At 45.3% G+C, this 46,434-nt stretch carries 43 protein-coding genes and 1 riboswitch; of the genes, 28 read left to right on the top strand and 15 right to left on the bottom strand.

Features of this window, described 5'->3' with window-relative positions:
* The first annotated feature begins 112 nt into the window (after nucleotides 1–112).
* Complete coding sequence (gene spfP / locus ASV53_RS26470) at nucleotides 113–160, top strand: small protein SpfP (protein ID WP_438616993.1); 48 nt, start codon at nucleotides 113–115, stop codon at nucleotides 158–160.
* A 732-nt stretch (nucleotides 161–892) separates the two neighbouring features.
* On the opposite strand, the gene yihA is transcribed toward spfP, so the two are convergent.
* Nucleotides 893–1,564 carry a ribosome biogenesis GTP-binding protein YihA/YsxC gene (gene yihA, locus ASV53_RS04865; RefSeq protein WP_094956297.1) on the bottom strand — a complete coding sequence of 224 codons (672 nt, stop codon included), beginning with the start codon at nucleotides 1,562–1,564 and terminating at the stop codon, nucleotides 893–895.
* 156 nt (nucleotides 1,565–1,720) lie between these two features.
* On the opposite strand from yihA, the gene ASV53_RS04860 reads away from it, so the two are divergent.
* From ASV53_RS04860 to hemN, 5 genes are all read left to right on the top strand, one after another.
* A complete protein-coding gene (locus ASV53_RS04860) occupies nucleotides 1,721–2,338 on the top strand; it encodes a c-type cytochrome (protein WP_062690332.1) in 618 nt (205 codons plus the stop codon).
* A gap of 770 nt (nucleotides 2,339–3,108) precedes the next feature.
* A complete protein-coding gene (locus tag ASV53_RS04855) occupies nucleotides 3,109–3,750 on the top strand; it encodes a class I SAM-dependent methyltransferase (protein ID WP_094956296.1) in 642 nt (213 codons plus the stop codon).
* Nucleotides 3,750–4,286 carry a Der GTPase-activating protein YihI gene (gene yihI / locus ASV53_RS04850; protein ID WP_062690334.1) on the top strand — a complete coding sequence of 179 codons (537 nt, stop codon included), beginning with the start codon at nucleotides 3,750–3,752 and terminating at the stop codon, nucleotides 4,284–4,286. The genes ASV53_RS04855 and yihI overlap by 1 nt, the downstream gene beginning before the upstream one ends.
* Before the next feature lie 3 nt (nucleotides 4,287–4,289).
* Nucleotides 4,290–4,766 (top strand): DUF2489 domain-containing protein, encoded by a 477-nt coding sequence (locus ASV53_RS04845; protein ID WP_083540905.1) that lies wholly within the window; start codon nucleotides 4,290–4,292, stop codon nucleotides 4,764–4,766.
* A gap of 133 nt (nucleotides 4,767–4,899) precedes the next feature.
* The gene (gene hemN, locus ASV53_RS04840) at nucleotides 4,900–6,273 is read left to right on the top strand and encodes an oxygen-independent coproporphyrinogen III oxidase (RefSeq protein ID WP_062690336.1); all 1,374 of its coding nucleotides are present in this window, start codon (nucleotides 4,900–4,902) and stop codon (nucleotides 6,271–6,273) included.
* 75 nt (nucleotides 6,274–6,348) lie between these two features.
* Here hemN and ASV53_RS26105 read toward each other — a convergent pair whose 3' ends face one another.
* The 7 genes from ASV53_RS26105 to glnA form a co-directional block, all read right to left on the bottom strand.
* Nucleotides 6,349–6,477, bottom strand: a complete 129-nt coding sequence (locus tag ASV53_RS26105; RefSeq protein WP_261855995.1) for a hypothetical protein — start codon at nucleotides 6,475–6,477, stop codon at nucleotides 6,349–6,351.
* A 133-nt stretch (nucleotides 6,478–6,610) separates the two neighbouring features.
* Nucleotides 6,611–7,615, bottom strand: a complete 1,005-nt coding sequence (gene add, locus ASV53_RS04835; protein WP_094956295.1) for an adenosine deaminase — start codon at nucleotides 7,613–7,615, stop codon at nucleotides 6,611–6,613.
* 78 nt (nucleotides 7,616–7,693) lie between these two features.
* Complete coding sequence (locus ASV53_RS04830; protein WP_239928732.1) at nucleotides 7,694–10,144, bottom strand: bifunctional diguanylate cyclase/phosphodiesterase; 2,451 nt, start codon at nucleotides 10,142–10,144, stop codon at nucleotides 7,694–7,696.
* Between the two features lie 363 nt (nucleotides 10,145–10,507).
* Nucleotides 10,508–11,911 carry a nitrogen regulation protein NR(I) gene (gene glnG, locus ASV53_RS04825; RefSeq protein ID WP_062690337.1) on the bottom strand — a complete coding sequence of 468 codons (1,404 nt, stop codon included), beginning with the start codon at nucleotides 11,909–11,911 and terminating at the stop codon, nucleotides 10,508–10,510.
* Between the two features lie 33 nt (nucleotides 11,912–11,944).
* Nucleotides 11,945–12,994: a nitrogen regulation protein NR(II) gene (glnL, locus tag ASV53_RS04820; RefSeq protein WP_094956299.1), complete on the bottom strand. Its 1,050-nt coding sequence runs from the start codon at nucleotides 12,992–12,994 to the stop codon at nucleotides 11,945–11,947.
* 147 nt (nucleotides 12,995–13,141) lie between these two features.
* Nucleotides 13,142–13,720, bottom strand: coding sequence for a DUF4124 domain-containing protein (locus tag ASV53_RS04815; RefSeq protein WP_062690338.1), 579 nt, complete (start codon nucleotides 13,718–13,720; stop codon nucleotides 13,142–13,144).
* Nucleotides 13,721–13,844: 124 nt separating this feature from the next.
* The gene (gene glnA / locus ASV53_RS04810) at nucleotides 13,845–15,254 is read right to left on the bottom strand and encodes a glutamate--ammonia ligase (protein ID WP_062690339.1); all 1,410 of its coding nucleotides are present in this window, start codon (nucleotides 15,252–15,254) and stop codon (nucleotides 13,845–13,847) included.
* Between the two features lie 516 nt (nucleotides 15,255–15,770).
* Between glnA and typA the strand changes: the two genes are divergently transcribed.
* Together typA and ASV53_RS04800 are read left to right on the top strand one after the other, a co-directional pair.
* On the top strand, nucleotides 15,771–17,600 hold the full coding sequence (gene typA / locus ASV53_RS04805) for a translational GTPase TypA (RefSeq protein WP_094956293.1): 1,830 nt from the start codon (nucleotides 15,771–15,773) through the stop codon (nucleotides 17,598–17,600).
* A gap of 138 nt (nucleotides 17,601–17,738) precedes the next feature.
* A complete protein-coding gene (locus tag ASV53_RS04800) occupies nucleotides 17,739–18,269 on the top strand; it encodes an AAA family ATPase (protein ID WP_062690341.1) in 531 nt (176 codons plus the stop codon).
* 28 nt (nucleotides 18,270–18,297) lie between these two features.
* Here ASV53_RS04800 and ASV53_RS04795 read toward each other — a convergent pair whose 3' ends face one another.
* On the bottom strand, nucleotides 18,298–18,939 hold the full coding sequence (locus ASV53_RS04795) for a DUF2959 domain-containing protein (protein WP_062690342.1): 642 nt from the start codon (nucleotides 18,937–18,939) through the stop codon (nucleotides 18,298–18,300).
* An 85-nt stretch (nucleotides 18,940–19,024) separates the two neighbouring features.
* Here ASV53_RS04795 and ASV53_RS04790 point away from each other — a divergent pair, with 85 nt between their 5' ends.
* The 3 genes from ASV53_RS04790 to ASV53_RS04780 all read left to right on the top strand — a co-directional run bounded on the left by ASV53_RS04790 (nucleotide 19,025) and on the right by ASV53_RS04780 (nucleotide 21,398).
* A complete protein-coding gene (locus ASV53_RS04790; RefSeq protein WP_083540907.1) occupies nucleotides 19,025–19,975 on the top strand; it encodes a virulence factor BrkB family protein in 951 nt (316 codons plus the stop codon).
* Nucleotides 19,972–20,409 carry a D-aminoacyl-tRNA deacylase gene (gene dtd, locus ASV53_RS04785; protein WP_094956292.1) on the top strand — a complete coding sequence of 146 codons (438 nt, stop codon included), beginning with the start codon at nucleotides 19,972–19,974 and terminating at the stop codon, nucleotides 20,407–20,409. Before ASV53_RS04790 ends, dtd begins: the two co-directional genes overlap by 4 nt.
* A 62-nt stretch (nucleotides 20,410–20,471) precedes the next feature.
* On the top strand, nucleotides 20,472–21,398 hold the full coding sequence (locus ASV53_RS04780) for a bifunctional GNAT family N-acetyltransferase/hotdog fold thioesterase (RefSeq protein WP_062690345.1): 927 nt from the start codon (nucleotides 20,472–20,474) through the stop codon (nucleotides 21,396–21,398).
* Here ASV53_RS04780 and ASV53_RS04775 read toward each other — a convergent pair.
* From ASV53_RS04775 to hslR, 4 genes are all read right to left on the bottom strand, one after another.
* Nucleotides 21,347–23,557, bottom strand: a complete 2,211-nt coding sequence (locus ASV53_RS04775; RefSeq protein WP_094956291.1) for an AsmA family protein — start codon at nucleotides 23,555–23,557, stop codon at nucleotides 21,347–21,349. The genes ASV53_RS04780 and ASV53_RS04775 overlap by 52 nt on opposite strands.
* Nucleotides 23,558–23,757: 200 nt before the next feature.
* Complete coding sequence (pckA, locus tag ASV53_RS04770; protein WP_094956290.1) at nucleotides 23,758–25,389, bottom strand: phosphoenolpyruvate carboxykinase (ATP); 1,632 nt, start codon at nucleotides 25,387–25,389, stop codon at nucleotides 23,758–23,760.
* Between the two features lie 323 nt (nucleotides 25,390–25,712).
* Nucleotides 25,713–26,588, bottom strand: coding sequence for an Hsp33 family molecular chaperone HslO (gene hslO / locus ASV53_RS04765; RefSeq protein WP_062690370.1), 876 nt, complete (start codon nucleotides 26,586–26,588; stop codon nucleotides 25,713–25,715).
* A 25-nt stretch (nucleotides 26,589–26,613) separates the two neighbouring features.
* On the bottom strand, nucleotides 26,614–27,021 hold the full coding sequence (gene hslR / locus ASV53_RS04760; RefSeq protein ID WP_239928731.1) for a ribosome-associated heat shock protein Hsp15: 408 nt from the start codon (nucleotides 27,019–27,021) through the stop codon (nucleotides 26,614–26,616).
* A gap of 294 nt (nucleotides 27,022–27,315) precedes the next feature.
* Between hslR and gspC the strand changes: the two genes are divergently transcribed.
* Genes gspC through cysQ form a run of 14 tightly spaced genes read left to right on the top strand, consistent with a single transcriptional unit; the run spans nucleotide 27,316 to nucleotide 40,057 of the window.
* A complete protein-coding gene (gene gspC, locus ASV53_RS04755) occupies nucleotides 27,316–28,218 on the top strand; it encodes a type II secretion system protein GspC (RefSeq protein WP_062690350.1) in 903 nt (300 codons plus the stop codon).
* A 38-nt stretch (nucleotides 28,219–28,256) separates the two neighbouring features.
* Nucleotides 28,257–30,281, top strand: a complete 2,025-nt coding sequence (gene gspD, locus ASV53_RS04750) for a type II secretion system secretin GspD (protein WP_094956289.1) — start codon at nucleotides 28,257–28,259, stop codon at nucleotides 30,279–30,281.
* Nucleotides 30,281–31,774, top strand: coding sequence for a type II secretion system ATPase GspE (gene gspE / locus ASV53_RS04745; protein ID WP_094956288.1), 1,494 nt, complete (start codon nucleotides 30,281–30,283; stop codon nucleotides 31,772–31,774). The genes gspD and gspE overlap by 1 nt, the downstream gene beginning before the upstream one ends.
* Complete coding sequence (gene gspF, locus ASV53_RS04740; protein ID WP_062690352.1) at nucleotides 31,774–32,994, top strand: type II secretion system inner membrane protein GspF; 1,221 nt, start codon at nucleotides 31,774–31,776, stop codon at nucleotides 32,992–32,994. Before gspE ends, gspF begins: the two co-directional genes overlap by 1 nt.
* Nucleotides 32,995–33,014: 20 nt before the next feature.
* Nucleotides 33,015–33,449, top strand: a complete 435-nt coding sequence (gene gspG, locus ASV53_RS04735) for a type II secretion system major pseudopilin GspG (protein ID WP_189337825.1) — start codon at nucleotides 33,015–33,017, stop codon at nucleotides 33,447–33,449.
* Nucleotides 33,450–33,475: 26 nt separating this feature from the next.
* The gene (gene gspH / locus ASV53_RS04730; protein ID WP_062690371.1) at nucleotides 33,476–34,060 is read left to right on the top strand and encodes a type II secretion system minor pseudopilin GspH; all 585 of its coding nucleotides are present in this window, start codon (nucleotides 33,476–33,478) and stop codon (nucleotides 34,058–34,060) included.
* Nucleotides 34,057–34,416 carry a type II secretion system minor pseudopilin GspI gene (gspI, locus tag ASV53_RS04725; RefSeq protein ID WP_062690354.1) on the top strand — a complete coding sequence of 120 codons (360 nt, stop codon included), beginning with the start codon at nucleotides 34,057–34,059 and terminating at the stop codon, nucleotides 34,414–34,416. Before gspH ends, gspI begins: the two co-directional genes overlap by 4 nt.
* The gene (gene gspJ, locus ASV53_RS04720) at nucleotides 34,403–35,071 is read left to right on the top strand and encodes a type II secretion system minor pseudopilin GspJ (RefSeq protein WP_094956286.1); all 669 of its coding nucleotides are present in this window, start codon (nucleotides 34,403–34,405) and stop codon (nucleotides 35,069–35,071) included. The genes gspI and gspJ overlap by 14 nt, the downstream gene beginning before the upstream one ends.
* A gap of 8 nt (nucleotides 35,072–35,079) precedes the next feature.
* On the top strand, nucleotides 35,080–36,099 hold the full coding sequence (gene gspK, locus ASV53_RS04715; RefSeq protein WP_189337826.1) for a type II secretion system minor pseudopilin GspK: 1,020 nt from the start codon (nucleotides 35,080–35,082) through the stop codon (nucleotides 36,097–36,099).
* Nucleotides 36,068–37,402, top strand: a complete 1,335-nt coding sequence (gene gspL / locus ASV53_RS04710) for a type II secretion system protein GspL (protein ID WP_239928729.1) — start codon at nucleotides 36,068–36,070, stop codon at nucleotides 37,400–37,402. Before gspK ends, gspL begins: the two co-directional genes overlap by 32 nt.
* Nucleotides 37,399–37,875, top strand: a complete 477-nt coding sequence (locus tag ASV53_RS04705) for a type II secretion system protein M (RefSeq protein WP_094956285.1) — start codon at nucleotides 37,399–37,401, stop codon at nucleotides 37,873–37,875. Before gspL ends, ASV53_RS04705 begins: the two co-directional genes overlap by 4 nt.
* A gap of 2 nt (nucleotides 37,876–37,877) precedes the next feature.
* On the top strand, nucleotides 37,878–38,636 hold the full coding sequence (locus ASV53_RS04700; protein WP_094956284.1) for a type II secretion system protein N: 759 nt from the start codon (nucleotides 37,878–37,880) through the stop codon (nucleotides 38,634–38,636).
* 22 nt (nucleotides 38,637–38,658) lie between these two features.
* Entirely contained in the window at nucleotides 38,659–39,210 is a 552-nt protein-coding gene (nudE, locus tag ASV53_RS04695) for an ADP compounds hydrolase NudE (RefSeq protein WP_094956283.1), read from the top strand.
* A 13-nt stretch (nucleotides 39,211–39,223) separates the two neighbouring features.
* Nucleotides 39,224–40,057: a 3'(2'),5'-bisphosphate nucleotidase CysQ gene (gene cysQ / locus ASV53_RS04690; protein WP_062690359.1), complete on the top strand. Its 834-nt coding sequence runs from the start codon at nucleotides 39,224–39,226 to the stop codon at nucleotides 40,055–40,057.
* Between the two features lie 78 nt (nucleotides 40,058–40,135).
* Here the strand turns inward: cysQ and sthA are convergent, their stop codons facing one another.
* Nucleotides 40,136–41,551 carry a Si-specific NAD(P)(+) transhydrogenase gene (sthA, locus tag ASV53_RS04685; protein ID WP_094956282.1) on the bottom strand — a complete coding sequence of 472 codons (1,416 nt, stop codon included), beginning with the start codon at nucleotides 41,549–41,551 and terminating at the stop codon, nucleotides 40,136–40,138.
* Nucleotides 41,552–41,885: 334 nt separating this feature from the next.
* On the opposite strand from sthA, the gene fabR reads away from it, so the two are divergent.
* Nucleotides 41,886–42,518 carry an HTH-type transcriptional repressor FabR gene (gene fabR, locus ASV53_RS04680; protein WP_062690360.1) on the top strand — a complete coding sequence of 211 codons (633 nt, stop codon included), beginning with the start codon at nucleotides 41,886–41,888 and terminating at the stop codon, nucleotides 42,516–42,518.
* Nucleotides 42,519–42,540: 22 nt separating this feature from the next.
* Nucleotides 42,541–42,912 carry a YijD family membrane protein gene (locus ASV53_RS04675; protein WP_062690373.1) on the top strand — a complete coding sequence of 124 codons (372 nt, stop codon included), beginning with the start codon at nucleotides 42,541–42,543 and terminating at the stop codon, nucleotides 42,910–42,912.
* Between the two features lie 85 nt (nucleotides 42,913–42,997).
* On the opposite strand, the gene trmA is transcribed toward ASV53_RS04675, so the two are convergent.
* Nucleotides 42,998–44,104, bottom strand: coding sequence for a tRNA (uridine(54)-C5)-methyltransferase TrmA (gene trmA / locus ASV53_RS04670; protein WP_062690361.1), 1,107 nt, complete (start codon nucleotides 44,102–44,104; stop codon nucleotides 42,998–43,000).
* 146 nt (nucleotides 44,105–44,250) lie between these two features.
* Nucleotides 44,251–44,468, top strand: a riboswitch (cobalamin riboswitch).
* A gap of 37 nt (nucleotides 44,469–44,505) precedes the next feature.
* Here trmA and ASV53_RS04665 point away from each other — a divergent pair.
* Complete coding sequence (locus ASV53_RS04665) at nucleotides 44,506–46,320, top strand: TonB-dependent receptor domain-containing protein (RefSeq protein ID WP_094956281.1); 1,815 nt, start codon at nucleotides 44,506–44,508, stop codon at nucleotides 46,318–46,320.
* The last annotated feature ends 114 nt before the right edge of the window (nucleotides 46,321–46,434 follow it).

Here is a 46,434-nt window from a genome sequence, read left to right as displayed (position 1 = left end):
ATGACAATTATATGTAAAAGCAAATTACAAATATGTGAAAAAAAATAACGAAATATACTTTCATTACCTGAGCGTTTGTTATACAGTTAGCAACGTAGGGTACAGAGGTAAGATGTTCTATCTTTCAGACCTTTTGTTTCACGTTATTGGATTTGGCTGATTCAGCCGCCCTGGTCTTTTGACTGGGGCGTTTTTTATTGGGCCAACTAAAATTGATGTTATCACCTACATCCTTCTTTTTTCCTCATTCCTTTTCTTTATTACCTAAACAGCCTTACGTCTGCTTTCAAGCCAGCGGTATCAGTCACTCACTCTATTAATACACTTTTGGATAAGAACACTTTAATCGCACCTTTAATATGAGCATAGTTACATACAAAAACTTAGTTGCAGTGCATTCGAATAAAAATTAGAGCAATTACTTTAATTTAAATATTGATACGGTATAATGGCCCCAGCTTCTTGTTCATATTTGTATTAAGCAATGCGATCATTTGTCGCTTTGTTTACAAAGACATGAAATAGCCACCCACATTTTAGCGGTGGCTTTTTTTTGCCTGAAATTTGAGTTATGTAATAAAATTTCACTTGGGTATGCCGAGTGACTTGTTTTTAGTTTGCTTAATTTGTAATAAATAACAACTGAAAGGGTTTTGTCGGTCAAGTCACTAAAAGGTGATGTTTTGGCTGTAGACTAGTGATAAAGCCTGAGGTATAGCTGTTGGAAATATCAACAAAGGTAGGACAAAAAACTTGCGTTGGGGGGGGAAATCATTGATCCTTTTTGTATAAAAATAAAAAAACCTCCTATTTCTCTCCCGTTGCCCCACCATGCTGGTGGGGAATTTTTATTGCTCTGTCCTTAGAGCAATAAATAGCAGTACACGTTGAATTAATCGTCCGTGTTCTCGCTGATTTGTTCTGCGTCATCTTCTGCTAAAAATGCTTGTTGGCGCTCTAGTTCCGGCGTAAACCATTCAGTTAGTTTTGCACGTACTTGAGCAACACCTAAGCCTTTCAGTGATGAGAAAAACTCGACTTGAACATCGCCACCAAAGGCTAATGAGTCTTTACGGGTTTTCATCAGTTGCTGCTTACGCGCACCGCTTTTCAGTTTGTCTGCTTTTGTTAACAAAACAAGCACTGGTAGGCGGCTCTCGACAGCCCACAAAATCATTTGTTGGTCGAGATCTTTCATTGGGTGACGGATATCCATCAGCACCACTAAGCCTTGTAAACATTCACGTTTTTGCAGGTATTCACCTAATGCACGTTGCCACTTCTTTTTAAGTTCAAGCGGTACTTGTGCAAAGCCGTAGCCTGGTAAATCGATCAGGTTACAACCCGGCGTGACTTCAAACATATTGATCAGCTGAGTACGACCTGGAGTTTTAGACGTACGCGCTAAACCTTTCTGGTCAGTCAGACGGTTAAGTGCGCTTGACTTACCAGCATTCGAGCGACCAGCAAATGCGATTTCAGCACCAGCGTCAGTAGGCAAGTGGCGAATATCAGGTGCACTTGTGATAAAACGTGTATTTCTATAGTTGAGAAGTTGATTCACTGTTAACTCCGTCAAGTCTTCATGTAGTCGACTGATTACTTTTATGTGAAATTGTGTAAAATATATCTAACCGTGCTCGGTTTGTGGTCGATTGTATACCATGTTGCTGAGCATTACTTGTGGTACTGGAAGCTCAATAATTATAAACGGAATGTCATGAAGAAATTAGTATTGATATTGTCTCTTCTTGCCAGTTGCTCAGCCTGGGCCCAGGGAGACGCAGAGGCAGGGAAAGCGAAAGCTGCGACATGTGCAGCTTGTCATGGTGCAGATGGAAATAGCATTATGGCGCAATACCCTAAAATTGCTGGTCAGCACCCTGGCTATTTGGAAAAGCAGCTGAAAGAATTTAAGTTAGGTATTACCTCTGGTGGTCAACAAGGTCGTAACGATCCTGTGATGAGTGCAATGGCGATGCCGTTATCAGAACAAGATATGTCAGATCTTGCTGCATACTATGCATCTTTACCTATTTCAGAAAGCACCACCCCTGAGTCTTCGATTGAAATTGGTCAACAACTTTACCGTTTTGGTGATGCCGAGCGTGGTATTGCTGCATGTACGGCGTGTCATGGCCCACGTGGTAATGGTACAAGCTTGTCTGGCTTCCCTAAAATTTCAGGTCAGAATGCGGAATACGTAAAACTGCAGCTGGAAAAATTCCGTGCAGGTCAGCGCCAGAATGATATGAACACCATGATGCGTGCGGTTGCCGCAAAACTGAGCGATGGCGAAATTACCGCACTATCGCAGTATGTTGGTGGATTACACTGATTGATGACCAGTGTGAAAAAAGCAGCTTCGGCTGCTTTTTTTGTATCTAAAGAACGGTATTTGCTCTGAGTGTTATCTTAAATATGCGAATGACTGTCTAGTGTGTGCGAGATCGGCCATTCATGGCGGTTGTTCAAGCTGAATAAATGAAAGCCAATAGAAGTAAATTTCTTTATTTATAAAGAGTTAGGTTTATTGTAAAAATATTACAGTAACTCCTTCTTTTATAGTGCCTTGTTTGGTGTTGGTATTCGCGTAAAGTTACCCCTGTCGACAAGGAATGCGGCAAGGGAACAGGAAGCGCCATTGATTGGCATGAGCAGGAGCTCGAAGGATACAAGGCAGTCTGGTTCGGAGACCAAATAATTCGCAGGATGCGATTGGATACCTAGGACGGGACTCAAGGATTACGCGAAAGCGTGAGACAGATACATGAAGGAATCGTGTATCCACATGGATGGTGAAATTTGTTATCAGGACGATAACACGCAAAAGGAAAGCCAGCTTAGGATGAGCTGAAGACACAGGATGTGTAAAGGACAGTGAAAATTCATCAGGATGATGAAGAACAACAATTTTTGGCAGGGAAAGCACCAATAACAAAAGGATTATTGTCGAACCGGGATGTTTTTATACTGGTTATGGACGACTAGACAGAATTTAGCCAGCGATGGCAACTCATAGAGCGATAGGCGAAAGCCTGTCGCTTTTTTCTTTATGGCGTTTCTGTTATGTTTCTGCCCATTCTTTGCTAAGAGGAGGGAGTCATCATGCAGGCATGTCCACTTTGTCACAATGTTGCGGCTGTGGCCTTTTTTGAGGATCGTCTCAGGCCGTATTTTCAGTGCCAGCAGTGTGCATTAATTTTTGCCGACCCCGCCTTCCAGTTATCTGCAGAGCAAGAAAAAAAGGTGTATCAACAACACCAAAATACCCCTTTAGATCAGGGCTATCGTCAATTTTTAAACCGTTTAGCTATCCCCTTAGTGACCAAACTAACAGCCCCTCCTTTATATGGGCTTGATTTTGGCAGTGGTCCGGGGCCGACATTATCCATAATGTTGAGCGAGATGGGGTATAATATGACGATATATGATCCCTATTTTGCTTATGAACCTGCAGTATTAAGGCAACAGTATGATTTTGTTACCTGTACTGAGGCAATTGAGCACTTTAATACGCCTGCTAAGGAATGGGGGCAGCTAGTGAATATGGTTAAAACCGGCGGTTGGCTGGGCATTATGACCAAACTAGCACCTAGTACTGATGATTTCGCACATTGGTATTATAAAAACGACCCAACCCATGTGAGCTTCTTCAGCCGTGAGACGTTCCGCTACTTAGCGCAACGTGACGGACTGGAAGTTGAATTTGTTGGCAATGATGTAATTTTGCTGAGGAAGACCCAGTAATGACTCGTAAGAAAAGAGCCCGTAAAGTCGGCAGTGAAGGCCCTGCGGTATATCGCGAAAAAACAGCTTCGCAAAGTGAACTTGATGCTCGTAAGCGTCAGAAAGATAAAAAGCGTAAAGGTTTAAAATCAGGTAGCCGTCACTCTGCGGGTCTTGATGAGCAACAAAAAGGCAATGGCCGTGGAAAAGATCCACGTCTAGGCAGCAAAAAATTGGTCCCTCTGGTTGTGGATACGAAGCCAAAGAGCAAGAAAGAGCGTCGTCTAAGTGCTGAGCAAGAGCTTGCGATGCTAGAAAACGATGCACAGCTAATGGTATTACTTGACCGTATTGAAGCGGGCGAGTCACTAGGTGCTGGTTTGCAAAAGCAAGTTGATGACAAACTTGATCGTATCGAAAGACTGATGAAGCAACTGGGTCTTCTTGATGAAGAGCCTGTTGAAGAAGTAAAACCTGTCGCGAAAGGCCCTAAATCTGACGACGACCTATTAGATCAGTTTGAAAACATGGGCTTTGACGACTTCGACAAGGAGTAACCCTTGCAGAATATGACACTGTGGTTAGGTCTTGCTGGGAGTATTGTTACAGTACTCGCGTGTTATGCAGGCTATTTGTTATTTAAACTGTACCAACAAACTCAACGCCATAAAGCATTCCTTGTTCGGGCTGAAGCCGAGCAAGGGGAAAAGCTCAAACAGCGAAATGCTACTATTATGGAAAGCGTGTTTATTATCGCTGATGCGGGTAAACAGGCGCAGTGTGATATGTCGGAAGTCTCTATTCGACTGTATAAGCTGATGGAAGTATTACAGGCTGAAAAGGCAATTAATTTTGCTCTCTCATACCCTGCAATGTATGAACTTTATCAAGTGGTGAAAGACATGCCACGCGGTGAGGCTCGTAAGATCCTCCAGAAGCAAGAGCGCATGAAGCTAGATTTGGAACGAATGAAAGCCGAAGCGCGTTTGCAAGACAGCATTAAACTCGAGCTTGATGCCATCCTCGCAACGAAATAAAAGCACCGCCTTGATAACACGCAGTGATCAAGGCGGAGTTTATTCTTCTTATAACACGCAAGTGTTCTACATCTTTACTGACTTGTGGCACACTTAGCCATTAACAAAATCCCTACACTATTGGAATTACGCCATGTCGAACGAGCAGATTATTTGGGATCAGGCACTGATCGAAAAGTATAACTATTCAGGGCCACGTTACACCTCATACCCAACCGCACTGGAGTTTCATGAAGACTTCACCGAGGCGGCGTTTGACAGCGCGTGCGTACAATACCCTGACCGTAAACTGTCGTTGTATGTACACATTCCATTTTGTCATAAGCTTTGTTATTACTGCGGTTGTAATAAAATTATTACTCGTCATCAGCACAAAGCGGATCAGTACCTTGATGTGCTAGAGCAAGAGATCCGTCAGCGCGGCAAGACAATGGGCCAACGCCAAGTGAGCCAACTTCACTGGGGTGGTGGTACGCCAACGTTTTTGACTAAGCCGCAAGTGACACGATTAATGACCATTTTGCGCGAGCAATTTAACTTCGACGCTGATGCTGAAATCAGTATTGAAGTTGACCCGCGCGAAATTGAATTGGATATGCTGGATCACCTGCGTAGCGAAGGCTTTAATCGCCTGAGTATCGGTGTACAGGATTTCAATAAAGAAGTGCAGAAACTGGTTAACCGTGAGCAAGATGAAGAATTCATATTTGCCATGGTGCAACGGGCTACAGACCTCGGCTTTCGTTCAACTAACCTCGATCTGATCTATGGTTTGCCAAAACAAAACCAAGCATTATTTGCCGAAACACTGAAGCAAGTACTCGAAATGAAACCGGGACGTCTGTCGGTCTTTAACTACGCACACATGCCTAGCTTGTTTGCTGCTCAGCGTAAAATTAAAGATGAAGATTTACCCGAGGCGAAAGAAAAACTTGCGATGCTGCAAGATACTATTGCGACCTTAACGGGTGAGGGCTACCAGTTTATCGGCATGGATCACTTTGCGTTACCCGATGATGAATTAGCGGTGGCACAGCGTGAAGGTATTTTGCACCGTAACTTCCAGGGCTATACCACCCAAGGCGACTGTGACTTGTTAGGCTTTGGCGTATCTGCAATTTCGATGATTGGTGATTGTTACGCGCAGAACCAAAAAGAGTTGAAAGCGTACTATGCTGATGTGAACGATCATCACCATGCGCTGTGGCGAGGCGTGGGTTTAGACGCTGATGATTTACTACGTCGTGAAGTGATTAAAGCGCTAATTTGTAACTTCCAGTTAGACAAAAAAGCCATTGAGGCTGAGTTTAATCTCGATTTCGATAGCTACTTTGCAGAAGATTTAGCGTTGCTGAAAACCTTCATTAACGATGAATTGGTTACCGTGAGTGATGATCAGATTTTTGTTGAGCTAAAAGGACGCTTATTGATCCGTAATATTTGTATGTGTTTCGATAAGTACCTGCGTGACCGCGCCCGTCAGCAGCAGTTCTCTCGCGTTATCTAGGGTTAAAACCTAAGTTGCAAAAAAGCCGCGTTATCTTAGATAACGCGGCTTTTTTAATGTGCCTTCAAACTTGGTTTAGTTTGAAAACATATTTACGGCGGCTATTAAAGCCAGTACCCCAGCAGCAAAATGGTTAATACCACCTGCGGCTAAATCACTGACGGCTGGCATAGCCACGCTAACTGAAAGTAAACTTTCGAGCATGGAATTTCCCCACAATGACGTTATTTAAACAGTTACCGATAGCAATATCGGTAACTGAAAATTGTAAAGTGGGCGTATTCTACGCGAAATATTGCTATTGAAAACTGTTTTTGCGCAATATTTCATCAATTTATTAAGCGCGCTTGGCCGCTTTATCTTTTAAGTTTTGTTTTTCACTATCCGATAGGAAAGACAGCGCTAGGCCATTAATTTGTGCTTGGCGAATTTGATCTTGGCTCAGACCAACTTTAGGTGCTGCCACTTCGTATTCGTATGGTAACTCTATACCTTCAACAGCAGGATCGTCGGTATTTAGGCAGGCCAGAATACCGTGGTCAAGGAACTGCTTCACAGGGTGAGATTGGTAAGACTCAACGGTACTGGTTTGAATGTTAGACGTTAGGCAAGATTCGATACCTATGTTGTTTTCTGCTAGGTAGTCCATCAGCTTTGGATCGTGCACCGCTTTAACACCGTGGCCGATACGTACCGCGCCCAGTTCTTGAATTGCCTGCCACATACTTTCAGGGCCTGCCGCTTCACCAGCATGCACGGTGACGCGAAGGTTAGCATCGCGTACTTGCTTAAAGTGTTTTACAAATTGATCGCCCGGTTGACCTAATTCGTCACCCGCTAGATCGATAGCCACCAAGTTTTCTTTTTGTGTTAGCAATGCATCTAGCTCTTGTTGGCAAGCATCAATACCAAAAGTACGGCTCATGATACCGATCAGGTTGGCTTGTACGTTGAAGTCACGACAACCTGCTTTTACACCATCAACAACCGCTTCAACCACACCCGCAACAGGTAGGTTATGTTTCATTGCCATGTAGTAAGGTGAGAAGCGTAACTCGGCATAATCGATCTGAGCATTCAGGGCGTCTTCAACGTTTTCGTATGCGACACGGCGACAAGCATCTAAGTCACCCAGTACCGCAACCCCCCAATCTAGCTTAGAAAGAAACGCCACCAAACTTGGTTCAGCTTCGACAATTTGTACATGCGGGCGCAATGCTTCAATGTCATTTGCAGGTAGGGTCATACCAAATTGTTGACCAAGCTCTAAGATAGTTTTGATACGAATATTACCATCAAGGTGACGGTGAATATCGGTAAGAGGAAGGTGCTTAGTAATCATAATTTTGGGTGCCCTAATTGAAGTCTGAGAAAATTTGGTGCGTTATTATACGTAAAGCAGCACAGACTATCAGTATAGTCAGGCCTGATATTCAGCCAACTGATGTGTCTTTCCTGATTTGTTTACCGTTTCTGTTGACCATTCACTCATTGGTTTAGGCTGTGCATAGTAAAAGCCTTGGGCATAGCGGCAACCTAACTGCTTGAGCTTAGTTGCTTGCTCGGCCGTTTCGACACCTTCTGCCACCGTATCAGCTTGAAAGTTGTGTGCAATGCTAATGACGGCGGTGACAATGGCGCTGTAGTTTTCTGTCACCATCATTTGATTGATGAATGAGCGGTCAATTTTAAGGCTATTAAACGGAAGCTGATTTAGGTAAGCCAGGGAAGAGTAACCCGTGCCAAAATCATCGATGGCAATGTGGATTCCTAAGCTTTGAATTTCCTTCAATATCTGTGTTGTCAGTAATGGTTGAGTCACTAAACGTGATTCAGTGACTTCTAAGGTCAAATTTTTCGCAGGAAGTTTGGTTTCTGCTAATACGGTTTCCAGTTGAGCAAGGAATCCAGTTTGTAGCAGTTGGCAGACCGATAAATTCACGTGTAGTAAGAAGTCGGTTGGCCAGTGGCCTTTTTGAATTTGGTCGTAAGTCTGCATACAGGCTTGATGCAAAATTTGGTGGCCAATTTCGATAATCATGCCGCTATCTTCGGCTAAGGGAATGAAGTCATTAGGTGGTACTAAGCCTCGTGTCGGGCTATGCCAGCGCACCAATGCTTCTGCACCACAGGCTTTATTGTGGTGTAAATCGATGATGGGTTGGTAATACACTTCAAATTCATGATTGTCGATTGCCCGCTTTAGATCGGCGGTTAATCGTGTTTGTTCGATTGACGTTGTCATCATGCTTGGTTGGTAATGGCAGTGAAGTGGGTGCTCATGTTGTTTTGCTTCACTGAGCGCCAAGCTCGCATTACGCAACCATCCATTGATGCCACTCTCCGGTAATGCCCCATTCACGATACCAGCCCGAGCCCGCAGCATTACGTCGATACCATCAATCACAAAAGGTCGATGGAAAATTTCTAATGCCCGCTTTGCTAGTTGTTCAATTTGCTCTGTAGTGAAGGATTGTTGGCTAAAAAGCGCAAACTCATCACGGCTGAGTCGACTTAATTGAATGTGATTAGACATTACTTGTTCAAAGCGAGTGGCAATCTGTACTAATAGCTGGTCACCATTGATGTGGCCCAAGCTGTCGTTGATGTTCCTAAACGATTTCAAGCCAATCAGCACTAACCCTGCATCTGTTCCAGAACGCAGTTTACTGGTGCTATCCACTAAACCTTGCTGGCTTAATAATCCCGTTAAGTTATCAAAAAGGACATGCTTTCTCAGAGAAGTGAACGACTGCTGTAAGCGGTGTGACATGGATTTGATTGAACTAACGAGCTGCTGGGTCTCTTTCAACGAGATCCCTTCGCGCACGGGGATGTCCCAGTTACTTTCAGTCAATTTCTTTGACGCTTCAGCGATATCTGTGATTGGGCGGGTGATCCGCCCTAAAACGGATAAACCTATCAGTAGCCCGCCACCACCAAGAATTAATGCGGCAATCAGCCCCATCATTTGTTGCTGAGGTAACTGACCTAATAAATCGGTTTCGGCAGTGGTGACAACAATCGACCAATTGAGGTTATATTCGTCTTGATAGGGCGTGATACGACTGAAATAACGCGTATTGTTGTGTGAGAATGAAAAAACCGTACTGCGACTAAGCGTGTTGAGTTGGCGGTCCTGAATATACTGACCACTTGCAGCAACTACAGATGAAGCGCTTTCTGATGGCGGAAGGCGTTTGAAAGTATTACTGACTACTTTTTGATTGACGGATGTGGCAATCAGTAAACCTTTATCATCCAAAATATACGTTGTGCCAGTAGTCGATCGTGCTTCATTGGCTAAAAATTTATTAATGTGGCTGAGGTTGATATCGGTAACTGTGACCCCGATAAGACGATTATTTTGCATGACTGGAGAGGCTGCAGAAATGGTAAGGGTCTGATTTTCGTCCATATTGGTATAAACATCAGACCAACCAGCTTGACGTTTTTGGGCAAATGGGCGGTACCAAGGTCGCTCTACTGGGTTGTAATTTTTAATTTTATGGCTGGTTGGGTGGTGGTAGCTATTACCATCAAAGATGTATAAATCATTGGCCGTACGCTGATCTTTGAGCAGTAATGAATATTGCTGATTTTTTTCTTTACGGTAACCGACGAAGAATTTTTCTTCGCTGGCAAAAGCGATGGTATTGATTTGTTTTTGGCTGATATAAAGCGAAGAAATAGCATCGAATAAGTAGCCTTCCAGCACCGTGAGTGTTGGCGGTTGATATAAGCGGTGTCGTTGGATACTGTCGGCTAGCGTTTTATTGGTTTTGAATGGGTCGCCAAGAAATAAATTTAAATCATTACTGATGTTTTTGGTGTACGACGATAAGAGCTTATTACTGACTTCCGCTAACATGCGCTCATAGCTATTATGTTGCGCGATTGCGATGACGCCCACGGTTAAAAGTAGGACCAAAGTAAAAGGTAACATTACCGCTGTGCGGAGCGTCAATATGGGAAAACGTATCATTCTTATTGGAGAGTAGTACAGTATAATGAGATAGGGGATAGTGGCTTATCTTGAATATTGATGCAACTCAACATGTCGAAAAAAAGTACATTTTGTTGCCATCAAATATACCTTTTATGATCAAGGGCTAATCATATTTAGCAACGTAATGAGTAATGCGAATAAACCCCTAATTACCACTGTAAAAGGTAAGGTTTAATCGCATTGGCGATGTTTGTTTTTGGGATTGTGCAAGCACGCAATAGTAGACTAGCTTATATCCAGTTCTTTGAGCTTTCGCGTAAGGGTATTGCGTCCCCATCCCAGTAATTTTGCGGCCTCTTGTTTATGGCCATGAGTATGTGCCAGTGCCGTATCTAATAAAATTTTTTCAAAAGCGGGTAGCGCTTCACTCAGTAAGTCATGTTCGCCTTGGGCTAAGGCTTCTTTAGCCCAGCGGGCTAATGCGGTGTGCCAGTCAGGGAGATCACCAACTTGTACTGTAGGTGTCGGCTGGATGAGCTCTGGTGGCAAGTCAGCAGGCAGTATTTCTTTACCACTGGCCATAACTGTCAGCCAACGGCAGGTGTTTTCAAGCTGTCGAACATTACCCGGCCAATCCAAGTTGGATAACATCACTTCAGTGCTCGAATGCAACGTTTTTACTTCAACGGCGAGTTCATCTGAGGCGCGTTGTAAAAAATGCTGGGTGAGTTGCGGAATATCTTGGCGGCGGTCTTTGAGTGCGGGTAAATGGACGCGAATAACATTGAGGCGATGGAATAAATCATCACGAAAACCACCATCAGCCACGAGACGCTCAAGGTTTTGGTGGGTCGCCGCGATGATACGAACATCAACGTTGACGGGAGAGTGGCCGCCGACACGGTAGAATTGACCATCAGCTAATACACGCAATAATCGGGTTTGAATATCCAGTGGCATATCCCCGATTTCATCTAAAAACAGTGTGCCTCCATTCGCTTGCTCAAAGCGCCCTTGGCGTACGCTGTTCGCCCCTGTAAATGCCCCTTTCTCGTGACCAAATAATTCAGACTCAATCAAGTCTTTAGGGATCGCAGCCATGTTTAAAGCGATGAATGCATTGCTCTTACGTGGGCTGTGGCGGTGCAGTGCGTGCGCGACGAGTTCTTTACCTGTGCCAGATTCACCGTTGATCAGCACTGAAATCGAGGATCGAGATAGTCGCCCAATAGCACGGAAGACTTCCTGCATTGCCGGCGCTTCACCAATAATTTCAGGCGCCGGTTTTAGCACTTGCTCGGGTTGTTGGCGTTTTTGTTCTTGGCTGTGACTAACGGCTCGTTCAACCAAACTGACGGTTTCATCAATATCAAAGGGTTTTGGCAGGTATTCAAAAGCCCCTTCTTGATAGGCATTCACGGCTGCATCAAGATCTGAATGGGCGGTCATGATTATAACGGGAAGCGTCGGATGATCCTGTTGTAAGCCTTTAAGCAGTGTTAGACCATCGGTGCCTGGCATTCGAATATCAGAGACGAGTACATCGGGTACACTGCGTTCTAAGGCTTCAAGCACGCTGTCAGCATCTGCAAATGTTTCACAGCGCATGCCTGCAGTGGTCAGGGTTTTTTCTAATACCCAACGAATTGAATTGTCGTCGTCAACGACCCAGATCATTCCTTTGCTCATTGTGCCTCCTCAGTGAAATTGTCGTTATTGTGATTATTTAATGGGTAGGAAAATCGTAAATTGAGTATGCCCCGGCCAACTTAATACTTCGATTTTTCCTTGGTGTTGATCAATCAAGTTACGTGCAATCGACAATCCCAGCCCTGTACCGCCATCACGGCCAGTGACCATGGGGTAAAACAAGGTATCTTGAATATCACTCGGGATCCCTGGGCCGTTATCGATAATGTCGATTTTCGCTGCGACGCGAAAGCGCTTGCCGTGAATTAATGCTTGATGCGCAGTGCGTGTCTTCAGTGTGATACGCCCTTGTTCGGTATCGCGAAGCGCCAGTGCGGCATTACCGACAATATTCAGTAGTGCTTGTTCGAGCTGCTCGGGGTCCATGGTGAAATCGGGTAGGCTAGGATCATAATCACGGGCGATCGTGATGGCATCATTATTGTCTAAGCTCACCAGTTGGCGTACTTTTTCTAATACCACGTGAATGTTGTCTACTTGGCGATTCCCTGGACGTTGGGGGCCTAATAAGCGGTCAACCAAGTTTCGTAAGCGATCGGCTTGCTCGATGATCATTTGGGTGTATTCGGTGTAGCTTGGATCTGGCAAGGTTTTTTCAAGGAGCTGGGCCGCACCTCGTAAGCCACCAAGCGGGTTTTTAATCTCGTGCGCCAGTCCGCGCACAAGCTCTTTTGCGGCTTGCTGCTGCACATATTGGTTTTGCTCTTGGCTGATCCGACGTTGTTGATCAATCGGTTTGAGTTCCAATAAGATCAGTAATTCTTTTTGCCACGAAACTGGGCTCGCGTTGAGCTCTAAGGTGTGGTGACGGCCATCAATAACAAAGGTGACATCACTGTCGGCTAAGCCTTGACCGCTTTGTAACGTCGCTTGTATTAGCCCTAAATCGAGTGACGAGTGCTGCAGTAAGTCAGGGAAGTGGCTATGAGTGAGGCGTCGCTGACTTGAAGAAAAAAGTTGCTCGGTGGCTGGGTTAACATAGCGAATGGTGAGCTCTTCATCGAGTAGCACGATCGCAGTTACGAGGTTATCTAAAATCAGCGGCATAAAGTCAGCAGTCACGGTCATCTTCCTTGTGGTGCGTATTCTTGAAAGGTAATTTCCAAAAAATCGCATTGCACTATGTTGGTGCAATCAAGTGTAACCTGTCTGACTACGGAGTGATAGCGGGGTGGCTAACCTTGCACACTTGCCCCCCGATAGTACCTGTTATGGCCGATTGGGGTGTAAGCGTGAAGCGCGGTGAAGAAAGACGGTTATCTTTTCTGATGATGCAATAACCTTGCCGTATTTTAATAACTTAACTTGTAATTGATGGCTACCACGATCGATATCGACTAAGCGCCAATCGAGTCGGGTTTGGCTTTTTCCATATGCCTTACCATCGAGGTAGAGCTTGGCGGTATGCCCCTTATCCATAGTGCGATTCGCGACGGCAGAAAGCGTGATAATACCTTCGTTGTTACGGATGGTTTGCTCATGTAATGGCGACATGATTTGGATACTTGATGGCTTGGTATGTTTAGGTAACTCAGTATCAAAAAGAAGGTGACGGCTATCCCCGTTATTACCTTGCGCCGAGGTGGCGCTGTTTTTATTCGTAGGTTGTTTTGGCGGTTTTGATACGGGTGCGACATCAATAGGGAAAATATCCGCTTTAGCGTGTGGCTGATCAGAAAAATGCACGATGCCATTTTCGTCGGTCCAGGTGTAAATGTTTGCTTGTGCCTGTATCGATGTGATGGTGCAGCAAATAACCAGTGCGAAGGTAAGCCATGATTTGAACACGCTATAACCTAAAAAATAAGAATGGATACATCGAGGTTAGCGATTAGAGCTAGTGGGGCAATAATAAAACGACCCGCTTGTGAAGCGGGTCGAAGTCTTACTTACTGATTGTTTTCTCAGTTACTTATACTGAGTAGTAAAGTTCAAACTCAAGTGGGTGAGTTGTCATGTTTACTTTCTCTACGTCTTCAGATTTTAGCTTGATGTAAGAATCAATGAAGTCGTTAGAGAATACGCCACCAGCGGTTAGGAACTCACGGTCTTCGTCTAGAGACTGTAGAGCACCTTGTAGTGATTCAGCCACTGTTGGAATTTCAGCTGCTTCTTCTGCTGGTAGGTCGTACAAGTCTTTATCCATCGCTTCACCTGGGTGAATTTTGTTCTGGATACCGTCAAGACCTGCCATCAGCATTGCTGCGAATGCTAAGTATGGGTTAGCTGCTGGGTCACCAAAGCGAACTTCGATACGACGACCTTTAGGGCTTGGTACTACTGGAATTCGGATAGATGCCGAACGGTTACGTGCTGAGTAAGCCAGCATTACAGGTGCTTCAAAACCAGGAACTAGACGTTTGTACGAGTTAGTTGCAGGGTTTGCGAATGCGTTGATTGCACGTGCGTGCTTGATGATACCGCCGATGTAGAAAAGCGCCATTTCAGATAGGCCGCCGTACTTGTCGCCAGCAAATAGGTTTACACCGTCTTTGCCTAGTGACATATGTACGTGCATACCGCTGCCGTTATCACCTACCAGTGGTTTTGGCATGAAGGTCGCTGTTTTACCAAATGCGTGCGCCACGTTGTGTACGACGTATTTGTAGATTTGGATTTCATCAGCTTTGGTGGTTAGGGTGTTGAAGCGTGTCGCGATCTCATTTTGGCCCGCTGTTGCCACTTCGTGGTGGTGCGCTTCAACCACAAGGCCCATTTCTTCCATGATTAAACACATAGCAGAACGGATATCTTGTGATGAATCAACTGGCGCGACTGGGAAGTAACCGCCTTTCACGCCTGGACGGTGGCCTTTGTTACCGCCATCGAAATCAGAGCCTGTGTTCCATGCCGCTTCAACATCGTCAATTTTGAAAAAAGAGCCTGACATGTCAGTGTTGAACTTCACGTCATCAAATAGGAAGAACTCTGGTTCAGGACCCACAAGTACGTTATCTGCTAGGCCTGTAGAGCGCATGAACTCTTCAGCACGTTTAGCGATAGAGCGAGGGTCACGATCGTAGCCTTGCATAGTTGCAGGCTCAAGGATGTCACAGCGAATGTTAAGCGTTGCATCTTCCGTGAATGGGTCGAGTACTGCGCTTGATGCGTCAGGCATCATCACCATGTCAGATTCATTAATGCCTTTCCAGCCAGCAACAGATGAACCATCAAACATTTTACCTTCTTCAAAAAAATCAGCATCGATTTGGTGAGAAGGGATAGAGATGTGCTGTTCTTTACCTTTGGTATCGGTAAAACGTAGATCAATAAACTTAACTTCATTTTCCTGGATTAGCGCGAGTACGTTTTCTACTGACATCTTGAGTAACCTCCGGTGTTAGATTGGGCAACTGGCCGCAAAACTTTTTCATTGCTCGATGATGAGCTATATGAATTATGCTAAGCGAAAAGTGTGCCAATTTTTAAAGTCCCAAAAAATGCACGATTTTGGTGTTTTTGAGACAATGAGAATCCATTTCTGCACAATTATGGTGATTCAATTGCACCATCTTGGTGCGATCAAGCCTTTGCTACCTTTTAGTGCGACTACTACCTTATCGTAGGTAGGGTCGTTGTCAATTCCATATCTGGGTGATTTTTCGCCATTATCGTTGACTGTTAGCCTAAATGACTGTGTATTTTTAGTAACTTAATCTTTCGCTGAGCCCAGTGTTTATAAGGGTTTAGCGGTATTACAGCGATTAAATTCAAAAAGCTGGTGATATAAATCACATATTACGTGGGTTTTGGCGTAAAATCTGTTAAATTATGAGCCGTTTTTTTAACCAAGTAGCTACCCGTTGGTCGCTGCATGTTCTGAGTGAATGTGAAATCCATGTCTAATCAACAGATCGATAAACTAAGAAATATCGCAATTATTGCTCACGTTGACCACGGTAAAACTACCCTGGTTGATAAGCTGTTACAGCAATCTGGTACGCTAGAAGGTCGCGGCGAAGCTGAAGAGCGCGTAATGGACTCTAACGATATCGAGAAAGAGCGTGGCATTACCATTCTTGCTAAGAACACAGCAATTAACTGGAATGACTACCGTATCAACATCGTAGATACCCCAGGACACGCCGATTTCGGTGGTGAAGTTGAGCGTATCATGTCGATGGTTGACTCTGTGCTTCTTATCGTTGATGCCGTTGATGGCCCAATGCCACAAACGCGTTTCGTTACACAAAAAGCGTTCGCATACGGTCTTAAGCCAATCGTTGTAATCAACAAGATTGACCGTCCAGGTGCTCGTCCTGAGTGGGTTATGGATCAAGTATTCGACCTATTCGACAACCTTGGTGCAACCGACGAACAACTAGACTTCACTGTTGTTTACGCTTCAGCTCTTAACGGCTGGGCAACAATGGAAGAAGGCGAAGTTGGCGAAGATATGGAACCATTGTTCCAAGCAGTAGTTGATACTGTAGACGCACCAAGCGTTGACGTTGATGGCGCACTACAGATGCAAATCTCTCAACTTGATTACAGCTCTTACGTAGGTGTTATCGGTGTTGCTCGTATTGCTCGTGGTACAGTTAAGCCTAACCAACAAGTAACTATTGTTAGTGCTGACGGTAAGAAACGTAACGGTAAAGTGGGTACGGTTCTGGGTTACCTAGGCCTTGAGCGTCACGAAGTTGAAGAAGCAAAAGCGGGTGACATCATCGCTATCACAGGTCTTGGTGAGCTGAAAATTTCAGACACTATCTGTGACGTAAGCGAAGTTGAAGCACTTCCTGCGCTTTCTGTTGATGAACCAACAGTAACCATGACTTTCCAAGTAAACACTTCTCCGTTTGCTGGTAAAGAAGGTAAGTTCGTTACTTCTCGTAACATTCTTGAGCGTCTTCAAAAAGAATTAGTACACAACGTGGCACTTCGCGTTGAAGAAACTGATAGCCCAGATCGCTTCCGTGTTTCAGGTCGTGGTGAACTTCACCTATCTATCCTGATCGAAAACATGCGTCGTGAAGGTTTCGAGCTAGCGGTATCTCGTCCAGAAGTAATCATCAAAGAAGAAGATGGTCAACTAATGGAACCGTTTGAAATGGTAACTATCGATGTGGTTGAAGAGCATCAAGGTAGTGTTATGGAAAACATCGGCATCCGTAAAGGTGAGCTGAAAGATATGGCACCAGATGGTAAGGGCCGTGTTCGCATGGACTTTATGATGCCTTCTCGTGGTCTTATCGGTTTCCAAACAGAGTTCTTAACAATGACCTCTGGTTCTGGTCTTATCTACCACTCTTTCGATCATTACGGTCCACATAAAGGTGGCGTTATCGGTCAGCGTTCAAACGGCGTATTGATCTCTAACGGTACGGGTAAAGCAGTAACATACTCACTGTTTAACCTTCAAGAGCGTGGTCGTCTATTTGCAGAGCACGGTGATGAAGTTTATGAAGGTCAGATTATCGGTATTCACAACCGTGCTAACGATCTGACAATCAACTGTCTTCGTGGTAAGCAGCTAACTAACGTTCGTGCATCTGGTACTGATGAAGCACAAACGCTTTCTCCTGCTATCAAGCACACGCTTGAGCAAGCTCTAGAATTCATTGATGATGATGAACTAGTAGAAGTAACACCAGTAAGCGTTCGTATCCGTAAGAAACTTCTTACAGAAAACGATCGTAAGCGTGCAGGTCGTGCAGCTAAGTAATTAGCCACTAACCTCCGTTAAGAAATCCCTCCATGGCGTATGCTTTGGGGGGATTTTTTATGCCTGAATTTCAGTATTAGCCCTCGTGCTTGGCTGAGGTTTGGTATGATGGCATTGAGCTTATAAAGGAATACAACAATGCAACCAATCATCATTACTGGTGGCCCTGGCGCAGGGAAAACAACGTTACTGAATACGTTGGCGAATAAGGGCTATTTAGTCTTTCCTGAAGTATCACGCACTTTGATCCGAGACCAAGCACAACAGCCTGATGGTGTGCTGCCATGGACCAACCTACCTGCGTTTGCTGAACTATGCTTAACCGCAATGAGTCGTCAGCGTCGAGAAGCCTTACGTAACACTATGCCCGCGTTTGTTGATCGGGCAATCCCTGACATCTGTGCGTATTTGACCATTGGTGGCTGTGAGGTGACGGCTCAATACCAAGAAGCGGCGGTCGGTTATCATTCGACGGTTTTTTTCTGTGCACCGAACCAAACTATTTACGTGCAAGATGCTGAGCGACCATACCCATTTGAAGAAGCGCAAGCTATTCATCTACAGTTAATTAGCACTTATAAAGCGCTAGGATATGACGTCGTCGATGTGCCTTGGGGCAGTGTTGAAGAACGAGCCAACTGGGTGTTGACTCGTTTAAATAACCATTAAGTTGAATCGCGGATAGGGTGTGAATGATTTACGCCTTTTTGAGCTGAGCAATAAAGCGTTCAGATTCAGAAATGGCAGTCTCCATATCTTTGATCGCGCGCTGAATATCACGCTGCAAATCATTGAATTCACCTTGTAGAGAGCCAATGGCAGCGGCATTCAGGTTATGCTTAAGGTACAAGGTGTTGTCACGTAGCGTATCAAGCACTGGCGCCATTTTTTGTTCGGCACGGTGCATGGCACTGAGCATGGTTTGGTAAGAAGCTTTAGTGGATCGTAATTTGGTTTGGCTATCGCGTTTTAGCTTCGCGCTTGAGTAAAGCTCAAGCTCTTCTTGCCACTCAATAAAAAGTGCATCAGCCACATCTTCGATAGCCGCAATACGACTACTGACTTTATCAGCCGCATCGACACTGTCTTCGTACTGATCGTTAATGCTGTTGTATGCCGCTTCAAGTTCACCGCCGTCAAACTGATTCAAGGCTTTTAGCGCATCTAATGCACTGGTGAATTGTTGCTGAGCATCTTGCTGTGCTTCAGACGCTTCTTCAACGCGATCGACCATGATATCGCGCTTGTGAACACCAACTTTTTCCATGGCGGAATAATAAGCACTTTGGCAGCCAGAAAGTAACGATACACTTAATAGCAGCGCAAGTAGGTAAGGCATAAACACACTCCTTGTGGTAAAAATTCTTGCTGATTCGAGAGGTTGGCAAGCAAGATGAATAACTCAACCAATAGATTAAATGAATATGGCTGACAACAAGACAACTGGCAAGCTGCAATTATTTAAACGCGTAAAAGTCGGATTTGCGTTTTTGCGCTATCTTCAACAGCGAGCGATGCACGACAGATTGACGGTGACAGCAGGATCGATGGCCTATGTGACGTTATTGTCGTTAGTGCCAATGATCACTGTGGTGTTGTCGGCTTTATCGAGCTTTCCTGTGTTTGCGGGCTTGGGGGAATTATTACAAAACTTTGTGATAGAGAACTTTGTGCCCGCAGCGGGCGAGATCGTTAAAACCTACCTCAATGAATTTGTTGCTAACGCAGGCAAGATGACAGCTGTCGGGATGGGGGCTTTGTTTGTCGTGGCGATGATGCTGATTTCAACTATCGACACGGCATTGAATTATATTTGGCGAATACATGAAAAGCGTCGGCCTATTACGTCATTTTCTATTTATTGGATGGTGCTGACTTTAGGGCCAATCTTAGTGGGTTCAAGCATTGCGGTGAGCTCATATTTAGGGTCGCTGAACTTATTGGGAAGCGAGCTTGTGAACGGGTTCTTCCAGCAGATGTTACGTGGTTTACCTGTTGTGATGTCGAGCTTGGCCTTTCTTGGTTTGTACTTGCTGGTGCCCAATACCAAAGTGAAGTTTAACCACGCGCTGATCGGAGCATTAATTGCCAGTGTCTTGTTTGAAGCCAGTAAAACTGGTTTTGCGCTGTATATTACTAACTTTCCTTCATACCAAGTGATTTACGGGGCATTGGCAGTGATCCCGATTTTATTTGTATGGGTTTATTTGTGTTGGTGTATTGTATTGCTGGGGGCTGAAATTACCGCCAGCCTTGGTGAGCGTCCGCAGTGGTGCCCACTTCAGCAAAAGGATGAGACAAACCAAGCTTATCCGACAAATAAGACAACAGTGTCAGAAAAAGATATAGATACTAAAAAGGAAAGAATGGAATGATTGCGCTTATTCAACGCGTTAGTGAAGCCAGTGTGACTGTCGATGGACAAGTCACTGGTGCAATTGGTAAAGGGTTATTAGTCTTACTTGGCGTTGAGAAAGACGATGATGAAAAAAAAGCGCAGCGGTTACGTGACAAAGTCTTGGGTTATCGAGTGTTTGAAGATGACGCGGGTAAGATGAATCTTAATGTGCAGCAAGCGGGTGGCAGCGTGTTGGTTGTATCCCAGTTTACGCTAGCCGCTGACACCAATAGCGGTATGCGTCCTAGCTTTTCAAAAGGCGCAGCGCCTACTGAAGCGGAACGACTGTACGAATATTTTGTCGAATGTTGTAAGGGTAAAGAAATCCAAACTGAAACGGGTATCTTTGCGGCAGATATGAAAGTGGCATTATTGAATGATGGCCCTGTGACATTCTGGCTTCAAGTCTAGCTTTTCCTGATGTGGGTTCACCACATGGACAAGTTGTGGGTAATAACTAAGAGAGGGAATTCATGTTTCGACTTATCACCCCAAGTACAGATGAAGAGCTGGCAGGTTACTATGACTTCCGTTGGCGGATGCTGCGTGAACCATGGCACATGCCCGTAGGCTCAGAGCGGGATGCTTATGATGAGCTGTGCTGCCATCGGATGATTGTCGATGACAAAGGTGATGCTATAGCCATTGGACGTTTATATATGACGCCTGATAACGATGGCCAGATCCGTTTTATGGCCGTACATACGGATTATCGCCATAAGGGGATGGGAGCATTAGTGCTGATGGCCTTAGAGTCTTTGGCGCGCCAAGAAGGGGCTAAGCGTTTAGTGTGTAATGCGCGAGAAGATGCGATCCCTTTCTACCTTAAAAACGGTTTTGATAGCCAAGGTGAGTTGAGTGAAGAACGTGGTCCTGTTCGTCACCAACAAATGCTTAAACATTTAGACCCTCTCACAGAGGTGGTGCGCCATCCTGAATGGTGCCAAGCCCTGCAAGAACTATGGCAATATCAAATCCCGATCAGCGACAAAATGGGGATAAAAATCAGCCAATACACAGGTTATCGTTTTGAAGTGAGTGCGCTCTTTAATGCGAATTTAAACCCTAATGAATCCATGTTTGCTGGCAGCATATTTACCATGGCAACCTTGGCTGGTTGGGGCTTTATTTGGATGTTGCTCAAAGAGCGTCAGTTGAGTGCCGATATCGTGCTGGTGGATAGTCATATCCGCTACAGCGCTGCGGTAAAAGAGCGACCACGCGCGGTGGCATCTGTTGAAGGCTTAAGTGGTGACCTCGATCGCCTAGCCAGTGGCCGTAAAGGCCGCGTCACCGTTGAAGTGAATGTCTTCAGTGGTGATCATCATGCTTCTACTTTTACCGGAACTTATATGTTGTTTCCTTCACAAGATGACGGCGATACGGAGACGTGTTGCTGATTGTGTTGCCAAATACGCTCTAATTGATGACAAGACTGCGCCACATTAAGGCGCAGTTTTTGTTTCTGCGGTGTCGCTAAATCCCATCCCCCCTCAAGTGTCGCCTGAATATCTTTATTTTCAATATTGAATGGTTTTAGGGTAATACGGCCGCGATCACTGGTTAAGCTGAGCGGCGATACGGCAATCAAAGGTGCGGTCGATAATCCATTTGTTCTAGGAGAAACATTCGCGGTCGGTCTTGTTTGGGGGAGTGTGTGCGCCCCTGACGTTGTGGTTTTTGTTTTCTGCGTCTGACGCCAGTTGGCGAGTTGCTGATTAAATTCAGCAGGTGTACTGAGTAAACGGGTATCTCTGAAATCGGCTTGTAAAGAGCCCACCAAGCTGTAATTAAAGCTGGCGCGATTGTGTGCTAGACCACTTAAGGTGAGTGAACTGTCGATGTTGCCTTCAAGCGGTAGCGGAAAGTCGAACCATTGCTTGAGCAACAATAGTGGTGCGCTATCTGTGGTGAGAGTGAATTGCCAAGGCTGTGCTGGTTGCGCTAACCCCCAATGACCTGTGGCTTCCAGTAAGCCATTTTTAAATGGGATCGTCAGTTGATCGAGTTGCCACTCTCCGGCTTGGCTATGGGTACTGATATACGGTTCAACCAGTTCAATCGTGTTGATACTCGCAAACCCTGCATTGGCAACTAAGGTGCCTTGCCATAGTCCATAGTGATTGTCTTGCTTGATACTCAGGTCATTGCCATCGATATTGACCCCGCTGAGCTGGAAAGGGCGTTCGGGGGTGGTATCTGTCAGCTGAAGGTTGCCAATATCTAATTCATCAATCTGGATGTCTTGATATGGCGCGAAAATATCCGTGACACGAGTGCGCCATTGGGATGGTAAAAAAGCCTTGATGTTATTCAGTGTCAGCTGGTTGAGTGCAATCGACGTTGGCGTTATCTCGCCATTGGCACGTAGATAACCTTGCCATACTTTGCTTGAAAGCCCCTCAATGAGGATATCATCAGGCGTAAAACGCAGATCCAACAGCGGGCTATCAAAGACAGTCTCGTGCCATAAAACGCTGTCGGCACTGAGTGAAAGTTGACTATCGGTTTGTTGCCATGCAGAGCGGCCGTGCTGCCAATTGAGTAGAGATAAATTGAGCTGGTTGAGTGACAAATCATTGAGTTCAATTTGGCTATCGATCAGGTCTAATCGCCCTATGCGAAGTGCAATATTGTCTGGCTTATCACTATCTAGCCTCAATGCATCAGATACCAAGGCGTTAGTCTGCTGGGTTAACTGGTCGATGGTTAAGTCAGATTGAAAATGAAAATCTGTCATGGTGAGCTGATTGAGTATTAACTGACGGGCCTGTGTGTCTATGCTTGCTTGGCCATTGATGCTGGCACCTAACCATTCAAATGAATAACCATAAATTGTCCAATCATCATGCGCTTTATTCCCTTTGCCTTTTTCGCCATCAAGTAAGATGTTCGTGAAAGCTTGTTGTTGCCAATCTAAGCGTGGTGCCGCAATGCGAAAATCGCCAGAAAAGTCACCCCAGAAAGAGGCACTTGGTTGCCAGTTATCGAGTTGAATCTGGCCATCACTGATGGCGAATGTCGGTGTAGTGAGGTTGAAATGCGTGAGAGCAAGACGGTGAGTATAGATTGCGGGCAGGCTTGATCTAGGCGGTGTCTGTGCAGTGATTAGCGTTGTCTCTGCCGTCGCAGAATCACGAATATTCGATAACGCAGGCTGGTGGATGTCGATGCCGCTGATCAAAATGCTATCAAAGTACCAGTGAGGAGAGTCAAACTGCGTTTGCGAGTCAGCGACGGATTTGGAGGTGGTCGTTGATGACGAGAATCCGAGTAAAGCCGCCAGTGTTTCGTGTGGTGCTAGCCAAATTTGCGCTTGCTGGGCCTGATAACGTTGCTGCTGTGGATCGATAACGCTTGGTTGTTCAATCGTGAGGTGCCAAGGATCTGTGATGGTGTAAGTGACCACTTCGGCATCAAACTGGTAATTGGTCAGGCGTTGTGTGAGTTGGCTGATTACTGGGGCTGCATGACGAGTATGCAGTAGCGCGACAATGATGGTTAGCACCAACAGTAGCATGATGAAAATGGTTGCGATGATTTTCCCTAATAGTCGCATACAGTGCCCATAACCCAAATAAATGCAGATAGTTCAGAGTGGCGTAAAAGCGGAGATCAGGCAAGCGACTGAGTGTAAAAGCATGAAAGCTATCTGTGCGTAGTGTGTGTTGATGTTATATCTGAATGAAATAGGTCGCGTGAAAATAAAAAAAGCCCCTTTTATAAGGGGCTTAGGTATCCATTTAATGCGGCGGATAATTAGTCGACTTGCGGACCTGCAGCCACTAATGATGCACCTTCAGTTGTATCTGTGTACTTCTCGAAGTTGTTGATAAAGCGCTGGGCTAGATCGTCAGCTTTGCTTTGCCACTGAAGTGGATCAGTGTAAGTGTCGCGAGGATCGAGGATCGCAGGATCAACACCTGGTAGCGAGGTTGGCACTTCTAGGTTAAAGATTGGAATGTCTTTGGTTTCAGCAGTATCAATCGAGCCATCAAGGATTGCATCAATGATGCCACGCGTATCTTGGATAGAAATACGTTTACCTGTACCGTTCCAGCCTGTGTTCACTAGGTAAGCTTCTGCGCCTGCCGCTTCCATACGTTTCACTAAAACTTCCGCGTATTGCGTTGGGTGAAGTGTTAGGAATGCATTACCGAAACATGCCGAGAAAGTGGGTGTTGGCTCCGTGATACCACGTTCAGTACCTGCTAGTTTAGCGGTAAAGCCTGATAGGAAGTGGTACTTAGTTTGCTCTGGTGTCAGTTTAGATACTGGCGGTAAAACCCCGAATGCATCAGCCGACAAGAAAATAACTTTGTTAGCATGACCACCTTTCGATACTGGCTTAACAATGTTTTCAATGTGGTAGATCGGATAAGAAACACGGGTGTTTTCTGTTTTCGAGTTGTCGTCGAAATCAATGGCACCGTCAGCACGAACCGTTACGTTTTCTAGCAAGGCATCGCGACGAATAGCGTTGTAGATATCCGGTTCAGCTTCTTTAGATAGGTTGATGGTTTTTGCGTAACAGCCGCCTTCAAAGTTGAAGACACCGTTGTCATCCCAACCATGCTCATCATCGCCGATTAATGCACGTTTAGGATCGGTCGATAACGTCGTTTTACCTGTGCCTGAAAGGCCGAAGAACACCGCAACATCACCATTTTCGCCCATGTTGGCAGAACAGTGCATCGATGCGATATCTTGCAGAGGAAGGAAGTAGTTCATCATTGCGAACATGCCTTTCTTCATTTCACCGCCGTACCAAGTACCGCCAATGAGCTGCATTTTTTCTGTCAGGTTAAAGACGGTGAAGTTTTCAGAGTTCAGACCTTGCTCTTCCCACTTCTCGTTGGTGCACTTCGCGCCATTCATTACGACGAAATCAGGCTCAAAGCTTTCTAATTCATCTTCTGTAGGGCGGATGAACATGTTTTTTACGAAGTGTGCTTGCCATGCAACTTCAGTGATAACACGGATACATAAGCGAGTATCAGGATTAGCACCACAGTAACCGTCGATAACAAAAAGACGCTTGCCAGAAAGTTGACCTGTTACTAGGGTTTTCAGGTCGTTCCAAACATTTTGGTCAATAGCTTTGTTGTCGTTCTTGCCTTGGTCGGCCCACCATAGGGTATCGCGGGTCGTATCATCTTTTACGATGAATTTATCTTTTGGCGAACGGCCTGTGAAAATACCTGTATCGACTGATACTGCACCAAGCTCAGTCACGATACCTTTTTCGTATCCTTCTAAGCCAGGTTTAGTCTCTTCTTCGAATAAAACTTCGTAAGAAGGGTTACGTACTACTTCTGTAACATTATTGATACCGTATTTAGACAGATCCATGTTTTTTGCAACCTTTTTTTCGACGTTCATGACGGTCATAGGTGCTCCTTGGGTAAGATGTAGTTTAACTGTTGACCATGCTAACAACCCTAAATGGGTAATTCAGGGAGGTTTATCAAAAATTAACCATTAACTTGTTAAGGCTAGGTAATTTTATTTAATGCTATTGGGGTTGTTAGTTTACAGGTGTGTTACGCGTTTGCGCTAGGTCTCGAAATTAATATTTCTCTTGAAAAAAGCGATATTTAGGCGTGAAAAATGAATGTAAGGCAGGGCTAGAAGTGTGCTTCAGTTAAAAAAATAGCCGAATTAAATTCGGCTATTATCATTTTTTCTGTCAGTTAATACGGGACAAAAATTAATCAGTGTACTTGGTTGTCGCCTGTTGTTGCATTTTCATGCAGCGCTGCAACGTCAACACTATCAAAGTCATAGGTTGTGCCACAGTAATCACAGTGTAAAGAAACCTTACCGTCTTCCGCTAAGATTTTCTCTACTTCTACTCGCTCAACCGAACAAATTGCCGAAGCGCTACGTTCACGTGAACAACCACAGTGGAATTCGACGGGTTGTGGTTCAAACAGCTTCACTTCTTCTTGGTGATAGAGACGGAACAGAACGTCTTCTGCTTTTAAGCCAAATAGTTCTTCGTTCTTCACTGTGCTGGTGAGTTGAGACAGGTGATCGAAATCATCAGCACTACCTTGGCCATCCGGCATGATTTGTAACAGCATACCTGCCGCCATCGCTTTTTCTTCATGCTCGCCAACGCGCAGGATAATTTGCGTTTTTAGCTGTTCAGAATTAGCGAAGTAACCTTCAAGGCACTCAGCCAGTGTTGTACCTTCAAGGCCAACAACACCTTGGTAGCGTTCACCTTTTGTTGGGGTGATGGTAATAACCATATGGCCTTTACCAAGCAGATCGTGGATGTTACCTGTCGTTGGTACATCTCCTTCCCAACGAGCCACACCGCGCATTTTTTGGTCGTGATCACCATTGATCACGGCCAATTTGATCGGGCCGTCACCTTGAAGCTGAACGGTAATTGAACCTTCGAACTTTAAAGTTGCCGTAAGAAGGCTAGTTGCAACGAGGAGTTCACCAAGCAAGCTTTGTACAGGTGCTGGGTATTCCTTGCTGGAAATGATTTGTTGGTAGGTGTCAGCAAGCTGTACCAATTCACCACGTACAGAAACACCTTCAAATAGGTAACGATAGAGACTGTCGTTTGTCATGTTCATGTCTTCTCCAGCAGGTAATTTAGTTACTGCTCTTAAATTTAATTATATCGCGTCGTTGTTTCTTATCAGGACGTTTCTCAGGACTTGGATTATCAAAGGCGTTGAGCTTACGCAATTTAGCATGCTCTTCGCGTTGTTTAATGCTGTCTTCTGTTTCCTGATACAAAGTTTGTGCTTCGGGAGCGCCGCGGCGAGCACTCGACAATTTAATGATAACGATGGTTTTTTCTTCATTACCTTGTCGTATTCGAACTTCAGCACCAAGTTCAACCACTTTGCTTGGCTTTGAACGTTGGCCGTTGTAATGCACCTTGCCACCATCAACCATATTACGGGCGATTGAGCGTGTTTTATAAAAACGGGCAGCCCAAAGCCATTTATCTAGGCGAACTTGGGTATCTTCTGATGCGCTTGAACGGTTGCTCACAACGTGCTCCTTACCAAAATTTGGCGCTAAAAATAGCATATTACTGCGATAGCGTCAGCTGTGGGTTAAGACAAGTAAATGGTGATATATGATCGAGTTTTCAACGCTAAAATGGGAATTAATTCTCCTAAATGGCTAGTCTATTGATAGCTAGTGTGTTTTTTTCGTGATCTGCTCTGGTATATTACGTGGATCATGCAAAGAATAGCTGTGTACTGTCCTGTCTCAGAGTATTCTGTATCGTCCGTCACACATATAACGTAGCTTTATAAAACAACTCAATACGGATTTTATATGGTTGTATCAAAATGGTTGGGTATGTTGCCCAACAAAAGACCCGTTTCTACAAAAACATTAACCCGCGGTATAACGTGGCTTTTGGTGGTGATGTTTGCATGGATCCTTGGGCGTTTAATTTGGGCTGCGGTACAACCCACTACGGCGGTTTCACGTTGGCAACCGCAAGTTCAAGCATCGGCAAGCAGTCAGCAAGCTGGTTTAAAAGTGTCTGATATTCTTGCGATGAATCTTTTTGGTAACTATCAGCAAGGTGCGGCAGTTGTTAAACAAGAACCTGTTAAGCAAGATGCCCCTCAAACACGGCTGAATTTACGTTTGGTTGGGGTTGTTGCGAGCTCTCAGACCAAAACGACTCTTGCTGTTATCGCGCATCAGGGAAAACAAAACACCTACGGCTTGAGCGAAGCAATTGATGGTACGCGTGCAACATTGCAAGCTGTGTATGCGGATCGTGTCATTATTCGTAATAGCGGGCGAGATGAAACTTTGATGCTTGATGGTGTGGAATTTGGTAAAGCCCAGTCACGAGCTGCACCTGTTTCTCGAGCTAAGCCACAAACGAAAGATCGCCAAAGCAATGTATCCGGTGAGCAACTGAGCAAGATTAAGCAAGAAATCCTCGATAAGCCGCAAAACCTCTTTAGTTACATTCGCCTTTCTCAAGTTAAAAAAGATGGTGATCTGATAGGTTACCGCGTTAACCCTGGTAAAGAGCGAGTGTTATTCGACGCCGTTGGTTTAAAAGCCAATGATTTAGCCGTTAGCTTAAATGGCAATGATTTAACCGATCCAACCGTGATGGCGAAGCTCTGGACTGAGCTATCTCAAGCGACCAGTTTTACTTTGACAGTAGAGCGTGAAGGTCAGTTACACGATATTTATATTGAGTTGCAGTAGCAACCAAAGCAAGCATGCGTAATACGCAGGAGAGATTAGTGAAAAGATGGATGAATAAGCGCGCTTGGCTGCTACTTGGTAGTTTGCTATGTGGCACCGTATCAGCCAGTGAATTCAGCGCCAGTTTTAAAGGTACTGATATTCAAGAGTTCATCAACATAGTTGGACGGAACCTTGAAAAGACTATCATTGTTGATCCTGCGGTTCGTGGACAAGTCAATGTGCGTAGTTACGACTTGCTTAATGATGAACAGTATTATCAATTCTTCTTAAATGTATTGGAAGTCTACGGTTTTGCTGTGGTTGAGATGGAGAACGGTGTTCTTAAAGTTATTCGTGATAAAGACGCCAAGATTTCAGCCATTCCCGTTGTAGATGGCAAAGACGGAGTAACGGGTGATGCGGTTGTTACTCGTGTTATTGCGGTACGTAATGTTTCGGTACGTGAACTGTCGCCGCTACTACGCCAGCTGAATGATAATGCCGGGGCGGGTAACGTCGTGCATTACGATCCTGCGAATATCATTATGATCACGGGTCGTGCCGCGGTGGTGAATCGCTTAGCGGAAATCATCGAGCGTGTAGACCGTGCAGGTGATAAAGATATCGATGTAGTGGAACTCAATAATGCTTCTGCTGCTGAAATGGTGCGTATTGTTGAAGCGTTAAATAAAACGGCCGACGCTAAAGCCACCCCAAGTTTTCTTCAGCCTAAATTAGTGGCAGATGATAGAACCAACTCAGTCCTTTTATCTGGTGACCCTAAAGTACGCGCGCGCTTAAAGCGCTTGATCCGTCAGCTTGATAAAGAGATGGCCTCATCGGGTAATAACCGCGTGGTGTATTTAAAATATGCCAATGCAGAAGAGATGGTCGATGTACTTAAAGGTGTATCTGACAATATCCAGTCAGAAAAAAAAGGTAACAGTGCGAAAGGCGGTTCGTCATCAAGTAAAGATACAGTGATGATATCTGCTCATGCGGATACCAATGCCTTAGTTCTGACCGCGCCGCCTGATGTGATGCGTGCCCTAGAGAATGTGATCGCTCAGCTGGATATTCGTCGTGCTCAGGTACTGATTGAAGCCATGATTGTTGAAATCTCAGAAGGTGACGGTGTTAACTTCGGTGTGCAATGGGGGTCTGAGCAAGGTGGCGTGGTGCAATTTGCTAACTCTGGCGTACCGATTTCACAATACGCGATTGGTTTGAAAGAAGCCGAAGATATCAAAGGGTCAACCACCACCACGGTTAACTCTACGGGTACAGTTACAACCACGACACCAGATAAAAACGGTGACTACAGCACCTTGGGTAAAGCTCTTGGTGGTGTTAATGGTGCCATGATGGGGATTGTATTGGGTGACTGGACTATGTTGGTCAATGCGGTATCAACCGACAGTAACTCAAACATTCTATCTAGCCCGAGTATTACCGTGATGGATAACGGCGAAGCGTCATTCATTGTTGGTGAGGAAGTGCCTGTTGTTACGGGCTCCGCTTCAAGTTCGAATAATGACAACCCATTCCAAACCATCGAACGTAAAGAAGTGGGTGTCAAACTGAACGTGACGCCACAGATCAACGAAGGTGATTCGGTTCAACTGAAAATCGAGCAAGAAGTCTCGAGTGTCTTAGGTGCTAATGGCGCAGTCGATGTCCGTTTTGCTAAGCGTCAGCTGAATACCTCGGTGTTGGTACAAGATGGTCAGATGCTTGCTTTAGGCGGTTTGATTAACGAAGAGACCAAAGAGAGTGAATCAAAAATTCCAATCTTGGGCGATATTCCTGTCTTAGGGTATTTGTTCAAATCGACCAATACCACCACCAGTAAAACCAATTTGATGGTCTTTATTAAACCAACCATTATCCGTGATGGTGTGACCGCTGATGGTATTACTCAACGTAAATACAACTACATCCGAGCAGAGCAACTGTATAAAGCCGATCAAGGCTTGAAGTTGATGCCGAATACACAAATTCCAGTGATACCAAAATATGGCGAAGACATTGCTTTGCCTGCTGAAGTACGTGCATTTGTGGCGCAGTTGGAGAAGCAGTAATGAGTACCTTTGCTGCTGATACGCAGCCGTACTTTCGTTTACCTTTTTCGTTTGCTAAGCGCCATAAAGTGGTGCTTGAAGCGAGTGAAGAAGGTTGGCTATTACTGTATTCAGGCACGCTATCTGCCACTGTGTTGGCTGAAGTGCGCCGTGTTGCTGCGCGGGGGTTTACTCCCGTAGCGCTGGATGCTAAAGCCTTTGAATTGAAGCTGACAGAAGCGTACCAACGTGACTCTTCAGAAGCGCGTCAATTGATGGAAGATTTAGGCTCTGATGATGATTTCTTCTCATTAGCAGAAGATTTACCTGAAACTGAAGATTTGCTTGAATCCGAAGATGATGCGCCGATCATTAAATTGATCAATGCCATGTTAGCGGAGGCCATCAAAGAAGCAGCGTCAGATATTCATATCGAAACCTTTGAAAAAGTGCTGTCGATCCGTTTTCGAATTGATGGCGTGTTACGTGAGGTACTACAGCCAAGCCGTAAACTGGCACCGTTGCTGGTTTCGCGTATTAAGGTTATGGCGAAACTTGATATTGCTGAAAAACGCGTGCCACAAGATGGTCGTATCTCTCTGCGTATCGGTGGCCGAGCCGTGGATGTCCGAGTTTCGACTATGCCGTCGTCTCATGGCGAGCGCGTGGTATTACGTCTATTGGACAAGAATGCGACCCGCCTTGATCTACATAGCTTGGGTATGACCGCTGCTAACCATGCTAATTTCCGTAAAATCATCGATCGGCCGCATGGCATTATCTTGGTAACAGGCCCTACAGGTTCGGGTAAATCCACGACCTTATACGCAGGCTTGCAAGAGCTTAACAGCCAAGAGCGCAATATTCTGACGGTGGAAGACCCGATTGAATTTGATATCGATGGGATTGGTCAAACCCAAGTGAATACCAAAGTCGATATGACTTTTGCTCGGGGGCTTCGTGCCATCTTGCGTCAAGATCCTGATGTGGTGATGATTGGTGAGGTTCGAGACTTAGAAACTGCCGCAATTGCCGTTCAGGCATCGTTAACGGGCCATATGGTGATGTCTACGTTGCACACCAACACGGCGGTAGGTGCAATCACCCGCTTACGCGATATGGGGATTGAACCATTCTTAGTGTCATCGTCGCTATTGGGCGTGTTAGCGCAACGTTTAGTGCGTACCTTGTGCAAAGAGTGCCGTGACCCGTACGAAGCGAATGCGGAACAGAAAAAGCTGTTTAATGTGCCAGAGCAGGAGTCATTAACCCTGTACCACCCTGTTGGTTGTGAGCACTGTAATAATAAAGGTTACCGAGGGCGTACAGGTATTCATGAATTATTATTAATTGATGATCGTGTACAAGAACTTATTCACGGTGAAGCTGGTGAACAAGCGATTGAACGTGCAGTACGAGAATACACGCCAAGCATTCGTGATGATGGCCTATCGAAAGTACGCCTAGGAATTACTACGCTTGAAGAAGTCATGCGAGTAACCAAGGAAAGCTAATGGCGGCATTTGAATATAAAGCGCTTGATACTAAGGGCCGACAGAAAAAAGGGGTCTTGGAAGGGGATAATGCCCGCCAAGTACGCCAGCAATTGCGTGAAAAAGGTTTGATGGCCACCGAAGTGGTGCAAACCAATGAGCGAGAAAAGAAAAAAGCGAGCAGTAGTTTTTCTTTTCGCCGTGGTATTAGCACGCATGACTTGTCTCTGATCACCCGCCAGTTAGCCACTTTAGTACAAGCGGGGATGCCGCTAGAAGAGTGTTTAAAAGCGGTGGCAGAGCAAAGTGAAAAGCCACGATTGAAGAATATGCTATTAGCGGTGCGTTCGCGTGTTGTTGAAGGTTACACCTTATCTGACAGTATGGCGGAATACCCGCATGTGTTTGATCAGTTATTCCGTGCCATGGTGGCGGCAGGTGAAAAATCAGGGCACCTCGATACGGTGTTGAATCGCTTGGCGGATTACACTGAAAATCGTCAGCAAATGCGCAGTAAGCTACAACAAGCGATGATTTACCCTACCATGCTAACGTTGGTGGCCGTGTCTGTGGTGGCTTTCTTGTTGGCGACAGTGGTTCCGAAAATTGTCGATCAATTTGTGCAGATGGGTCAGCAGTTACCGGGTATTACCGAAGTCTTACTTGTTGCCAGTGACTTTGTGCAGAATTGGGGCATCGTGGTGGTGATTGTCATCATTGCCATCGTTATGGGTATTAAAACCGCATTGAAGAGGCCTGATTTCAGATTACGCTGGGATCGCTGGGTACTGAATATCCCGGTGATAGGAAAAGTGGCTCGTGGGTTAAACACCTCTCGTTTTGCGCGTACCTTGTCTATTTGTACCTCTAGCGCCATTCCATTGCTGGACGGAATGAAGGTGGCTTCTGATGTGATGACCAATACTTGGGTTAATCAACAAATTCTGGAAGCGTCAGACAAAGTGCGTGAAGGGTCAACGTTACGTATCGCCCTTGAGCAAACCAAGCTATTCCCACCCATGATGTTACACATGATTGCCAGTGGTGAGCGCAGTGGTGAGTTAGAACAGATGCTCACACGGTCGGCGGATAACCAAGACCGTGACTTTGAATCCCTCGTCAATATGGCGCTAGGGGTATTTGAACCCCTATTAATTGTAGCGATGGCAGGCATTGTCATGTTCATCGTTATCGCTACTTTAATGCCGATCATTGAACTCAATAATATGGTCGGAATGTAATTCTTTTGGAGGTTAAGTTAATGCAACGCAAACAACGTGGCTTTACGCTGCTCGAAGTTATGGTCGTGATTGTGATCCTAGGGGTGCTGGCAAGTTTAGTCGTACCTAACTTACTAGGTAACAAAGAAAAAGCCGACCAACAGAAAGTGGTAACGGATATTAGTGCTTTAGAGCAAGCATTGGATATGTATAAGTTGGATAACAGTGTTTACCCAACGACAGACCAAGGTCTTGATGCGTTAGTGTCTAAGCCGTCTTCAAGCCCAGAGCCGCGTAATTACCGTAACGGCGGTTACATCAAGCGCCTACCTAATGACCCTTGGGGCAGTGAGTACAATTACGTGATGCCAGGTGAGCATGGCGCGGTTGATATCTTCAGCTTAGGTGCTGATGGTCAAGAAGGCGGTGAAGAAGTGAATACTGACATCGGCAACTGGAACATGCTGGACTTTTAAGTCTGAGCGATGTTGGTAAAAGAATGATGATGAAACGTGCTGCGGGCTTTACGCTGATTGAAATCATGTTGGTACTGGTGCTGTTAGCAAGCAGTGCTGTGGCAGTGATTGCGACTCTCCCTGAGCGTCATGATGACAAAGCCAAAGAAGAGGCGGCGCGTTTCTTTCAACTAGTGCAGCTTCTTGGTGAAGATGCACTGCTTAACGGCACGGATTTCGGTATTCGCATTGAGCGCCACCGTTATCAGTTTCTTGAGCTAACAGGTACAGAGTGGCAGCCCATGAAAGAATCTCGCTATTTCAGTGAGGTTGAAGTGGGGGATGACATCACGCTGGAAGTTGAATTAGGTGGCTATGCATGGCAAGACAATGATCGCTTGTTTAAGCCTGGCTCTTTATTCGATGAAGACTTGTTTGCTGACCAAACTGATAAGAAGAAAATAAAGCCGCCGCAATTGATTGTTATGGCTAGTGGGGAGTACACCCCGTTTAGCTTAGCGTTTGAGATCGACGGCGAGAATGAATTTTGGCAAGTGCGCGCAGACGAACTTGGAGAGCTGTATTTATTAGCACCTGGTGAAGAAATGCCAGAAAGGAAATCACGTCGATGAAGACCCAACGCGGGATGACGTTACTTGAAGTGCTAGTGGCACTCGCGGTGTTTGCAACAGCTGCGTTGAGTGTGATGAAAGCGGTCACTCAGCATATTAATACCATGGGCTATCTGGAAGAGAAAACCTTCGCCGCCATGGTGGCGGATAATGAATTAGCCCGTTTACAGCTGAGTGGCAAGATCCCGACATCGAGTAAGCGTGGAGAAAGTGAATTTGCAGGCCGCAAATGGTATTGGACGGTATCAAGCACCAAAACAACAGACGGCTACCTACGACAGTTAGAAATGGTTGTTGCGACAGATAAAGACCGTAAGCAATCAGTAGTGACAGTGAGAACGTATGTTGCCAACTAAACAAGCCCCTTGTCGCTCATCCCATTTTCAGCAAGGTTTTACACTTCTTGAAGTGCTGGTGGCAATCGCCGTTTTTGCGATGTTGAGTTTATCAGCGTACCAAGTACTAAATGGTGTCCAGCGCAGCGATGAGCAATCTCGCGATCACAACGCACGGCTTAAAGCAATCCAGCGTATGAGTGTGATGATGGATAACGACTTTCGTCAAATCGTTGCCCGTAAAACACGTAGCCAAGGTGAGAAGCCAAGTGATAAATATTTGTTAGCGGGTGAGTACGTGCTGGATTCCGCCAGCGAAGGGATCATGTTTACGCGCCTTGGGTGGCAAAACCCACAGCAAATGTTTCCACGGGGTGAAGTCGTGCGCGTTGGTTATCGTGTTATCGACGATAAGCTAGAGCGAGTGTGGTTTCGCTACCCAGATAATGTTGCGGGTGCAGAACCGCTGGTTCGTGAGGTATTAGCCGATGTGACTGCACTGTCGTTCCGTTTTTTTGCTGATAAAAAGTGGACTGATAAATGGGAACAAGCCGGTAGCTTACCGCAAGGTATTGAAGTGCGGTTGACGTTAAAAGACAGAGGCGAGATTGAGCGTGTATATTTGGTGCCACAGTCAGGCTTAGCGCAAACCAATAGCGAGGATGATAACCAATGAGTCTTCGCATGAAATCACCGAAAGGCAAACAGGGCGGTGTCGCATTAATTGTTGTATTGATGCTATTGGCCATGATGACCTTGTTGGCAGTGCAAATGACGGAGCGTCTTCACCACAATTTCTATCGAGTAGAAAATCAAATTCAGCACCAGCAAGCGTATTGGTACAGCGTGGGATTGGAAGCATTGGCAAAAGTCGCCATCAAAGAAGGGATTGATGATAGCGATACGGTGAATTTAAGTCAGGCATGGGCAACCAAAGGTCAGCGTTACCCACTCGAAGGTGGTGATGCTGTGGGTGATATTCTCGATCGCCAAGCGTGTTTTAACCTTAATGCCTTGTCGTCGGTGGCGCCTGAAGCTGATCGCAGTACCAAACCGTATTTGATTAAAGTACTACAAGCCTTATTAGAAGAATCGGGAATTGAAAGCTACGAAGCTGAAGTGATAGCGGAATCGGCATGGGAATTCGTCGACCCCGATGACACAGTACAATCCGCCTTCGGGGCGGAAGATAGCACCTACGAAGGCTTTAAGCCGGCATACTTGCCTGCTAATCATTTTATAGCAGATGTGAGTGAGCTAAGAGCCGTTAACGGAGTAACAGCGAAAGCCTTTAACCAAGTAAAGGGTGCTGTCTGTGCATTACCCGTTGATACGTTCAAATTGAATGTGAATACCGTTAGCGAAAATAATGCTGCGCTACTTGCTGCGTTATTCACCCCTGAATTATCGGTGTCTGACGCTAAGACATTATTATCCAATCGCCCTTATGATGGCTGGCAAAATGTAGATGAGTTTTTTGCTGAAGGGGTGATTGCTCGTATCGATGGTGCGACGCAGTCTAAAGCGAAAGAACATATTGATATTAAAAGCGACTACTTTCAGCTGGATGCTGAGATCCTAGTGGATCGCGCCCGAGTTCGCGTCGTGGCCTTGCTTAAACGTGACGAACAAAAACAGGTGACGGTTGTACGTCGCCGTTATGGAGGAATCAGTGAGCGAGTTGCTGACAATCAGGCTAAGTAGCCGTCCTGACCAACCTGTACATTGGTTGGTGTGGTCGTCACAGCAGAATGAAGTGATTGCTTCAGGGCAGCTAAGTGATATGACCCAGTTAAATGAATTAGCTGATTATGCAGCACAGCGCCAAGTGCTGGCGTTGGCACCTGCACAAGATATTTTGCTAACCCAAGTTGCGATTCCTACCGGAAGTGGCCGTCAATTAGCTGCTGTCCTGCCCTTCTTACTTGAAGAAGAGTTAGCACAAGATATCGATGCCTTGCATGTGCACCTACTGAAACGTGACGGGGATATTGCCCATGTTGCGGTTGTTGAACATAAACGTATGCAAGCATGGCTTACAGCGCTTAATGATGCCGGTATGGAAGTGAAAAAACTCCTACCCGATGCTTTATGTTTACCGCTTTTTGAGCAGGGTTATTGTGCTGCGCAGTTGGACGAACAGTGGCTGGTTCGTCAATCAGAAACACAAGGTGTAGCAGCGGAAGCAAGTTGGTTAGGTAGTTGGCTATTGGCTCAAAATGCCCCCATTATTGCGACGGCAGATCTTGATAACGCAGATGTTGATGATTCTGGTGATATGGCAGCTTCGGTAGATACAGATGAAGCCGATAAGCTTGTAACTGAGACCAATATCGTTGCTGAAGCTCATATTCCAAATGCGGCTGATATTGTTATTCATCACTTTACACCTAAGCCTGAAAGTATCCCGTGTCAGTGGAAAGCAGAAACGCCAGAATTAGTGATGGAGCTTTTAGCGAAAGGGGCAGAAGAAACCAAGCTTAATATGCTGTCTGGTCCTTATAAAGCACAGTCAGCATGGCGTAAATATATTAAGCCGTGGCGGAAAGTCGCGATTGCGGCAGGCTTGGTACTGGTAGCCATGTTAACCGAGCACGTTTTATCAGTACAAAGCATGGAGCAACAAGCCCAAGCATACCGAACTGAAAGCGAGCGTATTTTCCGTCAGGTATTACCTAATTTTCGTAATATCCCAACGCAGAGTTATTTGAAGCGCCAAATGGACAGCGAATTAGCGCGTTTAGGTGGCGGTGGAAACCAAGAAGGTTTATTGCCTTGGCTCGCGCAACTAGAACCCATTTTTAAGAAGGTACCGCAAGTCGCGTACACCAATTTAAAATACGACCAAAATCGGGGTGAATTACGCTTACAAGCCACGGCTGCAGAATTCCAACATTTTGAGCAATTACGAACATTACTTGCTGCCGAGTTTACGGTACAGCAAGGGCAATTAAGTAAAGAAGGTAGTCAAGTGAATGGTGCTGTCGTGCTAAGGAGAAAGTCATGAAAGCATGGTGGAAAGCCCTCAGCCTTCGCGAACAGCGCTTGATGCTTGGCGCCGGTGGTGCATTGTTGATTGCTATTTTCTATTGGGGCTTATGGCAACCTTTGGCAACGCGTGCTGATGTGGCGCAACAGCGGATCAATAGTGAACGTCAATTACTAAGCTGGGTGAGTAAGAAAGCCAATAACATTGTCAGTTTACGTGGTAATGCATCAAGCAGCGCGGGGATCAGTGACAAAGGGTTAAATCAAGTTGTTAATGAAACTACGACTCGCTTTCGCATTGAATTGATCCGTATGCAGCCGCGAAGCGAAGCTGTTCAAGTATGGGTGAAGCCCGTACCGTTTAATACCTTAGTGAATTGGTTAGCCTTTTTACGTGATGAACATGGTATTGATGCGCAGTTTTTAGATATTTCGAAAGCCGATCAAAACGGTGTGGTCGAAGTGAACCGTTTACAGCTGGGTCGAGGTTAAGTGTGAAGTATAAGCTACTCCTTGGAACGTCATTTGGTGCGGTATTGCTGGGCAGTGCGATAGCACATGTGCCTGCAAGTTGGTTGTGGTTGCAAGCCCCGGTGATTAATGGACTTAATGTTTCAGGCATCCAAGGTACACCTTGGGAAGGTCGTGCTACTCAAGTACGTTGGCAGCAGTACCAACTAGGTCAGATGCAATGGCAGTTTAATGCCAGTGCGTTATTCACTGGTAACGTGGCTTTTACGGTGCGCTTTGGCCAAGGCAGTGAGATGCGCGTTGATGGCCGTGGTGTTGTGGGCTACGGTATGTCGGGGGCTTTTGCGCGTAATTTTTTAGTCTCTATTCCTGCCACGGAAGTTGTTAAATATGCGCGTGTTCCTGTGCCTGTGAAAGTCGATGGATTATTGGAACTGACGGTACGTGATTACCTTCATGCTCAGCCTTTTTGTTCAACGCTAGATGCCTCCTTAGCTTGGTCGACCGCGAATATTTCCTCACCAATGGGTGGGATCAACCCTGGTGCTGTGATTGCAGATTTAAGCTGTAATGATGGTAGTGTCTTCGCGAAAACCAATCAATCATCGGCAGATGTATCAAGTGATTGGCAGGCATCTTTAGCACCAAATTACAGTTATAACCTCTCTGGGTGGTTTAAGCCTGGCGCTGAATTTCCACCACAGTTAGGGCAACAACTGAAATGGTTAGGTGATCCTGATGGTAAAGGGCGGTATAACTTGAACTTTAATGGCCGTTTGTAAGCATAACGAATAGGACGACAGCATGGCAGCTGATAACAACAAACCCCAAATTCTATCGACAGAGGTTGTTGCACAATCTCGATTATTTAAAATTGAGTCGCTTGATTTGCGTTTTTCTAATGGGGTGGAACGTAAATATGAACGCATGAAGCCGAGTGGCCGTCATGCAGTATTGGTCGTCCCTGTTACAGCTGAAGGCGATCTCTTATTAGTGCGAGAATATGCTGCTGGTACCGATCGTTATGAGCTGGGTTTTCCAAAAGGGTTAATTGATCCGGGTGAAAGCGCAATCGAGGCTGCGAATAGAGAATTAAAAGAAGAAATAGGTTTTGGTGCTAATATGCTGACGCCATTGAAAGAGGTGGTGCTAGCACCATCGTACTTCTCTAGTAAAATGACCCTTTTTCTGGCGCAAGGTTTGTACCCTGAACAGCTAGAAGGGGATGAACCCGAGCCACTGGAATTGGTTCGTTGGCCCGTCAATCAAGGTGAAGAGCTAATTAACCATCTGGATTTTGCAGAAGCGCGCAGTATCACAGCATTGTTTTTAGCTTTAAAGCAATTGGCTGACTAAGAAGGAATCTACTATGGAATTGTCGAATTTAATCCCTTCAGTAATAGAAATTGCTCGTGCTTCAGGCCAAGTGATCCTCGATATTTATCAACGTGGCCAGTTTGAAAAGCAAATCAAACACGATAATACGCCAGTGACGAGTGCAGATATTGCAGCGCATAAATTGATCGTAGCGCAACTTTCAGAGCTCACGCCAGACATCCCTGTATTATCAGAAGAAGATGCCAGTATTCCGTTAGCAGAGCGTAGCCAATGGGATCGTTATTGGTTAGTTGACCCTCTGGATGGGACCCAAGAGTTTATTGCTGGCAGTGGTGACTTTGCGACTATCATTGCATTGGTGGAAAATAATCAACCTAAGATGGGGGTGGTGTATGCGCCCATTTCTGGGGTGACGTATTACGCTTATCAAGGTAAAGGCGCCTGGAAGATCACACCCGATGGTGAAACCTTCCGCATTGCGACCCATAAGCATGAGTTACCAACCCAGTCGATTGCAGTAGCCATTAGCCGTCGTCAAAATATTCAAGCGATCACAGATCGATTAGATCCAGCGTTAAACTATGACTTAGTGCCATTAGGTTCAGCGGCACTAAAAGCGTGCTTAGTTGCTGAAGGGGCTGTGGATTGTTATTTACGTTTAGGCCCGACAGGTGAATGGGATACCGCGGCGACACAATGCATTGTTGAAGAAGCTGGTGGTCGGATTTTGAATACGCATCTAACACCGTTGTCTTATAATGAGCGAAATACGCTAGAGAACCCTAACTTCATTACATTAGGGGATGAGCATTTACCGTGGGCCAAGATCCTCACACCCGACGATCGGATGATGGATGCGGTGTAGAGCACTGATGGCAAATAATCATTAGCGAAACGGAGCCTATGGCTCCGTTTTGTTTTGGGTTTAATTAAAATCGTTAGGTTAGAACAAGCGATTTAGGCCATTCAACGCAGCAACGCGATAAGCCTCGGCCATGGTTGGGTAGTTGAAGGTGGTATTCACGAAATAATCGATCGTATTTCCTTCTCCTTTTTGTTCCATGATCGCTTGGCCGATATGAATGATCTCGGCAGCTCTTTCGCCAAAGCAGTGGATCCCTAATATCTCTTTGGTCTCTCGGTGGAATAATAGTTTTAAACTGCCAACTTCAGTCCCTGCAATTTGAGCGCGAGCAAGGTGTTTAAATTGGGAGCGACCGACTTCGTAAGGCACTTTGTCAGCTGTAAGTTGCTGCTCGGTTTTACCGACGGAGCTGATTTCAGGAATGGTATAAATACCGGTCGGGATATGGTCGATTAAACTGCCTTGGGCCTCCCCATTACTGATGGCTTGCGCGACATAACGACCTTGATCGTAAGCGGCACTCGCAAGGCTAGGGTAGCCAATGACATCACCAACCGCATAAACATGTTCAACATCGGTGCGATAGTTTTGATTAACCTTGAGTTGGCCGCGAGAATCTGGGGTTAATCCCACTTTATCAAGCTGTAGCCTATCGGTATTACCTGTGCGGCCATTGGCATACAGCAAACAATCAGCCCGCATCTTCTTACCCGACTCAAGGTGTAAAATCACCCCATCTTCAGTACCTTCAATTCGCTCATAGGTTTCGCCATTGCGGATCATCGCGCCGCTATTCCATAAGTGATAAGAGAGGGAGTCTGAAATTTCGTTATCTAAAAATTCCAATAAGCGATCGCGAGTATTAATTAAATCTACTTTTACACCTAGCCCGCGGAAGATGGACGCATATTCACTGCCGATCACACCTGCACCATAAATGATGATATGGCGAGGGTCATGCTTGAGCTGCAGAATCGAGTCGCTGTCATACACTCGCGAGTGGTTAAAGTCGACATCTGCAGGTTGGTAAGGGCGTGAACCTGTGGCGATTACAAAAGTATCAGCATGGTATAAATCGTGGCTACCGTCTTTATTGCGTACCTGTACCGTATGGCTATCAACAAAGCTCGCTTCACCAAAAAGAATGCTGCACTGATTACGGTCATAAAACCCTTGGCGCATACGGGTTTGTTTGTTCACTACGTCTTGAGCATGGCCTAATATTTGGCTGAAAGTACTGTGCAGACTAGAGTTGTTTTTGCAGTACAGTGGGTTTTGGTTGAACTCGATGATTCGACTGACGGCATGGCGTAGTGCTTTTGAGGGAATGGTGCCCCAGTGGGTGCAACCGCCACCGACGCTATCTTCGCGTTCAATAATGGCGACATCGAGGCCAGCTTTGGTTAATCCCATCGCTGCCCCTTCACCGCCAGGACCGCTACCTATTACGATGGCGTCAAAATGTTGGGCGGTTTGTCGATTTTTCTTTGTCATTGGCTTGGCCTTTATTATCATCCATGCAACATTGCCGTAGCGGCAGTGTAACCTTGATTTTGCTGGTGGAAAATCAGTTGATAGCCATAGCTCGGTAGCGATCACGTTGTCAGCGTATCGAAAACTAACCTTGCAAGTACCCTTGGCGAAAATATGCTACTTTGTGAGCCAGTAGTTAAAAGTGACAAATGTCGCTTTGATTCAGTTTAAGTCAGGACTTACTATGGTCTGATTAATTTCATAAGAGCCTTATCGAAAGATCAGGATTCTCGCTGAACTGGTATTGAAAACCGCGTATAGTTGCAGCACAGAGTATTAGAGAACCAATAGATTCATGGGTATTAGGGCTCAACAAAAAGAAAAAACCCGTCGCTCGCTTATTGATGCTGCGTTTAGCCAGCTTAGTGCTGATCGTAGTTTTTCCAGCTTAAGTTTGCGTGAAGTTGCACGTGAAGCGGGGATTGCTCCCACCTCTTTTTATCGTCATTTTAAAGATATGGATGAGCTTGGCCTTACCATGGTTGATGAAGGTGGTTTGATTCTGCGTCAGTTGATGCGTCAGGCCCGCCAACGGATTGCCGAAGAGGGAAGTGTTATTCGCACTTCGGTTGAAACGTTTACTGAATTTATTGAAGGTAGTCCAAACGTATTTAGACTGCTTTTGCGTGAACGCTCGGGAACATCTACCGCCTTTCGTGCGGCTGTAGCGCGCGAAATTCAACATTTTGTAGCGGAACTTGCCGAGTATTTAGAAGCCAAAACAGGGGTAACGCACGACGAGGCTTACACCCAAGCTGAGGCATCAGTTACATTAGTATTCAGTTCTGGCGCTGAAGCGTTAGATCTAGACAATCATGCGCGTGCTGAGCATGCCGAACGGCTGATCATGCAATTACGAATGATTGCAAAAGGTGCCTACTGGTACCGTAAAGAGCGTGAGCGTCGTGAGCTCAGGCAAAAACTATAACCTTATTTTGCTGGTGAAGAATATGAACAAGGAACAAGTAAAAGCTGAACGTAAAACATTGATTTTATCTTTGTTAGCGGGTTTATGTGGTAATGCAACGCTGGCGGTATTTACGTCAAGCGCCGTTGCTTTCTCCGTCTTTCCTGTTATCGCTTTTGCCATGGCAGTGTACTGCCTATACCAAGAATACTTAACAAAACCTATGTCAGAAGGCACGCCTGCAATTGCGTTTGCTTGTTTCTTAGTAGGTGCATTTGGCTATTCATCTTTCCTACGCGCACAAATGCCTGAAATGGGTTCAAACTTCTTACCACTGATGATTTCTCTTGGTCTATTGTTCTGGGTTGCGGTGAAACTTGGTGTGATGGGTAAGAAAGAAGAAGCGGCAGCTTAACTTTTACTCATTAAATGGATTGCAATAAAAAAGGCGCTTAAAGCGCCTTTTTTTGTTTTTGATGACCGTCATAAATAAGCGAGGCTTATTTACGTTCCAGCAATACACCAGCTTCCATGTGGTGGGTGTATGGGAATTGATCAAAAAGAGCAAAACGCGTGATGTTGTGTGTTTCGCTTAAGATAGCTAAGTTTTCTTTTAACGTATCTGGGTTACATGAAATGTACATGATACGTTCATAGCCTTGCACCATACGGCAGGTGCCTTCGTCCATACCCGAGCGCGGTGGATCAACGAAGATAGTGTTGCAGTTATAGCTCTGCAAATCGACGTTTTGATCTTTGAGGCGGCGGAATTCACGCTTACCTTCCATCGCATCCGTAAAATCTTCTGCTGACATACGAATGATCTGAACGTTGTCGATATTATTTACGGCAATATTAAACTGCGCAGAGTCTACCGATGGTTTAGCGAGCTCTGTGGCGAGAACACGTTCAAAGTTTTGTGCTAGCGCTAGTGAGAAGTTACCGTTACCACAGTATAACTCCAACAGATCACCTTCACTTTCTTGGGTGCAGTCCACAGCCCATTCAAGCATCTTCTGTGCTACTTCACCGTTGGGTTGAGTAAAGCTGTTTTCAACTTGTTTGTATGTGAGTACGCGATCATGCACTTTCAGCTTTTCAATCACATGCTCTTGGTCTAGAACAATTTTCTGTTTACGTGCACGGCCAATTAGATTCAGGTTAAACCCTTCATCATTTAAGCGTTGTTTTAAGGCTTTAGCTTCTGCTTCCCATGCTTCGTCTAGCTGACGGTGGTATAACAATGAAACTAAAATTTCACCGCTTAGCGTCGAGAGGAAATCCACTTGGAATAGCTTGTGGCGCAGTGCTTGAACTGGCTTTAGCGCATCGATTATCAGTGGCATTAAATCGTTGATAAGACGACTGGCTGCTGGGAATTGATCCACGCGGTATTTTTCGCGGGTCGCTTGATTAAACATTGCGTAGTAAAGGTCTTCACCTTCATGCCATACACGGAACTCTGCTCGCATACGGTAATGTTCAGCAGGTGAGGCAAAAACCTCAAGCTCTGGCGTTTCAAAATCTGCGAAGATATTTTGAATTCGTTCTGCTTTTTCATCCAACTGAAGTTGGTAATCAGCGGGATTAACTGCGGTGGATGCCATTTGTTTGCCTCAAACTGCTCAAATTAAGAGCGGAGATTTTATTGTATTGTTGCGGGATGTCCAGCCTTGAGGCAGATAAAGTGTCAAAGCTGGCGCTTATTTGCTGTTAAGTCTAAACAAAGCTAGACAATTAATGACGGGATTACTAGGATTCGCGGTGCGCTGGTTTGCCATGATGGCTAGGGAATACGGTGAAAATCCGTAACTGACGCGCAGCGGTGATAGAGAACGAAAGCACATGGACGTAGTTCCAAACACTGTTTTGTCTATTTAGCTCAGCAATAGATGAAATGGGAAGTTGTTGCCGTAGGCGGTGTAAACCACGCTCTTAAGTCCGAATACCAACCAGTGCTTCGAAGCAATGTGCTTAGTAATAAACGCGATTTAAGGTATCCAATCTAATGAAAAAAACGCTCTTAGCAGTGGCGTTAGCCCCTCTATTTATCCAAAGTCAGGCTTTTGCGACTGAAACATCAACCGATGATGTGATGGTGGTAACAGCAAACCGATTTGAACAATCAGCATCTTCAGTCTTAGCGCCAGTCAGTATCGTAACGCGTGAAGACATAGAGCTACTACAAGCGCAAAGTGCACTGGATGTATTGAAAACTTTACCGGGTATCGAAATTAGTTCGAATGGTGGTAAGGCACAGTCTTCCGCTATTTATATTCGTGGTACATCGTCACGTCATACCTTAGTGCTTGTCGATGGTGTTCGTTTGAACTCTTCTACGACAGGCGGTGCATCAGTTGGCTTGATCCCTGCAGATGCAATCGAGAAAATTGAGATTGTTCGTGGGCCTCGTGCGGCTGTTTATGGTTCAGATACTATCGGTGGTGTAATCAGTATTACCACCACACCTAAATCAGGTAGTGTTCATCAAGCTAAGGCAACTTTTGGTAGCAACAACTACTCACAACAAAGTTGGCGTTCAGTTGGTCAGATTTCAGAAAATACACAAGGCAGCTTTGTTGTTAATAATGAGCAAAGTGATGGTTACCGAGTAAAATCAACAGCACCAGAAGGTGATGAGCATGGTTTTGAATCTAAAACACTTCTGGGCAGTTTACGTCATGCGGCAACAGATTCAATAAATCTATATTTTACTGGCTATTATCAAACTTCATTAGTGGAATATGATCAAGGTAGTAAGTATGAATCTGACCGTGAAAAATATAATTTCTCAGGTGGTATAGATTACACGGTGGGTAGTTGGCTATCTAAGCTAGAACTGAGTGACTCGAAAGAAGTTACTGCAGATGGCAAATCGGATGGTGGCAAGTCAGGCAAAGGCTCATTAACAACGAAACGTCAAAGTGTCGCATGGGTTAATACGCTGACTCAAATTGAAAATAGTGTGATTAACCTTGGCGTGGACTATTACAAAGAAACCGCAGAACGTGGTGGAACGAACACGAAAGACTTCAGTGATAACAGCAAACATAACACCGCTGCATTTGTAACCGGTCATACTCGAATAGTAGAATTAACACTTGAAGCTGCGTTACGCCATGATAAAGATAGTGCATTTGGTGGCTACACAACGTGGAACTTAGCTGCTGGTTATGCAGTAACGAGTGCTATTGATGTGGTCGGTAGTTACGGTACTGCATTCAAAGCACCAACATTTAATGATTTGTATTATCCTGGTGGTAGTGGCAACCCTGACTTGAAACCAGAAACTTCGAAATCTGCAGAGCTGGGAGTTAAAGGGCGTCATGATTTATTAGATTGGGGTGTTACGGCATACCAAACCGATATTAAAGATATGATTGCTTGGGCTCCTACAACAGCAGGTCCTTGGAAGCCGGACAATATCGATAATGCTAAAATTAAAGGCATTGAACTTGAATTAGGTTTCGATACTGGTCCTATATCCCATCGTGTTGTCGGTGATTGGAAAGATCCTGAAGATAAGAAAGATGGTAGTCAGTTAATTCGTCGCGCTAAACAAAATTATAAGTGGGTGGGAACTTATAGTTCAGAGATGGTTGATGTTTCATTAGTGGCTAACTACGTTGGCAAGCGTTATGACTCGAAGCAGTATGAGTTAGATGCATACACAACGGCCGATGCTGCTGTTACTTATCGGGTGACAGATAAGTTCACGGCAGGATTGCGCGCTAGTAATCTATTCGATAAAGAGTATCAAACATCGAAAGACTACCCAGCCCCAGAGCGCGCATTTTATGTGAACGGCTCATACCAATTCTAGAAATATTATCTCGTTGATAAAGGCCGCTCATTAGCGGTAATGCCGATCAGTTAGCGTAAATATGATCGGTTGAACGATCCTCCAGAGCTGTCAAAATCCAAGTGTAATTAATGC

The organism is Photobacterium sanguinicancri (assembly GCF_002265265.1).
Classification (GTDB): domain Bacteria; phylum Pseudomonadota; class Gammaproteobacteria; order Enterobacterales; family Vibrionaceae; genus Photobacterium; species Photobacterium sanguinicancri.
Note: the sequence above shows the minus strand (reverse complement) of the source record. Positions and strands in the feature narration are given on the sequence as shown.

Bases quoted from the DNA above. Each gene is read 5' to 3' on its own strand.
- gspC (WP_062690350.1), top strand. From the start codon at position 27,316: ATGGTTGTATCAAAATGGTTGGGTATGTTGCCCAACAAAAGACCCGTT.
- gspG (WP_189337825.1), top strand. From the start codon at position 33,015: ATGCAACGCAAACAACGTGGCTTTACGCTGCTCGAAGTTATGGTCGTG.
- ASV53_RS04775 (WP_094956291.1), bottom strand. From the start codon at position 23,557: ATGCGACTATTAGGGAAAATCATCGCAACCATTTTCATCATGCTACTG.
- ASV53_RS04795 (WP_062690342.1), bottom strand. From the start codon at position 18,939: ATGCCTTACCTACTTGCGCTGCTATTAAGTGTATCGTTACTTTCTGGC.
- fabR (WP_062690360.1), top strand. From the start codon at position 41,886: ATGGGTATTAGGGCTCAACAAAAAGAAAAAACCCGTCGCTCGCTTATT.
- ASV53_RS04830 (WP_239928732.1), bottom strand. From the start codon at position 10,144: ATGTTAGCGGAAGTCAGTAATAAGCTCTTATCGTCGTACACCAAAAAC.
- gspF (WP_062690352.1), top strand. From the start codon at position 31,774: ATGGCGGCATTTGAATATAAAGCGCTTGATACTAAGGGCCGACAGAAA.
- gspJ (WP_094956286.1), top strand. From the start codon at position 34,403: ATGTTGCCAACTAAACAAGCCCCTTGTCGCTCATCCCATTTTCAGCAA.
- typA (WP_094956293.1), top strand. From the start codon at position 15,771: ATGTCTAATCAACAGATCGATAAACTAAGAAATATCGCAATTATTGCT.
- ASV53_RS04780 (WP_062690345.1), top strand. From the start codon at position 20,472: ATGTTTCGACTTATCACCCCAAGTACAGATGAAGAGCTGGCAGGTTAC.
- ASV53_RS04705 (WP_094956285.1), top strand. From the start codon at position 37,399: ATGAAAGCATGGTGGAAAGCCCTCAGCCTTCGCGAACAGCGCTTGATG.
- ASV53_RS26105 (WP_261855995.1), bottom strand. From the start codon at position 6,477: ATGCTCGAAAGTTTACTTTCAGTTAGCGTGGCTATGCCAGCCGTCAGT.
- hslO (WP_062690370.1), bottom strand. From the start codon at position 26,588: ATGACAAACGACAGTCTCTATCGTTACCTATTTGAAGGTGTTTCTGTA.
- yihI (WP_062690334.1), top strand. From the start codon at position 3,750: ATGACTCGTAAGAAAAGAGCCCGTAAAGTCGGCAGTGAAGGCCCTGCG.
- hemN (WP_062690336.1), top strand. From the start codon at position 4,900: ATGTCGAACGAGCAGATTATTTGGGATCAGGCACTGATCGAAAAGTAT.
- ASV53_RS04800 (WP_062690341.1), top strand. From the start codon at position 17,739: ATGCAACCAATCATCATTACTGGTGGCCCTGGCGCAGGGAAAACAACG.
- ASV53_RS04790 (WP_083540907.1), top strand. From the start codon at position 19,025: ATGGCTGACAACAAGACAACTGGCAAGCTGCAATTATTTAAACGCGTA.
- ASV53_RS04855 (WP_094956296.1), top strand. From the start codon at position 3,109: ATGCAGGCATGTCCACTTTGTCACAATGTTGCGGCTGTGGCCTTTTTT.
- pckA (WP_094956290.1), bottom strand. From the start codon at position 25,389: ATGACCGTCATGAACGTCGAAAAAAAGGTTGCAAAAAACATGGATCTG.
- gspI (WP_062690354.1), top strand. From the start codon at position 34,057: ATGAAGACCCAACGCGGGATGACGTTACTTGAAGTGCTAGTGGCACTC.
- gspH (WP_062690371.1), top strand. From the start codon at position 33,476: ATGATGAAACGTGCTGCGGGCTTTACGCTGATTGAAATCATGTTGGTA.
- ASV53_RS04665 (WP_094956281.1), top strand. From the start codon at position 44,506: ATGAAAAAAACGCTCTTAGCAGTGGCGTTAGCCCCTCTATTTATCCAA.
- gspK (WP_189337826.1), top strand. From the start codon at position 35,080: ATGAAATCACCGAAAGGCAAACAGGGCGGTGTCGCATTAATTGTTGTA.
- glnA (WP_062690339.1), bottom strand. From the start codon at position 15,254: ATGTCAGTAGAAAACGTACTCGCGCTAATCCAGGAAAATGAAGTTAAG.
- ASV53_RS04860 (WP_062690332.1), top strand. From the start codon at position 1,721: ATGAAGAAATTAGTATTGATATTGTCTCTTCTTGCCAGTTGCTCAGCC.
- nudE (WP_094956283.1), top strand. From the start codon at position 38,659: ATGGCAGCTGATAACAACAAACCCCAAATTCTATCGACAGAGGTTGTT.
- gspE (WP_094956288.1), top strand. From the start codon at position 30,281: ATGAGTACCTTTGCTGCTGATACGCAGCCGTACTTTCGTTTACCTTTT.
- trmA (WP_062690361.1), bottom strand. From the start codon at position 44,104: ATGGCATCCACCGCAGTTAATCCCGCTGATTACCAACTTCAGTTGGAT.
- ASV53_RS04675 (WP_062690373.1), top strand. From the start codon at position 42,541: ATGAACAAGGAACAAGTAAAAGCTGAACGTAAAACATTGATTTTATCT.
- cysQ (WP_062690359.1), top strand. From the start codon at position 39,224: ATGGAATTGTCGAATTTAATCCCTTCAGTAATAGAAATTGCTCGTGCT.
- glnG (WP_062690337.1), bottom strand. From the start codon at position 11,911: ATGAGCAAAGGAATGATCTGGGTCGTTGACGACGACAATTCAATTCGT.
- dtd (WP_094956292.1), top strand. From the start codon at position 19,972: ATGATTGCGCTTATTCAACGCGTTAGTGAAGCCAGTGTGACTGTCGAT.
- add (WP_094956295.1), bottom strand. From the start codon at position 7,615: ATGATTACTAAGCACCTTCCTCTTACCGATATTCACCGTCACCTTGAT.
- sthA (WP_094956282.1), bottom strand. From the start codon at position 41,551: ATGACAAAGAAAAATCGACAAACCGCCCAACATTTTGACGCCATCGTA.